The organism is Streptomyces sp. CA-181903, assembly GCF_050937075.1.
In the GTDB taxonomy this organism is placed as follows: Bacteria; Actinomycetota; Actinomycetes; order Streptomycetales; family Streptomycetaceae; genus Streptomyces.
Window position 1 is genome coordinate 4,911,834 of sequence record NZ_JBNJLY010000001.1, and the last position, 57,671, is coordinate 4,969,504.

At 74.9% G+C, this 57,671-nt stretch carries 46 protein-coding genes and 5 pseudogenes (1 of these 51 only partly in view); 30 read left to right on the forward strand and 21 right to left on the reverse strand.

Going from position 1 to position 57,671, the window contains the following annotated elements:
• The first annotated feature begins 371 nt into the window (after positions 1–371).
• Positions 372–1,232 (forward strand): PHP domain-containing protein, encoded by an 861-nt coding sequence (locus ACQEVS_RS22050; RefSeq protein ID WP_433022931.1) that lies wholly within the window; start codon positions 372–374, stop codon positions 1,230–1,232.
• Positions 1,233–1,509: 277 nt separating this feature from the next.
• Complete coding sequence (locus ACQEVS_RS22055) at positions 1,510–2,115, forward strand: MarC family protein (protein WP_185941730.1); 606 nt, start codon at positions 1,510–1,512, stop codon at positions 2,113–2,115.
• 143 nt (positions 2,116–2,258) lie between these two features.
• On the opposite strand, the gene ACQEVS_RS22060 is transcribed toward ACQEVS_RS22055, so the two are convergent.
• Positions 2,259–2,411, reverse strand: a complete 153-nt coding sequence (locus ACQEVS_RS22060; protein ID WP_433022933.1) for a hypothetical protein — start codon at positions 2,409–2,411, stop codon at positions 2,259–2,261.
• Positions 2,412–2,596: 185 nt separating this feature from the next.
• Between ACQEVS_RS22060 and ACQEVS_RS22065 the strand changes: the two genes are divergently transcribed.
• Together ACQEVS_RS22065 and ACQEVS_RS22070 are read left to right on the forward strand one after the other, a co-directional pair.
• A complete protein-coding gene (locus ACQEVS_RS22065; protein ID WP_433022935.1) occupies positions 2,597–3,523 on the forward strand; it encodes an NYN domain-containing protein in 927 nt (308 codons plus the stop codon).
• Between the two features lie 198 nt (positions 3,524–3,721).
• Positions 3,722–4,498 (forward strand): VOC family protein, encoded by a 777-nt coding sequence (locus tag ACQEVS_RS22070; RefSeq protein WP_433022938.1) that lies wholly within the window; start codon positions 3,722–3,724, stop codon positions 4,496–4,498.
• Here the strand turns inward: ACQEVS_RS22070 and ACQEVS_RS22075 are convergent.
• Positions 4,467–5,401: pseudogene (locus ACQEVS_RS22075) on the reverse strand (alpha/beta fold hydrolase). The gene ACQEVS_RS22070 and the pseudogene ACQEVS_RS22075 sit on opposite strands and share 32 nt — an antisense overlap.
• 67 nt (positions 5,402–5,468) lie before the next feature.
• On the opposite strand from ACQEVS_RS22075, the gene ACQEVS_RS22080 reads away from it, so the two are divergent.
• A complete protein-coding gene (locus tag ACQEVS_RS22080; RefSeq protein ID WP_433022941.1) occupies positions 5,469–6,305 on the forward strand; it encodes an SDR family oxidoreductase in 837 nt (278 codons plus the stop codon).
• A gap of 79 nt (positions 6,306–6,384) precedes the next feature.
• Here the strand turns inward: ACQEVS_RS22080 and ACQEVS_RS22085 are convergent, their stop codons facing one another.
• Complete coding sequence (locus ACQEVS_RS22085) at positions 6,385–9,498, reverse strand: DEAD/DEAH box helicase (RefSeq protein ID WP_433022943.1); 3,114 nt, start codon at positions 9,496–9,498, stop codon at positions 6,385–6,387.
• Between the two features lie 550 nt (positions 9,499–10,048).
• On the opposite strand from ACQEVS_RS22085, the gene ACQEVS_RS22090 reads away from it, so the two are divergent.
• Positions 10,049–10,795 carry a ferritin-like fold-containing protein gene (locus ACQEVS_RS22090; RefSeq protein WP_433022946.1) on the forward strand — a complete coding sequence of 249 codons (747 nt, stop codon included), beginning with the start codon at positions 10,049–10,051 and terminating at the stop codon, positions 10,793–10,795.
• Between the two features lie 81 nt (positions 10,796–10,876).
• Here ACQEVS_RS22090 and ACQEVS_RS22095 read toward each other — a convergent pair whose 3' ends face one another.
• The 4 genes from ACQEVS_RS22095 to ACQEVS_RS22110 form a co-directional block, all read right to left on the reverse strand.
• A complete protein-coding gene (locus tag ACQEVS_RS22095) occupies positions 10,877–11,155 on the reverse strand; it encodes a hypothetical protein (RefSeq protein WP_433022948.1) in 279 nt (92 codons plus the stop codon).
• A 294-nt stretch (positions 11,156–11,449) separates the two neighbouring features.
• Positions 11,450–11,677: a DUF3107 domain-containing protein gene (locus ACQEVS_RS22100; RefSeq protein ID WP_223772179.1), complete on the reverse strand. Its 228-nt coding sequence runs from the start codon at positions 11,675–11,677 to the stop codon at positions 11,450–11,452.
• Positions 11,678–11,840: 163 nt separating this feature from the next.
• Entirely contained in the window at positions 11,841–12,470 is a 630-nt protein-coding gene (locus ACQEVS_RS22105) for a TetR/AcrR family transcriptional regulator (protein WP_433022952.1), read from the reverse strand.
• A gap of 229 nt (positions 12,471–12,699) precedes the next feature.
• Entirely contained in the window at positions 12,700–12,939 is a 240-nt protein-coding gene (locus ACQEVS_RS22110) for a hypothetical protein (RefSeq protein ID WP_433022954.1), read from the reverse strand.
• Between the two features lie 197 nt (positions 12,940–13,136).
• Here ACQEVS_RS22110 and ACQEVS_RS22115 point away from each other — a divergent pair, with 197 nt between their 5' ends.
• The gene (locus ACQEVS_RS22115) at positions 13,137–14,141 is read left to right on the forward strand and encodes an alpha/beta fold hydrolase (protein WP_433022956.1); all 1,005 of its coding nucleotides are present in this window, start codon (positions 13,137–13,139) and stop codon (positions 14,139–14,141) included.
• A gap of 291 nt (positions 14,142–14,432) precedes the next feature.
• Entirely contained in the window at positions 14,433–15,287 is an 855-nt protein-coding gene (locus ACQEVS_RS22120; protein ID WP_433022958.1) for a DUF3152 domain-containing protein, read from the forward strand.
• 102 nt (positions 15,288–15,389) lie between these two features.
• On the opposite strand, the gene ACQEVS_RS22125 is transcribed toward ACQEVS_RS22120, so the two are convergent.
• A complete protein-coding gene (locus ACQEVS_RS22125) occupies positions 15,390–15,908 on the reverse strand; it encodes a hypothetical protein (RefSeq protein WP_433022960.1) in 519 nt (172 codons plus the stop codon).
• Positions 15,909–16,471: 563 nt separating this feature from the next.
• On the opposite strand from ACQEVS_RS22125, the gene ACQEVS_RS22130 reads away from it, so the two are divergent.
• The 7 genes from ACQEVS_RS22130 to moeZ all read left to right on the forward strand — a co-directional run bounded on the left by ACQEVS_RS22130 (position 16,472) and on the right by moeZ (position 22,905).
• Positions 16,472–17,467: a DUF3492 domain-containing protein gene (locus tag ACQEVS_RS22130; RefSeq protein WP_433022963.1), complete on the forward strand. Its 996-nt coding sequence runs from the start codon at positions 16,472–16,474 to the stop codon at positions 17,465–17,467.
• A 146-nt stretch (positions 17,468–17,613) separates the two neighbouring features.
• A complete protein-coding gene (locus ACQEVS_RS22135) occupies positions 17,614–18,000 on the forward strand; it encodes a glycosyltransferase (RefSeq protein WP_433022965.1) in 387 nt (128 codons plus the stop codon).
• Between the two features lie 721 nt (positions 18,001–18,721).
• Positions 18,722–19,837, forward strand: coding sequence for a hypothetical protein (locus tag ACQEVS_RS22140; protein WP_433022967.1), 1,116 nt, complete (start codon positions 18,722–18,724; stop codon positions 19,835–19,837).
• On the forward strand, positions 19,827–19,988 hold the full coding sequence (locus ACQEVS_RS22145; RefSeq protein WP_433022970.1) for a hypothetical protein: 162 nt from the start codon (positions 19,827–19,829) through the stop codon (positions 19,986–19,988). Before ACQEVS_RS22140 ends, ACQEVS_RS22145 begins: the two co-directional genes overlap by 11 nt.
• Positions 19,985–20,899, forward strand: coding sequence for an NAD-dependent epimerase/dehydratase family protein (locus ACQEVS_RS22150; protein WP_004937390.1), 915 nt, complete (start codon positions 19,985–19,987; stop codon positions 20,897–20,899). Before ACQEVS_RS22145 ends, ACQEVS_RS22150 begins: the two co-directional genes overlap by 4 nt.
• Positions 20,887–21,642: a spherulation-specific family 4 protein gene (locus tag ACQEVS_RS22155; protein ID WP_398856981.1), complete on the forward strand. Its 756-nt coding sequence runs from the start codon at positions 20,887–20,889 to the stop codon at positions 21,640–21,642. The genes ACQEVS_RS22150 and ACQEVS_RS22155 overlap by 13 nt, the downstream gene beginning before the upstream one ends.
• Before the next feature lie 84 nt (positions 21,643–21,726).
• Positions 21,727–22,905 (forward strand): adenylyltransferase/sulfurtransferase MoeZ, encoded by a 1,179-nt coding sequence (gene moeZ / locus ACQEVS_RS22160; RefSeq protein ID WP_433022973.1) that lies wholly within the window; start codon positions 21,727–21,729, stop codon positions 22,903–22,905.
• 96 nt (positions 22,906–23,001) lie between these two features.
• Here the strand turns inward: moeZ and ACQEVS_RS22165 are convergent, their stop codons facing one another.
• Positions 23,002–23,508 carry a hypothetical protein gene (locus ACQEVS_RS22165; protein WP_433022976.1) on the reverse strand — a complete coding sequence of 169 codons (507 nt, stop codon included), beginning with the start codon at positions 23,506–23,508 and terminating at the stop codon, positions 23,002–23,004.
• Positions 23,509–23,737: 229 nt separating this feature from the next.
• Between ACQEVS_RS22165 and ACQEVS_RS22170 the strand changes: the two genes are divergently transcribed.
• Positions 23,738–24,280, forward strand: coding sequence for a UTRA domain-containing protein (locus tag ACQEVS_RS22170; RefSeq protein ID WP_433022978.1), 543 nt, complete (start codon positions 23,738–23,740; stop codon positions 24,278–24,280).
• A 2-nt stretch (positions 24,281–24,282) separates the two neighbouring features.
• A complete protein-coding gene (locus ACQEVS_RS22175) occupies positions 24,283–25,044 on the forward strand; it encodes a GntR family transcriptional regulator (protein ID WP_433022981.1) in 762 nt (253 codons plus the stop codon).
• 15 nt (positions 25,045–25,059) lie between these two features.
• Here the strand turns inward: ACQEVS_RS22175 and ACQEVS_RS22180 are convergent.
• From ACQEVS_RS22180 to ACQEVS_RS22210, 7 genes and pseudogenes are all read right to left on the reverse strand, one after another.
• Positions 25,060–26,615, reverse strand: a pseudogene (locus ACQEVS_RS22180) (alpha/beta hydrolase).
• Between the two features lie 135 nt (positions 26,616–26,750).
• Positions 26,751–27,077 (reverse strand): hypothetical protein, encoded by a 327-nt coding sequence (locus ACQEVS_RS22185; protein WP_433022984.1) that lies wholly within the window; start codon positions 27,075–27,077, stop codon positions 26,751–26,753.
• A gap of 163 nt (positions 27,078–27,240) precedes the next feature.
• Entirely contained in the window at positions 27,241–28,719 is a 1,479-nt protein-coding gene (locus tag ACQEVS_RS22190; protein ID WP_433027809.1) for an alpha/beta hydrolase, read from the reverse strand.
• A 442-nt stretch (positions 28,720–29,161) separates the two neighbouring features.
• Positions 29,162–31,365 (reverse strand): annotated as a pseudogene (locus ACQEVS_RS22195) (ABC transporter permease).
• Between the two features lie 34 nt (positions 31,366–31,399).
• Positions 31,400–32,191: a molybdate ABC transporter substrate-binding protein gene (modA, locus tag ACQEVS_RS22200; RefSeq protein WP_433022987.1), complete on the reverse strand. Its 792-nt coding sequence runs from the start codon at positions 32,189–32,191 to the stop codon at positions 31,400–31,402.
• Between the two features lie 55 nt (positions 32,192–32,246).
• A complete protein-coding gene (locus ACQEVS_RS22205) occupies positions 32,247–32,642 on the reverse strand; it encodes a molybdopterin-binding protein (RefSeq protein WP_398264773.1) in 396 nt (131 codons plus the stop codon).
• Between the two features lie 123 nt (positions 32,643–32,765).
• Positions 32,766–33,632 carry a helix-turn-helix domain-containing protein gene (locus ACQEVS_RS22210; protein WP_433022989.1) on the reverse strand — a complete coding sequence of 289 codons (867 nt, stop codon included), beginning with the start codon at positions 33,630–33,632 and terminating at the stop codon, positions 32,766–32,768.
• A 433-nt stretch (positions 33,633–34,065) separates the two neighbouring features.
• Here ACQEVS_RS22210 and ACQEVS_RS22215 point away from each other — a divergent pair.
• Positions 34,066–35,516 (forward strand): annotated as a pseudogene (locus tag ACQEVS_RS22215) (MFS transporter).
• 21 nt (positions 35,517–35,537) lie between these two features.
• Here the strand turns inward: ACQEVS_RS22215 and ACQEVS_RS22220 are convergent.
• Positions 35,538–38,321 carry a flippase-like domain-containing protein gene (locus ACQEVS_RS22220; RefSeq protein ID WP_433022991.1) on the reverse strand — a complete coding sequence of 928 codons (2,784 nt, stop codon included), beginning with the start codon at positions 38,319–38,321 and terminating at the stop codon, positions 35,538–35,540.
• 176 nt (positions 38,322–38,497) lie between these two features.
• Between ACQEVS_RS22220 and ACQEVS_RS22225 the strand changes: the two genes are divergently transcribed.
• From ACQEVS_RS22225 to nudC, 6 genes and pseudogenes are all read left to right on the forward strand, one after another.
• The gene (locus ACQEVS_RS22225) at positions 38,498–39,010 is read left to right on the forward strand and encodes an MGMT family protein (RefSeq protein WP_433022993.1); all 513 of its coding nucleotides are present in this window, start codon (positions 38,498–38,500) and stop codon (positions 39,008–39,010) included.
• Between the two features lie 296 nt (positions 39,011–39,306).
• A pseudogene (locus ACQEVS_RS22230) lies at positions 39,307–42,687 on the forward strand (ATP-dependent helicase).
• 294 nt (positions 42,688–42,981) lie between these two features.
• Positions 42,982–46,350, forward strand: a complete 3,369-nt coding sequence (locus ACQEVS_RS22235; RefSeq protein WP_433022995.1) for an ATP-dependent helicase — start codon at positions 42,982–42,984, stop codon at positions 46,348–46,350.
• The gene (locus tag ACQEVS_RS22240; protein WP_433022997.1) at positions 46,329–46,976 is read left to right on the forward strand and encodes a PD-(D/E)XK nuclease family protein; all 648 of its coding nucleotides are present in this window, start codon (positions 46,329–46,331) and stop codon (positions 46,974–46,976) included. Before ACQEVS_RS22235 ends, ACQEVS_RS22240 begins: the two co-directional genes overlap by 22 nt.
• A 48-nt stretch (positions 46,977–47,024) precedes the next feature.
• Positions 47,025–48,440, forward strand: a complete 1,416-nt coding sequence (locus tag ACQEVS_RS22245) for a dipeptidase (RefSeq protein ID WP_433022999.1) — start codon at positions 47,025–47,027, stop codon at positions 48,438–48,440.
• Positions 48,441–48,506: 66 nt separating this feature from the next.
• Positions 48,507–49,433, forward strand: a complete 927-nt coding sequence (gene nudC / locus ACQEVS_RS22250) for an NAD(+) diphosphatase (protein WP_433023001.1) — start codon at positions 48,507–48,509, stop codon at positions 49,431–49,433.
• Between the two features lie 68 nt (positions 49,434–49,501).
• On the opposite strand, the gene ACQEVS_RS22255 is transcribed toward nudC, so the two are convergent.
• Entirely contained in the window at positions 49,502–49,741 is a 240-nt protein-coding gene (locus ACQEVS_RS22255; RefSeq protein ID WP_223770322.1) for a mycoredoxin, read from the reverse strand.
• Positions 49,742–49,927: 186 nt separating this feature from the next.
• Here ACQEVS_RS22255 and ACQEVS_RS22260 point away from each other — a divergent pair, with 186 nt between their 5' ends.
• The 5 genes from ACQEVS_RS22260 to ACQEVS_RS22280 all read left to right on the forward strand — a co-directional run bounded on the left by ACQEVS_RS22260 (position 49,928) and on the right by ACQEVS_RS22280 (position 53,822).
• Entirely contained in the window at positions 49,928–52,201 is a 2,274-nt protein-coding gene (locus ACQEVS_RS22260; protein WP_433023003.1) for an ATP-dependent DNA helicase UvrD2, read from the forward strand.
• Between the two features lie 150 nt (positions 52,202–52,351).
• Entirely contained in the window at positions 52,352–52,678 is a 327-nt protein-coding gene (locus ACQEVS_RS22265; RefSeq protein WP_433023005.1) for a hypothetical protein, read from the forward strand.
• Between the two features lie 131 nt (positions 52,679–52,809).
• Entirely contained in the window at positions 52,810–53,181 is a 372-nt protein-coding gene (locus ACQEVS_RS22270) for a WhiB family transcriptional regulator (RefSeq protein ID WP_004937453.1), read from the forward strand.
• Positions 53,178–53,504, forward strand: a complete 327-nt coding sequence (locus tag ACQEVS_RS22275; RefSeq protein ID WP_433023007.1) for a hypothetical protein — start codon at positions 53,178–53,180, stop codon at positions 53,502–53,504. The genes ACQEVS_RS22270 and ACQEVS_RS22275 overlap by 4 nt, the downstream gene beginning before the upstream one ends.
• A 111-nt stretch (positions 53,505–53,615) precedes the next feature.
• Positions 53,616–53,822: a hypothetical protein gene (locus tag ACQEVS_RS22280; protein ID WP_433023009.1), complete on the forward strand. Its 207-nt coding sequence runs from the start codon at positions 53,616–53,618 to the stop codon at positions 53,820–53,822.
• A 52-nt stretch (positions 53,823–53,874) separates the two neighbouring features.
• Here the strand turns inward: ACQEVS_RS22280 and ACQEVS_RS22285 are convergent, their stop codons facing one another.
• Positions 53,875–55,239, reverse strand: coding sequence for an ABC1 kinase family protein (locus ACQEVS_RS22285; RefSeq protein WP_433023011.1), 1,365 nt, complete (start codon positions 55,237–55,239; stop codon positions 53,875–53,877).
• A 42-nt stretch (positions 55,240–55,281) separates the two neighbouring features.
• Entirely contained in the window at positions 55,282–56,544 is a 1,263-nt protein-coding gene (locus ACQEVS_RS22290; protein ID WP_433023013.1) for a ThiF family adenylyltransferase, read from the reverse strand.
• 217 nt (positions 56,545–56,761) lie between these two features.
• On the opposite strand from ACQEVS_RS22290, the gene ACQEVS_RS22295 reads away from it, so the two are divergent.
• On the forward strand, positions 56,762–57,385 hold the full coding sequence (locus ACQEVS_RS22295) for a M48 metallopeptidase family protein (RefSeq protein WP_433023015.1): 624 nt from the start codon (positions 56,762–56,764) through the stop codon (positions 57,383–57,385).
• A gap of 78 nt (positions 57,386–57,463) precedes the next feature.
• Here ACQEVS_RS22295 and ACQEVS_RS22300 read toward each other — a convergent pair whose 3' ends face one another.
• On the reverse strand, positions 57,464–57,671 hold the 3' portion of the coding sequence (locus ACQEVS_RS22300; RefSeq protein WP_433023017.1) for an NUDIX hydrolase. The gene runs 329 nt beyond the window's last position; 208 of the gene's 537 nt are visible here — the last part of the coding sequence; its start codon lies beyond the right edge, outside the window; its stop codon occupies positions 57,464–57,466.

Here is a 57,671-nt window from a genome sequence, read left to right on the forward strand (position 1 = left end):
AGTCCGTGCGCTGACGAGCCAGTGCCCTGGGCCAGTGCCCTGAGCCCGGGTTCTGAGTTCGCGGCGGCTCGTGCGGCTCGTGCGGCTCGTGCGGCTCGTGCGGCTCGTGCGGCTCGTGCGGCTCGTGCGGCTCGTGCGGCTCGTGCGGCTCGTGCGGCTCGTGCGGCTCGTGACGGCCCTGCGGCGGGCTTGTCCGAGCCGCCCTGACGAGCCGCACTGTACAAACCGTCGTGTCCACCGCGCCCGGGGCGCCGGATCGGACCGGCCGGTGGGCGAGCGGGCGACCGTTATCCTGAACCGGATCGTCCGTCGCTTGCTGCTGATCGGTCCGTTCCGGTCAGTTCTCGTCCGTTCGCTGGGAGGCCCGTGTCGTGCGCATCGACCTGCACACCCACTCGACGGCCTCCGACGGCACGGACACCCCCGCCGAGCTGGTGCGCAACGCCGCCGCGGCGGGCCTGGACGTCGTCGCGCTGACCGACCACGACGGCGTCGGCGGGCACGCGGAGGCCATCGCGGCGCTGCCGCCGGGCCTCACCCTCGTCACCGGAGCGGAGCTCTCCTGCCGGCTGGGCGGCGCCGACGGCGTCGGCGTGCACATGCTGGCGTACCTCTTCGACCCGGCGGAGCCGGAGTTCGCCGCCGCGCGCGAGCTGGTCCGCGGCGGGCGCGAGCCCCGCGCCCGCGCCATGGTGGCCCGGCTGCGCGAACTGGGCGTGCCGATCACCTGGGAGCGGGTCGCGGAGCTGGCCAAGGGCGCCGTCGGCCGGCCGCACGTGGCGACGGCCATGGTCGAGCTCGGGGTGATCGACACCGTCTCGGACGCGTTCACGCCCGAGTGGATCGGCAACGGCGGCCGCGCCTACGCCGACAAGCACGAGTTCGACCCGTTCGACGCGGTCCGCCTGGTCAAGGCCGCCGGCGGGGTCACCGTCCTCGCCCACCCGATGGCCGTCAAGCGGGGCGCCTGCGTTCCCGAGGGTGCGATAGCCGAGCTGGCCGCGGCCGGACTCGACGGCATCGAGGTCGACCACATGGACCACGACGCCCCCACCCGCGCCCGGCTGCGCGGCCTCGCCGCCGACCTCTCCCTGCTGACCACGGGTTCCAGCGACTACCACGGCCGCAACAAGACCTGTGAACTGGGCGAGTTCACCACCGACCCGGAGATCTACGGCGAGATCACGCGCCGCGCGACGGGCGCGTTCCCCGTCCCGGGCGCGGGCGGCTGAGCCCGCACCACCCCGGAAGGCCCTCCGCGCGGGCCGGGCACTCCTGACGGCGTCCGGGCTTCCGCGCGCCTCCGTGCGCCGTACGGCGTCGGCGCGCCACCACCCGCCCTTCCGCGCAACCCCTTTCGCCTCCTTCGCTTCCGCGGCGATCCCCTTAGCCCCCTTCGTCCCTCTTCACTCGTCTTCGTCCTTCCCTGTCCCCCTACTTCCCGCGGCGGCCGCTCCGCCCGTCGCCCTCCCCGTCCTCCGACCGGCACCACACCGCAAGGCCCTCACTGTGTTCGACTTCGCTGTCTTCGGCTCGCTCTTCCTCACCCTGTTCGTGATCATGGACCCGCCCGGGATCACGCCGATCTTCCTCGCCCTGTCCTCGGGCCGGCCCGCCAAGGTCCAGCGGCGGATGGCCTGGCAGGCGGCGGCGGTGGCCTTCGGCGTCATCACCGTCTTCGGCGTCTGCGGCCAGCAGATCCTGGACTACCTGCACATCACCACCCCGGCCCTGATGATCGCGGGCGGCCTGCTCCTGCTGCTCATCGCGCTGGACCTGCTCACCGGCAAGTCGGAGGAGCCCACGCAGACGAAGGACGTCAACGTCGCGCTGGTGCCGCTGGGCATGCCGCTGCTGGCCGGGCCCGGCGCGATCGTCTCGGTGATCCTCGCCGTGCAGCACGCGGACTCGGTCGCCGCCCAGGTCTCGGTGTGGACCGCCATCGCCGCCATGCACGTGGTGCTGTGGCTGGTGATGCGCTACTCGCTGCTGATCATCAAGGTGATCAAGGACGGCGGCGTGGTGCTCGTCACCCGGCTCGCGGGCATGATGCTCTCCGCGCTCGCGGTGCAGCAGATCATCAACGGTGTGTCCCAGGTGATCCACAACTGGTGACCGACCCCGCGGCCGACATCCGGTGAACCCCCGCGCGGGCGACCGGAGTACGCCCCCGTGAACGCGAAGCGCCCCCGTACGGACGGTCCGTGCGGGGGCGTTCCGCGTCCGACGACTGCCGGACGTGCGTACTCTTCAGCCTGTCACCGGGTCGCGGTGTCGGCCGGGCGGATGTAGATGCGCTGGCCGATCGAGGCGGCCTGCTGCACGATCCGGTTGACGGAGGCGGCGTCCACGACGGTGCTGTCGAGGGCGGCGCCGTCGACGTCGTCCAGTCGCATGATCTCGAAGCGCACAGGCTTCTCCCTTCGTCTGATCCTCCTGAGGAGAACTTCGCAAGAACAGGAAGCGGCGCCGCCACTCTGCGGCGCGTTCCGTATCTGTCCAACGAGGTGCTGTCTGCAAACATTCCCTACGCTAAAGAAATTTTTATCATGACTAATTACTAACCGGTAGTGTTTTCGAGCGAGCGAGCCCCCACATGAACGAAGAACACCCGGAAACGCCTGGCCTGGCCGAGGTCGTCACCGGCATCGAGCGCACCAACGAACTGCTCACCCGCGTCCTCGCCGAGGTCGCCACCACCCCCGCCACCCACGCCGTCTTCGTCGACGCGGGCTACGCCTACGCCGCCGCCGGCCGCCTCGTCGTCGGCAGCGAGGACCGCCGGGCCATCGAGCTGGACGCCGAGGGCCTGATCGAGGCGTTCATCGACAAGGCGCGGACGATCTTCCCCGACAGCCGGCTGCTGCGCGTCTACTGGTACGACGGCGCCCGCCGCCGCATCCACACCGCCGAGCAGCAGGTCATCGCCGAGCTCCCCGACGTCAAGGTCCGGCTCGGCAACCTCAACGCCCACAACCAGCAGAAGGGCGTCGACTCCCTCATCCGCACCGACCTGGAGACCCTGGCCCGGCACCGCGCGATCAGCGACGCCGTGCTCGTCGGCGGCGACGAGGACCTGGTCTCCGCCGTCGAGGCCGCGCAGGCGTACGGCGCCCGCGTTCACCTCTGGGGCATCGAGGCCCCGGGCGGACGCAACCAGGCGGACCCGCTGCTCTGGGAGGTCGACAGCCGGCGCACCTTCGACCGGGACTTCTGCGAGCCCTATGTGAAGAGGCGGGCCGCCCCCGAGCCGCCCGTCGAGGCCCCGGCCCACCGCGGGGCGGTCCCGGACCGCGACGAGGTGCGGTTCGTCGGCGCCCGGGTCGCCTCCGAGTGGCTGGGCGCGCGGGGCCCCGACGCCCTGGCCGAGCTCCTCCCCGGCCACCCCTACCTCCCCGGCGCCGTCGACCAGGAACTGCTGGTCGCCGCCGAGTCGCTGCTCGGCCTGTCCCTCCGCGGCCACGCGGACCTGCGCCGGGCGCTGCGCGACGGTTTCTGGGACCACCTCCAGATGAGGTTCTGAGGGACCGGTGGAGCTGATGGGGATGGAGTAACGGGACGAGGGCATACGCCGAGGTGAAGAACTGCGCGTGGGACGCGCGTGCCGGAATGCGCACCGGAGGACCGAGTGGAACCCTTGCTACGGGTGGGTCACGGCCCGACGCGCGCCGGCCGCCCGTCACCGCTGGAGTACCGGACAAGAGAAACGAGGCGATCGGCCATGTCGGCTTCCGAGCGCGCGGGGCCGGGGACGCCCTGCTGGGTGAGCCTGTTGTCCGGCGACCTCGGCGCGGCGCAGCGGTTCTACGGCGCGGTGCTCGGCTGGACCTTCCGGCAGGGCTCGCTGGGCGAGGACTTCTGCGTGGCGCTCTCCGGCGGCCGGCCGGTCGCCGGGCTGGGCAACGTCGCCCGCCGGATGGGCGTCGCCGTCCACTGGAGCAGCTACTTCGCCGTGGACGACGCGGACACGGCCGCCGCGCGGGTCCGTGAGCGCGGCGGCACCGTCGCCGTCGGCCCGCTCGCCTTCGGCGGCGGCCGGGCCGTCCTGGCCGCCGACCCGGACGGCGCGGTCTTCGGGTTCTGGGAGGGCCGGGTGCTGCGCGACTGGAGCATCGGCAGCGGCGCCGCCCCCGCCTGGCTGGAGTTGCGCACCCGCGACTGCTTCGACGCCGCCCTCTTCTACGGGGGCGTCTTCCAGTGGGACAGCCAGGAGACGGACGTGCGCTACGAGGACGACGTGGTGATGGTCCGGGTGGCCGGCCAGACGGTGGCCTGCCTGCGCGGCGGTGCCGTCGAGGCGGCCCCCGACCCCAAGATCCGGCCGCGCTGGCACGTCTACTTCCGGGTGGACAACGTGGAGAAGGCCGTCGCGGCGGCCCAGGCGGCCGGCGGGTCGGTCGTCGCCGAGCCGGTCACCTCTCGGGTCGGTCCGGAGGCGACCCTCTGCGACCCCGAGGGCGGCATCTTCACGGTGACCGAGGCGGCGCGGGGCTGCTGACGGCCGAAGGGGAGCCGGCCGGCGGGGAGGCCGTCGGCACCCGGGACCAGAAGTCCAGGAGCCGGGCGGCCGTGGCCGCCGGCTGCTCGGCGTTCGGCGAGTGCCCGGCGCCCGCGATCAGCACCCGCCGCGCGGACAGCTCCTCCGCCATGGCGTCCAGCTCCGGCACCGGCCAGGCGTAGTCCTCCGCGCCGGAGACCACGCACAGCGGGAACGGCAGCCGTGCCAGCTCCGCGACCCGGTCCGGCTCCCCCGTCAACTGCCGTGCCGTCGTGGTCAGTTGTACGGGACGGGTGGTCAGCCAGCGGCGGTGCAGGAACGCGCTGTGTTCCGTCGGCAGGATGCTCCCCTCCGGATCGCCGCCCTGTTCGGCGTCGAGCCGCCGCATCTCCTGCCACACCTCCTCCATGCTCATCCCCACCCCTCAAGGGCGTGGATCAGCAGCCGGAGACGCTCCTGCTGCCCGGCGGAGACCGGCCCCCGCCCGCTGCTCATCAGCGTGAGCGAGCGGAACGGGCGCGGGTCGCGCAGCGCGGCCGCCCGGGCGATCAGCCCGCCGAGGGAGTGGCCGAGCAGATGCACCGGACCGTCGCCGAGCGCGGCGGCCTGCGCCAGCACGTCGAGGGCCAGCTCCTCCCGGCCGTAGGCCGACGCGTCGTCGGGCCCGGGCGTCTCGAACTGCCCCCGCCCGTCCACCGCCACGGCCCGCAACCCGCCCTCGGCCAGGGGCTCCAGCAGGGCGATGAAGTCCTCCTTGCTTCCCGTGAACCCCGGTACCAGCAGTACCGTGCCGCGGTGCGCGCCCGCGGGCCGGGCGTCGTGGACCGCGAACTCCTCGCGCGCGGTGGCGAGCCGGTACGCGCGGGCGCAGGAGGGCAAGGTGAGGAAGGGCGGCCTGCTCATGGTCCGAGGCTAACGCGACGTCCGATGGCCGCCGGTCCCGGGCGTCCCGATCGAAGAGGATCGACGCATGCAGAACACAGTGAACAACGCAGTGGTTCCCACGGAGTTCGACGGCAAGGTCGCCCTCGTCACCGGCGGCAGCCGGGGCATCGGCCGCGCGGTCGTCCTCCGCCTGGCGGCGGGTGGCGCGGACGTCGCCTTCACCTACCAGTCGAACGAGCAGGCCGCGGCGGACGTCGTCGCCGCCGTGAAGGCGCTCGGCCGGCGTGCCCTCGCCCTCCGCGCCGACGCGGCGGACGCCACGGCGGTACGCGGCGCGGTGGACGCGGCCGTCTCGGAGTTCGGACGCCTCGACATCCTCGTCAACAACGCGGGCGTCGGCGCCCTCGGCCCGATCGGCGAGTTGACCGAGGAGGTCATAGACCAGGCCCTCGCCGTGAACGTCCGCGGGGTCTACCTCACCACGCAGGCCGCCGTGCGGCACCTCGGTGAGGGCGGGCGCATCATCATGATCGGCAGCTGCATGACACAGCATGTGCCGTTCCCGGGTGGCACGCTCTACTCCACCAGCAAGGCGGCCCTCATCGGGCTCACCAAGGCCCTCGCCCGCGAGCTGGGCCCCGCCGGGGTCACCGTCAACATCGTCCACCCCGGTCCCGTCGACACCGACATGAACCCGGCGGACGGTCCGTTCGCCGAGGGACAGGCGGCGGCCACGGCCGTCGGCCGGTACGCGCGGCCGGAAGAGGTCGCGGCGACGGTGGCGCATCTGGCGGCGCCTTCCGCCGGGTACGTGACGGGGGCGTCGGTGGCCGTGGACGGGGGCTGGCCGCGTAGGGGGAGCCTGCGGTGTGCGTCCTCAAACGCCGGACGGGCTGACTTGGTCAGCCCGTCCGGCGTTTGAGGACAAGCGGCGAGGCCGCTTTCGGGGTCCGGGGCGAAGCCCCGGGAAACGGTGAAAGGGTGGGCCCGGGGCAGACCCCTTAGCCCACGACCTCCGCCTCGGCGACGGCCTTCTTGGCCGCCCGGGTGCGCTTCGGCTTGGCCTCGGCCTCCGCCACGGGCGCGTCGGCAACCTTCTTGGTCGCGCGAGCCCGCTTCGGCTTGACCTCGGCCTCACCCTCGGCAACGGGAGCGGCCTTCTTGGTCGCCCGAGCCCGCTTCGGCTTCGCCTCGGGGGCCTCACCCTCGGCGACCGGCGCGGCAGCGGCCTTCTTCGCCACCCGCGTCCGCTTCGGCTTGGCCGGCTCCTCCGCCGCGGCGGTCTGCTCCGGCTCGGCGGCCGCGGTGTCGGCGGCCTTGACCACGCGCTTGCGCGTCCGCTTGACCGGCGTGGCGGCCGCCTCGTCCGCCACCGGCTCGGCGGCGGTCTTCTTGGCGGCGCGCGTGCGCTTCGCGGGCGCGGCAGCCTCCGCGGCCTCGGCAGCCTCGACGGCCGGAGCCGCTTCGGCGCGCTTGACGGTCCGGCGCGTGCGCTTCACGGGCTCGGCGGCCTCGGTGGACTCGACAGCCTCCGCGGCCTCGACGGCCGGAGCCGCCTCCGCGCGCTTGACGGTCCGACGGGTCCGCTTCACCGGCGCGGCGGCTTCGGCGACCTCGGCCGCCTCGGCGGCCGGTGCCTCCGGCGCGTCCGTGCCCACGGTGGTGACGGCCCGCTTGGCGACCCGCCGCGTGCGCTTCACCGGCTCGGCCGCCGCGGGCTCGACCGTCACCGGCTCGACCGCCGGCGCCGCCGCAGCGGCGTCCGCACCGAGCGTGGTGACAGCTCGCGTGGCGACGCGTCGGGTCCGCTTCGCCGGGGCGGCCGGTGCCTCGGCGACCGGTTCGGCGACTGGCTCGGCGACCGGCTCGGCCGCCGGCGCGGCGTCCGCGCCGAGCGAGGTGACGGCCCGCGTGGCGACGCGTCGCGTCCGCTTCGCCGGGGCGGCCGGGGCGGCCGGTGCCTCGGCGACCGGCTCGGCGACGGACTCGGCCACCGGCGCGGCGTCCGCGCCGGGGGAGGTGACCGCACGCGTGGCGACCCGACGCGCCCGCTTAACGGGAGCGGCCTCGGTGCCGGCGGCCGGAGCCTGCGCCACCGGCGCCTCGACAACGGCCTTGGCGTTCGCCTTCGCCTCGGCGGCGGCCCGGGCGGCCGCCTGGACGCGCAGGAGAGCGGTCTCGACCGTCTCGAACTCGCCTTCCGGCACGGCCGTGGCCGGAGCCGCGTACCGCGGACGCGCGGTGCGGCCGTCCCTCGCCGACACGGCCTGGGACGGGAACGACGTGCCCTCCTGCCGGGACGCGGCGGTCCGGGCGCGGCGGCGCGGACGGGCCGGGGCCTCCGGCTCGGGGGCCTGCGCCGTGACCACGGACGTCTTCGGAGCCGTGGCGGCCCGGGCGGTCCTGGCCGCGGGCGCAGTGGACGCAGCGGGCGCCGTGGACGCGGCGGACGTCGTAACCGTCGCAGCCGTCGCGGGCGCCTCCTCCGCCGGAGCGGCGGCGGGGGACGCGGCAGGAGCCTCGGGAGCCTCCGGAGCAGCGGCCGGAGCGGTCTGCACCGCCGCCGGGGCCGTGCCGCGCGTACGGCGACGGCGGCGCGGGCGGGCGGGCGTCTCGGGAGCCGTCGTGGCCGGAGCAGCCGCGGGGGCGGCGCTCTCCGGCACGGCCGTCACGGCGGCCTCGGCTGCCTCCGGAGCGGCGAAAGTGGGCGCGGCGGTCGTCGCCGCGGCCTCCGGCGCCGCGCCCGAGCGCGTCCGGCGGCGCTGCCGCGGCGTACGGGTGCGCTCCGCGTGCTCGCCGGCGGCCTCCCGCTCGCCACGGTCACCCCGGTCGCCACGGCCGTCGCGGCCGCTCCGGCCGTCACGGTCGCCCCGGGCGTCACGGGAGTCCTTGGGCCCGCGGCCCCGGCCCGCCCCGCGGCCGCCGGTCTCGCCGAGGTCCTCGATCTCCTCGGCCTCCAGCCCGGCCAGGGTCCGCTGCGAGCGGGGCAGGACGCCCTTGATGCCGGCGGGGATGCCCAGCGCCTCGTAGAGGTGCGCGGAGGTGGAGTACGTCTCCTCCGGGTTGTCGAAGGGGAGTTCCAGCGCCTTGTTGATGAGCTTCCAGCGCGGGATGTCGTCCCAGTCGACCAGCGTCACGGCGGTACCCGACTTGCCCGCCCGGCCGGTGCGGCCGATGCGGTGCAGGTAGGTCTTCTCGTCCTCGGGCGTCTGGTAGTTGACGACGTGGGTGACGTTGTCGACGTCGATACCGCGCGCGGCGACGTCGGTGCAGACCAGCACGTCGACCTTGCCGTTGCGGAACGCGCGCAGCGCCTGCTCGCGGGCGCCCTGGCCGAGGTCGCCGTGGACCGCGCCGGCGGCGAAGCCGCGGCGGGTGAGCTGCTCGGAGATGTCGGCGGCGGTCCGCTTCGTCCGGCAGAAGATCATCGCGCGGTCGCGGCCCTGTGCCTGGAGGATGCGGGCGACCATCTCCGGCTTGTCCATGTTGTGGGCGCGGAAGACGTGCTGCGCGATGTTGGCGACCGTCTGGCCCTCGCCGTCCGGCGAGGTGGCGCGGATGTGCGTGGGCTGCGACATGTAGCGGCGGGCCAGCGAGATGACCGCGCCCGGCATGGTCGCCGAGAAGAGCATGGTCTGCCGCTTGGCCGGCAGCATGGTGATGATGCGCTCGACGTCGGGCAGGAAGCCCAGGTCGAGCATCTCGTCGGCCTCGTCCAGGACCAGCGCCTTGACGTGCGCCAGGCTCAGCTTCTTCTGGCCGGCGAGGTCGAGCAGCCGGCCGGGGGTGCCGACGATGACGTCGCAGCCGGCCTTGAGCGCCTCGACCTGCGGCTCGTACGCCCGGCCGCCGTAGATCGCCTGGACGCGCACGTTGCGCACCTTGCCGGCGGTGAGCAGGTCGTTGGTGACCTGCTGGCAGAGCTCACGGGTGGGGACGACGACGAGGGCCTGCGGCGCGTCGGTCAGCTGCTCGGGCTTGGCCCGGCCCGCCTCGACGTCGGCCGGGACGACGACGCGCTCCAGCAGGGGGAGGCCGAAACCGAGGGTCTTGCCCGTGCCGGTCTTGGCCTGGCCGATGACGTCGGAGCCGGAGAGGGCGACCGGGAGCGTCATCTCCTGGATCGGGAAGGGGTGGAGGATGCCGACGGCGTCGAGCGCCTCGGCGGTCTCGGGGAGGATGCCGAGCTCTCGGAACGTGGTCTTCTGGGTTTCCGGGGTATTCAGGGTGCTGCCTCTTCTGTGAGACGCGGCACGCGGCGGCGAAGGGGGTCGTACGAGGAGTCCGTACGTACCGCGCCGTCGTACTCGTTCCGGCGGGAGCCGGATGGCGCGGGACCACTGCCTTCGCGCGAGCACACGTGCTGCGAGCGGATCCCTCCTGGTGTGCGGACGACTCGTTCGCACCGCGTGGAGGGCGGTCGGTCGGGTGGAAGCCGATCGGGCCACCGACCGGGCATCCGCTGGCGCTCCGAGGACTCACTCCCGGAGGAACCTGCATGGAGACGGCCAGTCGAACGCACGCCATGCTCGGCGTACTCGGCGGGCCGTATAGCACTCTACCCCGGAACCGCGCATACGCGCCCGGGCCATTCGTCCCTGACCTTGTGGACGCCTGGCTGACCAGGGGCTTCCGTCTCGGGCGGAGCGGGCTAAGGTTCCGTTCATGGAGACGTCCGACAAGGCAGCGGCGGCCAACGGCCCCGCCGAGGAACTCACCGGAATCGCCGCCCAGGACTGGGCTCAGGCATCCGCCGACCCCCGTTACCGCGCCGCGGTCGTGGACCTGCTCGGCGCGCTGGCCTACGGCGAGCTGGCCGCCTTCGAGCGGCTGGCGGAGGACGCCAAGCTGGCGCCGACGCTGGGCGACAAGGCGGAACTGGCCAAGATGGCCGCCGCCGAGTTCCAGCACTTCCAGCGGCTGCGCGACCGGCTCGCGGCGATCGACGTCGAGCCGACCGCGGCGATGGAGCCCTTCGCCGCCGCGCTGGACGAGTTCCACGGCCAGACGGCCCCCTCGGATTGGCTGGAGGGCCTGGTCAAGGCGTATGTGGGCGACTCGATCGCCAGCGACTTCTACCGGGAGGTCGCGGCCCGGCTGGACTCCGACACCCGGGCGCTGGTGCTGACCGTCCTCGACGACACCGGGCACGCCACGTTCGCGGTCGAGAAGGTGCGGGCCGCGATCGAGGCCGAGCCGCGGGTCGGCGGCCGGCTGGCGCTGTGGGCGCGGCGGCTGATGGGCGAGGCGCTGTCGCAGGCGCAGCGGGTCGTCGCCGACCGCGACGCCCTGTCGACGATGCTGGTCGGCGGGGTGGCCGACGGCTTCGACCTCGCCGAGGTCGGGAAGATGTTCTCCCGGATCACCGAGGCGCACACCAAGCGGATGGCCGCGCTGGGCCTGGCCGCGTAGGCGCGGCGGCCGGTGCGGGCGGCGGGGTCGGTACACGGCGCACCGTCCCGTGACACCGGGGGCTCCGTCCGGCGGCCCGGCTCAGGCCGTGGCTGACCGGCGGGGCGGCCCGGCGGGGCGCAGCAGCAGGGACAGCAGGACGACCGCCACCACGAGCGAGGCCGTCAGGGTCGCGAGGGCGTGACCGGGGCCCAGCACGGAACGGGCCAGCAGCCCGCCGAACAGGCCGGCCACCGGTCCGGTGCCCAGCGTCAGGGTGCGGGAGCGGAACCGCCCGAAGCGGGCGGGCAGCCAGCGCAGGGCCCCGAGGGAGACGGCGAGGCCGATGAGGACCGAGCCGAGCGCTTCCCAGAGGATCATCGTCGTTACCCCTCCCGTGCCGCCGATGAGCGGCAGGTGCAAATCGGTCGTAGCGGTCCTACCCCGGGGCCGCCCGCGGCAACCCTCGGGGCAGGGCTCCCGTGGTGGCCTCCCATGCTTCTCCTCCGGGGCGCGCGCGGCGTTCCCGACACGCCTCGAAGCCCTCCGCAGGCCCCTCCGCAGGCCCCGTGGGCCCGGGTGTCCTCCGTACGCTGCGAAGGGGACGGCCGCCGGGTACGACAACGGGCGGGACCCCGGTGCCCGCGCACCGGGACCCCGCCCGCGTCCGGTGAATCAGATGGTGGTGAAGCCGACCCGCCGGGTGGCGGGCTGGCCGATCTCCACATAGGCCAGCCGGTCGGACGGGATCAGGACCTTGCGGCCGTGCTCGTCCGTCAGGCTGAGCAGCTGTGCCTTCCCGGCCAGCGCGTCGGCCACCGCGCGCTCGACCTCCTCGGCGGACTGACCGCTCTCCAGAACGATCTCGCGGGGCGTGTGCTGCACGCCGATCTTGACCTCCACGGCTACTGTCCCTCCGAAGGTGTGCGTCCCCCATGGCGTAGCCCAAGGGGAGGAGTGCGCGGACCCGCCGCGCCGTACGGTCCACACATTAGCCCGGCACGGGGCGCGCCGGGCCCGCGCCCGCACGCTGGCAGCGAACACGCGGCCGCGGCCCCCGCCGAGGTCAGTGCTCGTTCTTCGGGAATCCGGCGATGCCGCGCCACGCCAGCGAGGTCAGCAGCTGGACCGCGGTGCCGCGCGGGACCGTGCCGCCGCTGGAGAGCCAGTAGCGGGCGACGACCTGGGAGACGCCGCCGAGGCCGACGGCCAGCAGCATCGCCTCCTCCCTGGCGAGGCCGGTGTCCTCGGCGATGACCTCGCTGATGGCCTCGGCGCAGGCCAGCGAGACCCGGTCGACGCGCTCGCGCACCGCGGGCTCGTTGGTGAGGTCGGACTCGAAGACCAGCCGGAAGGCGCCGCCCTCGTCCTCGACGTAGGCGAAGTAGGCGTCCATGGTGGCCGCCACCCGCTGCTTGTTGTCGGACGTGGACGCCAGCGCCGTGCGCACCGCCTGGAGCAGGTTGTCGCAGTGCTGGTCCAGCAGGGCCAGGTAGAGGTCCAGCTTGCCGGGGAAGTGCTGGTAGAGCACCGGCTTGCTGACGCCCGCGCGCTCGGCGATGTCGTCCATGGCCGCGGCGTGGTAGCCCTGGGCCACGAAGACCTCCTGGGCGGCGCCCAGGAGCTGGTTGCGTCGGGCTCGGCGCGGCAGGCGCGTGCCCCGCGGGCGCGCCTCGGTCTGCTCGATGGCTGTCACGCCGCCTCCCATGGTTGTTCGTGCACGGTGTGCACCGCGCCCGCCATCGTACTTTTGGGTAACCGCGCCGTGCGTGGCCGGAGGGGAGAATTTCACCGGACGGACGCTGTGGGAAGCCCACAAATATCCGACAAATCCCGTGATGCGGCGGCGGTCGGCGGCCGTCTCGCGGCGCGAACGGCGCCCGGCGGGGCCTCGCGGGCCGCTCGGGAGCGCGCGCCTCCCCGCCTCACCGGTAGTCGTCCTCGTCCAGCTCCACGACGCGGGCCTGCTCCGCGCGGTCCGCCTCGTTCGCCGCGCCCGGGTCGATCGCGGTCAGCGGGTCGTCGCGCGTGGGGGCCAGGTCGGCCAGCTGCTCGGCGGCGTCCGCCTCGGGCGCCTCGACGCCGATCTCGGTCGCCACGGCCGCGCCGTCCTCGGTGTCGTCGAAGTCCTCGAAGGTGTCCGGGTTCGTCGGGTCGACAGGCATGCGGAAGGTCTCCTTCGTCCTCGTTCTCCGGGCGGTCCGCCCGGGCCCGGCCTTCGCCGGTGTACCGGAACTCCTTCCCGTGGGAGCCGTCGCAAGTCCCTTCCTCCGAGCGTAGGAGACGCGGCTGTCCGCCGCCAGGCGATCTGTGACGGCCGCCACAGACGATTCCGGCGTGATGCTCTCGTAACATTGCCCGCATGTCGGAGACCGAGTCGCCGGTGGCACCGGGTGCCCCCGCCGTTCCCGTGGTGCCGCCCTCGCCCCTTCCGCCGTCCGGCGCGGGGGAGCGGCTGCGCACGGTGACCCTGCCCGGAGCGACGCTGACGGTGCGCTCCCGGCCGCCCGCCGCCTCGGACGGTCCGGCTCCGCCACCCGCCCTCTTCGTGCACGGCCTCGGCGGCTCCTCGCGCAACTGGTCCCCGCTGATGGCCCTGCTCGCGGACGACGTCGACGGGGAGGCGCTGGACCTCCCCGGCTTCGGCGACTCGCCGCCGCCGGACGACGGCGACCACTCGGTCACGGCCTGCGCCCGGGTGGTCATCCGCCACCTCGACGCCCGCGCCCGCGGTCCCGTGCACCTGTTCGGCAACTCGCTGGGCGGCGCGATCGTCACCCGCGTCGCGGCGGTCCGCCCCGACCTCGTCCGCACCCTGACGCTCGTCTCGCCCGCCCTGCCGGAGCTGCGCCCGCAGCGCACCGCGCTGCCCACCGGGCTGCTGGCCGTGCCGGGCGCCGTCTCCCTCTTCGCCCGCCTGACCAGGAACTGGACGGCCGAGGACCGCACGCGCGGGCTGCTCGCCCTCTGCTACGGGGATCCCGGGCGGGTGTCCCCGGAGGGCTTCGCCATGGCGGTCGAGGAGTTCGAGCGCCGGCTGGAGCTCCCCTACTTCTGGGACGTGATGGCGCGGTCCACCCGCGGGGTCGTGGACGCGTACACCCTCGGCGGGCAGCATTCGCTGTGGCGTCAGGCCGAGCGCGTCCTTGCCCCTACCCTGCTGGTGTACGGAACGAGCGACCGGCTCGTCTCGTACCGCATGGCCCGCCGGGCGAGCAAGGCGTTCCGCGACTCGCGGCTGCTGACGCTGCTGGGCACCGGCCATGTGGCGATGATGGAGGATCCGGACGCGGTGGCCCGTGCCTTCCGCGAACTCCTCGCGGACACCCTCACGACGTCGGAACGGAGCGCCACGCCCCGTGGGTAAACACAGCGCACGTGCCCCCCAGGCCCCTCATCAGGCCGCCCCCGGGGGCGTACGGAGGAGGCGCCGGAGGTCCCCGGCGCCCGGGAGGCCGTCCGGACCGCCGAGCGGCCCCCCGGAACGGAGGACGACGGGCCGTCCGGCCGGCCGGAGCCCGTCGTGCGGTCCGCCCCGCGGGGCCCGGCCATCGGCTGGGGTGTCATCGGGCGGCAGGGCGGTCCATCGTCCTCCTCGGGATCCGCCGGCCCGTCCGGGCGGTCCCGGCCGTCCGGCGCGCGGCCGAAGCCGGCCCGGGTGCCGGAGCCGCGCCGGGGGAGCGGCGGCCGCGGGGACGGGCCCGGCGCGGGCGCGCACCGGGCCGTCGGCGGCAGAGGCCGCGCGGTCACCGGGGTGGCCGCGGCGGTGGTGACGGCCGTGCTGGCCGTCTTCGTGGCAGGGCAGGTCGAGGACGGAACGGAGAGCCGGGCGCAGGCGCAGACCCCGGACGCGCGGAACGGCGCGGGCGCCGCCTCGCGGTCCGACAGCCGCCCGACGCCCCGGGCGCCCGCGGCGCCGGTGACGTACGAGCAGAAGATGGCGAAGAAGTACCCCCTGGACCAGCGGATGCCGGCCTCGGGTGAATTCATGACCGTCGGCGGGCAGGACAAAGCCCCCGGTAAGGGTGAAGTTCTCCGTTACCGCGTTGACGTCGAGAAGGGGCTGCCGCTTGACGGCGACCTCTTCGCCACCGCCGTGCACCGGACCCTCAACGACGACCGCAGCTGGGGCCACGGCGGCACCCGCACCTTCGAGCGGGTCTCCTCGGGCCACGCCGACTTCGTGGTGACCCTGGCCGGCCCTACGACCACGGCCAAATGGTGTGCCAAGTCGGATCTGGACATCACCGTGGACAACGTCTCCTGCGACTCCGCCGCCACCGACCGCGTGATGATCAATGCCTACCGGTGGGCGCAGGGCGCCGAGACCTACGGCGACCGGATGTACGAGTACCGGCAGATGCTCATCAACCACGAGGTCGGCCACCGCCTCGGCCACAACCACGAGTCCTGCGGCAAGGCGGGCGCTCCGGCTCCGGTGATGATGCAGCAGACCAAGTTCCTCACCACGGACGGAGTGACCTGCAAGCCGAACGCCTGGCCGTTCCCCTAGTGATCGTATTCCTCGGTTCGCCGAGGCCCAGGCGGCCGCGCCCGGACGGCGACGCGGGGCGTCGCGGTCCGGGCGCGGTGCGGTGGAGGCGCTGCGACGCGGCTACGCGCCCTCGGACTCGACGACCGTGATCACGAACGGCCGGCGGTCGTTCGCCTTGTTCTTGTCGTCGACGCTGCGCACGGAGACCGACCCGCCGGTGAGCGTGCCGACGGGGACGTCCGTGGAGAGCCGGATGGGGATGATGGCCGTCTGGTCTTTGGACGGGGCCAGGCCGGCCGGCCAGGAGCAGCTCACTCTGCGGTTGTTCCGGAGGACCTCGCAGTTCTCGGGGTAGAACGGTCCCTCGGGTGTGACGCCCTCGGGCAGATCGATGGTGACGGTGAACCGGTTGGCGGTCTGCTCGGGGCCTTGGTTGATGACGAAGGCGTGCACGGTGGTCGTGCCACCGGGTGGAGCCGCGTCCGGGTCGATCCGGACGACCTCCAGGTCGGAGTCGGACGGCGGAGCGGCCATCGCCGTGGTCATGGGCACCAGTGCGGCCGTCAGGGCCGCGCCGGTGATCATCGTCCATCTGCGCAAACGGCGGGAGCGGCGGTTCTCTGTCGTGATGAGAGCCATGCGGTTACCTGCCTTGCCGGTACGGCGCGGGTCTCCGGAGCGACCTGACGCGCCTCGTGCCGACCAGGATCAGGCATCTCCCGGTACGTCACGGTCGGATGAAAGCACTCTTCCTCCCTTTGAGTGAACAGGGTGAAATAGGTGATTTATCGGGCTGCGGCAGAGCAGTCCTTACCGAAGGCCACCGGTCGTCGGCCCGCTGCCGCGCCCCGGCCGATGCCAGGGCCGCCACGTGCCCGTCGGCGAGCCGGTCTCCGTGCCGCCCGCTCGGCGGCGCGGGCTCGGGGTCCTCGCCGGGCCCGGATCCCGCGAGAGCGCCGCCGCGTACGCCCTCCTCGGCCCGTACCGCGGAGCGCCGCCACGCCTTCGCCGGGGTGGGGCGCCTTCGGCGGCGAAAGGGCGGCACCCGGGCAAGCGCCTATAACGCACCCCAAACGGGAAGGTCACGCCCGTTCACCCCTTCCGGTGGTGCGATGGACAACCGTCCGTCGCACCACCTCCGCGCCCCCATAGCGTGCTCCCGGCTGCCGGACGACTGAGGGATCGGGGGTGCGCTCGTGCGCGTGGGACTGCTGACCGAGGGTGGGTACCCGTACGCCGCTGGTGAGGGCGGGGAGTGGTGCGACCGGCTCGTCCGCGGACTGCCCAGGCACGAGTTCGAGGTGTACGCGCTGAGCCGCAGCGCCCGCCAGGAGGACGGCGGTTGGTACGCGCTGCCCGGCAACGTCCGCCGGATCAGAGCCGCCCCGCTGTGGGGCGGACCCGCGCCCGGCGGGGCGGCGCGCGCCCACGGCGCGTACGGCCGGCGCGAACGACAGCGCTTCACCGCCCACTTCGGCGACCTGGCCGCCGCCCTCACCACACCGGGCGACCAGGCGTACCGTTTCGCCGAGGGCCTCTACGGGCTCGCCGGCCTCGCCCGCGACGAGGGCGGCCTCGTCGCCGCGCTCCGCTCCGAACTCGCCCTCCGGGCCCTGGAGACGGCCTGCCGCGCCCCCGACGCGCACCCCGGCGCGCAGGGCGTCCGCGTCGCCGACCTCCTCGTCGTCGCCTGCCTCCTGGAACGGGCCCTGCGCCCGCTCTCCCTCGACTGGTACGGCGCCCCGGACGGCGACCTCGGCCTGGCCGGCGTCGACCTGTGCCATGCCGCGTCCGCCGGCCCGGCCGCCCTGCCCGGACTGCTCGCCCGGCGCTTCTTCGGGACCCCCCTGCTCGTCACCGAGTACGGCGTCCGGCTGCGCGAGCACTACCTCACCGAGCCGGCGGGCCTCTCCGTGCCCGTCCGCACCTTGTTGTCCGCCTTCCACCGGCTGCTGGCCGGCGAGACGTACGCCCGCGCCTCGCTGATCACCCCCGGCGACGCACAGGTCCGCCGCTGGCAGGAGCGCTGCGGTGCCGACCGCGGCCGGCTGCGCACCGTCCCGCCGGGTGTGGACGCGAGCCTGTACGAGGCCGTCGGCGAGGCGCGCCCCGAGCGGCGCGGGGAGGGCCCGGTGCTGCTCCTCGCCGGGGCCCTCCCGAACCCTGGCTCTGGGAGGCGACCACCGTCCTCACCCTGACCCGGCCGGACGTCCGGCTCCGCGTCACCGGCGTCCCGGAGGGCGGGCCGCTGCCCGAGGGCGTCACCCGAGTCGCCGCGTGCGGTCCCGAGGACTACGCCGACGCGGACGTCATCGTCGTTGCCTCCCCCGGCGACGGCTTCCCCGTGCCGCTGGCCGAGGCCATGTTCTGCGGCCGCGCCACCGTCGTCCCCGACACGGCGACGGCGCGCGAAGTCGTGGGCGGCACCGGCCTGGTGGTGCCCGCGCACGACCCGCACGCCCTCGCCGAGGGCTGCCTCACGCTGCTCGACGACCCCGCCCGCGCGGACCGGCTCGGCGCCGCCGCCCGGGCCCGCGCCCTGGAACTCTTCACCGTGGAGCGGAACATCGCGACCTTCGGCGGCATCTACCTGGAGCTGCTGTCGGCCGCCCCGGCGCGGCAGGACGCCGCCGCTCCGCGCGACGCGGCGCCCCTCGCCGCCGCCGGGCGCCCGCGCGGACTCGCCTGGTCCGCCCGTCCCGCCTCCCCTTCCTGGGCGGGCCGCCGGTGACGCGCGCCGCGGCACCGGCCGCCGACCCCGCCGCCGCCCCCGTGTTCGGCGGACCCGCGATCCCCGCGCAGGCGGGTCCGGGTCACGCGGGCCCGGGCCAGGCGGGGCCCGCGCCGGCCGTCGGCATACCCGCCGCTCCGGGGCGCCCCGGGCCGGCCCCCGACCCGGTCCGCGCCCTCCTGCTCCGGCACCACGGGGTGTGCGCCGACGCCGTCGACCCCTGGGAGCTGGCCGCACGGCTGGAGGCGCGGGGCGTCACCGACCGCGCGGCGGCGGTCTGCGGGCACCGGGACGTCTTCTCGCTCGCGGAGGAGCTGTACGCGCGCGTCGGCGGGGGAGTCGGGAGCGGTACGGAGGCGGGTACGGGCGCGACGGCCGGAGCGCGGAGGGCCGGGGCGCGCAGGCCGCGGGCGGCGGAGGCCGCCAGGGCGGCCGGGGAGGGGAGGCGGAGGCCCGACGAGGTCGAGTGGCCGCAGTTCCGGACGCGGGACTGGGGGCGTTACGGGTGGCCGGGGCCTCCGGCACGGAGAGAGCGCCGGCGCTCGGCGGGGGAGTGGACGCCGGGTCGGGGGCGGCCGGGCACTCCTCACGCGCCGCCGGTCTCCCCGGTGCTCCGCACGATGCCCATGCCGCCGAAGTCGTTGGGGCCTCGCGGGTGTTCGGGGTCTCCGGGCCCTCCGGAGTCCCTGATGCCTCCGAGGTCACAGCCGACTCCCGCGTCGTGCGAGCCTCCTGCCCCTCGTACGAGTCGTACGACCCCGACGCCTACGGCCTGTGCCCCGCCCGCCCCGGCCGGCGCCGCCGGACCGTCGCCGCGGCCCTGGCCTGGGCCTGGCTGCTCGCCTACGGGTGCGTCGGCGACCGGCTGCTCGCCGCGCTGCTGCACGGCCACGCGCGGACCGGCCCCCGCGCCCTCGCCGCCGCGGCGGCGCCCACCGCCCTCGGGCTGGCCTGCGCCGTCGCGCCCGCCGCGTGGTGCGCGCACGCCTTCGCCGGGTACGCCCGGCGGCGGCTGGCCGACAGCCGCTCGCTGACCGCCTTCCGCGTACGGGCCCGGTGCGCCCTGCCGGCGGTGCTCACCGTCGCCCTCGGCGCGCTCTTCCTGTCCGTGTGGACGGCCCGGTCCGCCCTGCCCGGGCTCGGACACCCCACCTCCGTCCCCGCGCTCGCCGCCCTCGCCCTCGGCTTCCTGCTCTTCCTCGACCGGCTCTGCGCCGCCCACGGCCCGGCCCGGCCCGCCGCGGCGGCCGTCCTCGCGGCCTGCGCGGCCGAGGCACTGCCGCCCGCGCTGCTGCTCGCCGCGCGGCTCCCCGGCTGCGCCGCCCTCGGCTGGCCCGTCAGCAGGCTGCCCGGCGCCCTCGGACCGTCCGGGCCGGGCCTCGTCGCCTGCGCCGGGGCGGCCGCCGTCCTGGCCGTCCGGGCCTTCGCCGTCCTGCCGCACGCGGCCGTCCACGGGCTGGGCGGGCCGGGCGGGCCGGTCGCGGCGGGGGTGGCGGGGGCGGCTCACGCGTCGTCGGGCCACCCCGGTCCGTCGGCCGGATCGCGCGACCCGTCCGACGCCTTCGGTCCGACGCCGGGCCGTGCCGACGCGTCGTCACGCCGCCCCGGCCCGTCCGACACCCCCGGCCCGTCCGACACCCCCGGCCCGTCCGACACCCCCGGCCCGTCCGACACCCCCGGCCCGTCGGCCGGTCACCACGGCCCGTCATACGGCCGCCCCGGCCCGTCGTCCTGCCTCCCCGATCCCTCGCCCGGCCTCCCCGGCCCCTCCCGCCGTCCCCGCGGGGCCGAGCCCTCCGCACACCCCCGTCAGAGGAGCACCCACCATGACCGTTGATCCGACCGGCCTCGGCCCCGGCCCCGGCAGTCCGGCCGAAACCGACACCGATACCGGCATCGGCATCGGCATCGGAACCGGTATCGAAACCGGCAGCGCCGCCGACCGCACCGCCGGCCGCGGCGGACGAGAGCGAGGAGGAGAACGATGAGGGTCCTGTTGCTCGGTGCCAACGGCTATCTCGGCCGCTTCGTCGCCGACCGCCTGCTCGCCGACCCCGCCGTGCAGCTCACCGCCCTCGGCCGGGGCGACGACGCCGACGTCCGCTTCGACCTGGCCACCGGCAGCCCCGGCGCGCTCACCCGGTTCCTCAACGCCGTCCACCCCGGCGTCGTCATCAACTGCGCGGGCGCCACCCGCGGCGGTGCCCGCGACCTGACCCGGCACAACACCGTGGCCGTCGCCACGGTCTGCGAGTCGCTGCGCCGCAGCGGCTGCGGGGCGCGCCTCGTCCAGGTGGGCTGCTCCTCGGAGTACGGACCCTCGCAGCCCGGCTCGTCCACGGCCGAGGACGCGGTGCCGCGCCCCGGCGGCCCGTACGGCGTCAGCAAGCTCGCCGCCACCGAACTCGTCCTGGGCTCCGGCCTGGACGCGATCGTGCTGCGCGTCTTCTCGCCCGTCGGCCCGGGCACCCCGGCGGGTTCGCCGCTGGGCCGGCTCGCCGAGGCCATGCGGCGGGCCATGCAGAACGGCGACAACGAGCTGAAGCTCACCGGGCTCGGGGTGCAACGCGACTTCGTGGACGTCCGTGACATCGCGCGGGCCGTGCACGCCGCGTCCCTCTCCGCCGCCCAGGGCGCCGTCAACATCGGCACCGGCCGGGCCACCCGGCTGCGCGAGGCCGCCTCGCTGCTCGCCCGCGTGGCCGGCTTCGGGGGCGCCCTGCACGAGCTCGACGACCCGCACCTGGGCGCCACGCCCGTCTACCCGTACCCGGACGGCTGCGGCGCCTGGCAGCAGGCCGACGTGCGCACCGCCCGCGACCGGCTCGGCTGGCGGCCCCGGATCGGCCTGGAGGAGTCGCTGGCCGACATCTGGATGGAGGCCGCGTGTCGTATCTGACCTCGTCCGGCAACCGGCGCCCGCTCCCCGCGGCCAAGGCGCCGCTGCGGCTCGGCGTCCCCGGCTTCGCCCACCCGCTCGTCGCGCCCGTGGAGTGGGGGCGGCTCTGCCGCGCGGACCTCCCGCTGGACTGGACGGTGCTCGGCAGCGCCTCCGGCGGCCCCGGCAGCCGCCCGGACCCGTACTGCACGGCCGCCGCGGCACCGCTGCGCGACGCCGGCGTCCGCGTCCTCGGCCACCTCGACGCGGCCTTCGGCGCCCGGCCGTTCGGCGAACTCCTCTCCGACGCGCAGCGGTTCCTCAACTGGTACAAGGTGGACGGCTTCGCGGTGGCCCGCTGCCCCGCCGACACCGGCGCGCTCGCCGACGTCCGCCGCGTCACCGGCGCCCTGCGCACCCTCCACGACCGGGCGTACCTCGTGCTCCTGCACGGCAGCCACCCGGTCGCCGGATACGCGGCGCTCGCCGACCAGTTGGTGACCTTCACCGGCCCCTGGAACCGCTACCGCTGGTCCCGCCCCGCCGACTGGACGGCCGACCACCCGCCCGGCCGCTTCTGCCACCTCGTGCACAGCGTTCCCCGCGCCCACCTGGAGGAAGCCCTTCTCATCACCCGCCGGCAGGGCGCCGGGACGGTCTACATGACGGACCGGACCGACCGCGACGGCCTGGACCCCTGGGAGTCCATGCCCGGGTACTGGGACGACTTCATCTCGAACATCGGACCGGGTGTCTCGGAATGAGCCGGGGCGTGGCAGGGTTGCAGGGGAAGTACAGAACGCTGCCTCTACGTTCCCCGCGCCCGTGGGGATGACCCTGGAGACCCCGTGTCGCTGCCACCCCTGGTCGAGCCGGCTGCCGAGCTCACCGTCGACGAGGTCCGTCGGTACTCGCGCCACCTGATCATCCCGGACGTCGGGATGGACGGGCAGAAGCGCCTGAAGAACGCCAAGGTGCTCTGCGTGGGCGCCGGCGGCCTCGGCTCACCCGCCCTGATGTACCTGGCCGCCGCCGGCGTGGGCACGCTCGGCATCGTGGAGTTCGACGAGGTCGACGAGTCCAACCTCCAGCGGCAGATCATCCACAGCCAGTCCGACATCGGCCGCTCGAAGGCCGAGTCCGCGCGGGACTCGGTGCTCGGCATCAACCCGTACGTGAACGTCGTCCTCCACCAGGAGCGCCTGGAGGCGGAGAACGTCAAGGAGATCTTCTCCCGGTACGACCTGATCGTCGACGGCACCGACAACTTCGCCACCCGCTACCTGGTGAACGACGCCTGCGTGCTGCTGAACAAGCCGTACGTCTGGGGCTCGATCTACCGCTTCGACGGCCAGGCGTCCGTCTTCTGGAGCGAGCACGGCCCCTGCTACCGCTGCCTCTATCCCGAGCCCCCGCCGCCCGGCATGGTCCCCTCCTGCGCCGAGGGCGGCGTCCTCGGCGTGCTCTGCGCGTCGATCGGCGCCATCCAGGTCACCGAGGCGATCAAGCTGCTGGCCGGCATCGGCGATCCGCTGGTGGGCCGCCTGATGATCTACGACGCCCTGGAGATGTCGTACCGCCAGGTCAAGGTGCGCAAGGACCCCGACTGCGCGGTCTGCGGCGAGAACCCCACGGTCACCGAGCTCATCGACTACGAGGCGTTCTGCGGCGTCGTCTCGGAGGAGGCCCAGGAGGCCGCCGCGGGCTCCACGATCACTCCCAAGCAGCTCAAGGAGTGGATCGACGACGGCGAGAACATCGACATCATCGACGTCCGCGAGCCCAACGAGTACGAGATCGTCTCCATCCCCGGCGCCCGCCTCGTCCCCAAGAACGAGTTCCTGATGGGCACCGCCCTCCAGGACCTCCCCCAGAACAAGCGCATCGTCCTGCATTGCAAGACGGGCGTCCGCTCCGCGGAAGTCCTCGCCGTCCTCAAGTCCGCGGGCTTCGCGGACGCGGTCCACGTGGGCGGCGGCGTCATCGGCTGGATCAACCAGATCGAGCCGGACAAGCCGGTGTACTGAGCGTCGGCGTAAGCGTGTCGCGGGCGTAGAACGGGCCTTCCCAGCCCGTTCTGCGCCCGTGCCGCGTTTTGCGCCGGTCAGCGCCGCATACAGGTGTCAGGAGCGAGGCTCCGCCCCGACGGGTTCCAGCGCTTCGGGAACCGTCGTCCAGTAGCGCCCGCCACCGGTGGCCCGCAGCCATGCCACGCCTCCGACGGCGTCGACAGCGATCACGGTGCCGGTCCGTTCCGCGACCGAGTCGCGGACCACGGCCTTTTCGTAAGGGCGCCAGACCGTGGCCAGGAACGCGGCGCGTCCTTCGACCCAGTCGAGGACATCCGAGTAGCTCTCGGTTCCTCTGCTGACCACCATCGGCGGCGCGTAGGTGACGATGCCTCGCGCCAGGCCGGTGACGACGAACCGCTTGGCAGCGCGCCAGCCCGGCCGGGGCGCCCGGGACGTGGCTTCCCGCTCGTCGGTCAGTTCTGCGGAGACTCTCCAGCCGCGTCCTGAGGCGTAATCGCGGCACGCGGCAAGGAACGGGTCGAGATCGGTCCCGGCAGGGCCGGACACGTAGACGGCCACGGTCGGGTGGGTGGTCGTGGGTGCGAGGTGCATGCGCATGGTCGCGTCTCTTTCCTCGGTGCTCCGTCACCCTCGCCGCGCGAACCGCGGATTCCCTGCGGTGACATGCGGGCGGGGAACGTGAGTGGGTGCTCCCACGTCCACGAGACGCGAGAGGTCCAAGTGAGGATGCCCACCTTAAGGCGAATCGCCTTAAGGTGGCAAGGTCGGTGATGGGTGATCAAAGCGTGCGCGGTACCGTGGGCCTCTCCGGAAGAGGGGTGAGACGGTGGCGAACCAGCAGTGGGAGAGCGAGTCCGCCAGGTATCTCGTTCCGCGTGGGCACGGGCGGCCCGACGCGTGGACCGAGGAGGCCGCCGAACGGAAGGGCCGGGGCGGGCAGCGGCTGCTGGAGGTCGGGGTCGTCGAGCCGTCCGGTGACGTGGCTCGGGCCCTCGAACTCGCCGACGGCGAGCGCGCGGTGGTCCGGCGGCGGCTCGTGCTGCTGGACGACGCGCCCGTCGAGATCGTGACGTCTCACTACCCCGGCCGCATCGCGGAGGGGACACCACTCGCCGAGCCCGGGAAGGTGCCCGGTGGTGCGGTCACCTTTCTGGCCGGGCTCGGGTATCTCGCGAAGAAGGTCGAGGAGGGCGTCAGTTGTCGGATGCCTTCGGTCGGGGAGCGAAAGCTGCTGTGCCTCGGTGAGCATGAGCCCGTGCTCGTCGTCTCGCGGCTCGTGCTCTCCGACGACGACGTGCCGGTGGAGGTCTGCGAGATGGTCATGAACGCCCGGGACAGGACCGTGCGTTACCGGATGCGGATGGACTGACCATGGCGCGCCGGAAGGATCCCCGCCCCGCTCATCAGCAGATCGCGGCGCGCATCAGGGACCAGATCATGTCGGGACACTTGGATCCCGGAAGCAGGCTGCCGTCCACGCAGCAGCTCATGGACGAGTACGGCGTGGTCGGCACCACCGTGCAGAAGGCGCTGCAACTGCTCAAGGCCGAGGGCGTCGTCGTCGGCCGGCCCGGCAAGGGCGTGTTCGTCCGCGAGGAGCCGAATCACGTCATCGAGCCCGCCTCGTCGATGCCGCCTTCCGCCCCAGGGACGCCCTATTGGTGGACGCGGCATGCCGCTGCCCGAGCGAAAAAGGGCACGGCCCGCATCCTGGAGGTGGCGGAGGTCGCGCCGCCCAAGGACGTCGCGGCGGCGCTCGGGCTCGCGGAGGGCGCGACGGTCGTCGTCCGCAAACGGGTCATGCTGCTGGACGACGAGCCCGCCGAGCTCGTCCACTCCTACTACCCGGCGGAGCTCGCGCACGGGACCCGGCTCACCGACCGGCGGCGCATTCCCGGCGGGAGTCCGGCACTGCTCGCGGGGCTCGGCTACCCGCCACGCGAGTTCACCGACCGGGTGTCCGTCCGGCCGCCCACCGCCGAGGAGTTCGTCACCCTTGAACTCCCGGGCGAGGTGCCCGTCCTGCGGATCTTCCGCGTCGTCCGTTCCGATCGCGGGCGGCCGATCGAGGCGACCGTCATGGTCAAGGCCGGGCACCTGTACGAGCTGGAGTACCGGCTGCCGGTGGGCTGACGGCCGGCGGCGCGGCTACGAGCACGTCGTGCCCTCCTTAGGGACCCTGCCCTCCAGCAGGTACGCGTCGACCAGGCGCGTCATGCAGCCGTTGCCGCTGTTGTACGCGCCGTGGCCCTCTCCCCGGTAGGTCACGCCGACGCCGACGCCCTTGCCGAGGCGTTCGGTCATGGTGCGGGCGCCCTCGTACGGGGTGGCGGGGTCGCCGGTGTTGCCGATGACGACGATGGGGGCCGAGCCGTCCGCGCGGACGTCGGGGGTTTTCCAGGCGCCCTTGACGGGCCAGTCGGTGCACTGGAGGAGGGCCCAGGCGGCGGACTCGCCGAAGACGGGGGAGGCGGCGCGGAAGGCGGGGAGGCGGGATGTGACGTCGTCGGCCGTGTAGCGCTGCTCCGCGTCCGCGCAGGAGATGGCGCGGTTGGCGGACTGGAGGTTGCTGTAGTGGCCGTCGGGGGAGCGGCCTTCCAGGGAGTCGGAGAGGAGCTGGAGAGTGGTGCCCGTGCCCTTGGTGCCGGCCTCGCGGAGGGCGGCGGTCAGGTACTTCCAGGTGTCCTGGGAGTAGAGGGCGGCGGCGATGCCGTTCACCGCCTCGTCCTGGGTGAGGGGGCGGTCCTTCTGAGTGGTGGGGAGGGGTGGGCGTCCAGGCGCTTCAGGAGGGTGGTGATGCTTTCCCGGGTGGGGCAGGCGGTGGCCGCCGCTCCCTTGGCGCAGTCCTTGAGGTAGTCGTCCAGGGCGAGTTGGAACCCCTTGGCCTGGGCCAGGGAGCCCTCGGCCGGGTCCTGGGAGGGATCGACGACGGCGTCCAGGACGGCGCGTCCGACCCGCTTGGGGAACAAGTGGGCGTAGACGCCGCCCAGTTCCGTCCCGTACGAGATGCCGAAATAGTTCAGCTTCTCGTCGCCGAGCGCGGCGCGCAGCCGGTCCAGGTCGCGGGCCGCGTCGGTGGTGCCCACGTGCGGGAGCACTTTGCCGGAGTGCTGGGCGCACGCCTGGACGTAGCGCTTGTTCTGGGCGAGGGCGGCCGCGATCTCGCCGGCGTCGTCGGGCGTCGCGTCCGTCGACTCCGCGGCGTCCAGCTCGCGGTCGTCCAGGCAGCGCACGCCCGCGCTCTCGCCGACGCCGCGCGGGTCGAAGCTGACCAGGTCGTAGCGGGTGCGCAGGCCGGCGTAGCTCTTGGCGAGCTCGGGCAGCGTCGCCACCCCTGAGCCGCCCGGGCCGCCGAAGTTGAAGACGAGCGAGCCGATGCGATGGGCGGAGTCCGTGGCCCGGGCGCGGATCAGGGCGAGGTCGATCGTCGGGCCGTCCGGTTTCGCGTAGTCCAGCGGGACGGGCAGCGTCGCGCACTCCCAGCCCTTGCCGGGGGCCTTGCCGCCGCCCTGGATCGCGGTGGGCGCGGCGCACGGCTTCCAGCGGCTCGGGGTGCCGCTCCGGGCCGCCCTGTCCTTTCCGCTGTCACCGCCGCCGTCGGTACCGGAACCGCCCCCGTCGCCGGATCCGCAGCCGGCGGCGGTGAGGACGAGCGCGAGGGCGGCGCCTGCGAGGGCGAGGACCCTCGGCCGTGATGGACTCATGCCACGACTCTACGGTGGGGGTCGGACACCCGGCGGGGGAACGCTCCGGGGCTCCGGGGGCCCGCGGGGGCGTCCGAGGGCCCGTACCGCGCGCGTCCGGGCACGCGTCGTACGCCGCCGGCCGCGCCGTGCGCCTCACGGCCTCCGGGGCGCGGCCTCCGGGGGTATCGCGCGCACCGGGCGCTCGGAACCGGGCCCGTACCCCGGCGCGAACCCGTCCCGCGCCGGCGCCGACGCGTCGCCCGAGGGCCGTGGCGTCGCCGGGGTCGGCGGTACGGGAGTGCCGTCCGGCCCGACCATCGGGGCCGACTGGGTCTGCCAGAGCGCCACCAGCGCGGCCAGTAAGGCCGTGACGGCCAGGGCGCCGGTGAACCGCCGCGCGTGCCGGCCGGACTCCGGATCCGGTCCGGGCCCTGGCCCCGAGCCCGGGCCCGGCCCCGGTCCTGAGGGTTCTTCCCGCATGTCACCCCTCCTCTCGCCCCTGAAACGGCCCGCCCGTGCGGGCGGCCCGTGCCGTCCCCCGGCGCAGCGACCCGACGACCGACCCGTGTGCGAGCGATCGTAGTGCGGGCCACTGACATTCGAGAGAGCGGAATTCGCCGTACGGTGTGATCTGCCATGTGTGCTATGAGCACACCGTGCCGCGCCCCGGCACAGTACCGTCAAGGAGATAGGCGTCGACGGCCTTCTTGACACAGGAATTGCCGCTGTCGTAGGCACCGTGGCCCTGCCCCCGGTACGTCATCTCGACGCCGACCCCGTCGCCCAGCGCTCGCGCCATCCTCTGCGCTCCCTCATAAGGGGTGGCCGGGTCACCGGTGTTGCCGACCACGAGGATGGGCGCCGCGCCCTTGGCGGTCACGTCGGGCGTCCGCCACTCGCCCTTCACCGGCCAGCCGGTGCACTGGGTCAGCCCCCACGCCATGAACGCGCCGAACACCGGGGACGCCTTCCGGAACCGGGCCAGCTGGCCGTCGATCTCGGCGGCCGTGTACCGCTGGGAGAAGTCCGCGCAGGTGATCGCCGCCAGCGACGCCTGGAGGGAGCTGTAATGCCCGTCCTGGCCACGGCCGTTCATCGCGTCGCCGAGCGCCATCAGGATCTTGCCGTCGCCGTTCTCGGCGTCCTCCAGCCCTTCGGTGAGGTAGTCCCAGAACTCCTTGGAATACAGCGACTGGGCGATGCCGGTGGTGGCGAGGGACTGGGTGAGCCGCCGCCCCTCGGCGCCGGGCACCGGCGTCTCGCCCAGCCGGTCCAGCAGGGACACGATCTGCCGCTCGGTCGGGCAGTTGTCGTGCGTGGCGGTGCACGCGGTGAGGTAGTTGCCGAGGGCGAGTTCGAAGCCGCGGGCCTGCGCGAGGGCGCTCTCCACCGGGTCGGTCGTGGGGTCGACGACGGCGTCGAACAGGGCACGCCCCACCTTCTTCGGGAACAAGTGGGCGTACACACCGCCCAGTTCGGTGCCGTACGAGACGCCGAAGTAGTGCAGCTTGTCGTCCCCCAGGGCCTGGCGCATCAGGTCCATGTCCCGGGCGGCGTTGGCCGTCCCCACGTACGGCAGCACCTTCCCGGAGTGCCGTCGGCACCCCTCCGCGTACTTCTCCACCCGCCCGACCAGGGCCTTCTGCTCCTCGGTGGTGCGCGGCATCGAACCGGCCGCGTAGTACGCGTCGAGTTCCTTGTCGTCCAGGCAGGTCACGCCGCCGCTGCGGCCGACGCCGCGCGGGTCGAAACTGACCAGGTCGTAGCGCCGGCGCAGGTCCCGGTAGTCCTCGGCGAACGCCGGCAGGGTGGCCACGCCCGAGCCGCCCGGGCCGCCGAAGTTGAAGACGAGCGAGCCGATGCGGTGCGCGGGGTCCGTGGCACGGGCGCGGATCAGCGCGATGCCCAGGGTGTCACCGTCCGGGTGCGCGTGGTCGAGGGGGACGCGCAGGGTCGCGCACTGCCACTCGTCGCCCGGCGCCCGGGCCGGCACACCCTCCTTGGTGCTCGGCGCGGGACACGACTTCCAGTCCAGGGACGGGCGGGACGGCCCCGCCGAACCGGGCGCCCCCTCGGCGGCGGCCCCCTTCTCCCCGCCGGTGCACCCCGAGACGGCCAGCATCCCGGCGGCGAGCAGGCACCCGGCTCGTATGCGTCTGGACACCGCTGCTCCCGGGGGCGAGGGGTCGGAGGTTCGGACGCGTTCATCGTCCGGGCGGTGTACGGGAGTGCGCGCGCAGTGCGGGGCGTACGGGTGGAAAGGGGAGCGCGCGGGCGGCGGAGTGCGTCGAGGGGGCGGGGAGGGGTACGGGAGGGGGCTGCTCGTGGGGCGCTTCGGGGGCCGTCGGCCGGAGGCCGGGCGGAACGGGGTGCGGCTGGCGTGCTGCCGGGCCGGCGTGTCGGCCGGCCGGCAGGCAGTCGGCGGGCCGGTGCGGTCCGACGGCCGACGAGCTCGGCGTGAGCGGGGGCCGCCCCCGTAACCCGTCGCAGGCCCCCCGCGACCCGTCGCAGGCCCGTCCCGGACCCGTCGCACGTCACCCCAGGACGCCCGCCGGAGCGCGGCGTCAGAGCGGGACGAACGTGACCGCCGCCGCCCGTACGCCCACCCACACCCGCGCCCCCTCCACCGGCCGGAGCTCCGCCGCGGCCCGCGGCGGGAGTTCGGCGACGGCGTCGGGCCCGTCGGTGCCGCCCGCGACCAGGACGCGCAGCCGCCCGCCCTGCGCGGAGACCTCCCGGACCGTGCCGGGCCAGACGTTCCCGCGCTCCGGCCCGTCCTCCGGCGGGCGGGACGCGGAGAGGGCGACGGCCTCCGGGCCGGCGACCGCCAGGGCGGCCGTCGCGCCGTCCGGCGGGGGAGCGGCGGCGGTCAGCTCGGTGCCGTCGTCCAGCCGCAGCGTGCCCTCGCCGGTGACCTTGCCGGGCCAGGCGTTGTGCCCCAGCATCCGGGCGACCCACGGCGAGCGCGGAAAGCGGGTCAGTTCCTCCGGCGCCGCGTACTGCACCACCTCGCCGTCCTCCAGGACCAGGACGCGGTCGGCGAGCGACACCGCCTCCACCGGGTCGTGCGTCACCAGCAGGCACACACCCCCGAAGCCGGCGAGCCGCCGGCGCAGGGCCTGCCGTACGGACGCCTTGGCCGACTGGTCGAGCGCGGCCAGTGGTTCGTCCATCAGCAGCAGCCGGGGGCGCGCGGCCAGGGCGCGCGCCAGCGCCACGCGCTGGGCCTGTCCGCCACTGAGCTCGTGCGGCCTGCGGTGCGCCAGGTGGCCGATGCCGAGTTCGTCGAGGCCGGCCCGGGCCTCCCGGCGCGCCTCGGCCCGGGACACGCCCTGGGCGCGCAGGCCGTAGGCCGTGTTGGCGAGCGCCGTCAGGTGCGGGAAGAGGGCGCCGTCCTGCGGCACCCACGCGATCCGCCGCCGGTGCGCGGGCGCGGCCGACAGGTCCCCGGCGCCCAGGTCGAGCGGCCGCGCCGCGGCCCGCCGGGTGAGCCCGAGCAGGGCACGCAGGAGCGTGGTCTTCCCGGCGCCGTTGGGGCCGACGACGGCCACCGTGGTGCCGGGCGGCACGTCGAGGACGGCGCGGGTGGCGCCGGTGACGGAGGCGCGCAGCGGGTACGCGGCGGGGGTACGTACGGGGGCCGGCCCGCCGGGTGCGTCTCCCCGGGGCCGGTTCCGTGCGTCGGGTGACGGGCGGGCGCCCGTGCCGCGGCTCTCCGCGTCCACGCCCGGACGCGTGCCGGAACCGGCGTTAACGGCCGGGCCCGCATCCACGGCCGGGCCTGCGCCCACGGCTGGGCCTGCGCCCACGGCCGGGCCCGCGTCCGCACCGCCACGCGCGCCCGTACACGCACCCACACCCGCGCCCACCCCGCACCCGGCACCCGCACATCGCCCGCCGCTCCACCGGACGTCCGTCCCGCGGGCGCGGCCTCCGCGTCCGCCCCCGGCGCGCTTCCCGCGGCCTCCCGCCGCGTTGCCACGCCGCTCCCCACCCACCGCCCCCGCAACACCAGCAGCACGGCCGTGGCGATCGCGAGGAGCAGCAGCGATACGGCCGTCGCGCCCTCCGGGTCGTCCTGGAGGAGCAGGTAGACCTGTAGCGGCAGCGTCTGCGTCTCGCCCGGGAGGTTCCCCGCGAACGTGATCGTCGCCCCGAACTCGCCCAGGGCGCGCGCCCAGCACAGTGCCGCGCCCGCGAGGAGCCCCGGGGCGACCATGGGCAGGGTGACCGTGCGGAAGACGCGCAGGGGGGACGCGCCGAGGGAGACGGCCGTCTCCTCGTACCGGGGGTGCAGCCCGGCGAGCGCGCCCTCCAGGCTGATGACGAGGAACGGCATCGCCACGAAGGCCGACGCGACGACCGCGCCCGCCGTCGAGAACGGCAGGGTGACCCCGAACCACTCCTCCAGCCAGGGCCCGGCGACGCCCCGCCGCCCGTATCCCTGGAGCAGTGCCACGCCCGCGACCGTCGGCGGCAGCACCATCGGCAGCATCACCAGGCAGCGCACCAGCGCCTTCCCCGGGAAGTCGACGCGGGCGAGCAGCCAGGCCAGCGGGACGCCGAGGACGAGGGAGAGCAGCAGGGCCCAGCCGGAGACGGCCAGGGAGAGGCCCAGCGCCTGCCGGACCTCGTGCGAGCCGACGCGGGACGGGAGCGAGCCCCACGGCGTCCGGGCCAGCACGCCCGCCAGCGGCACCAGCAGGAACACCACCGCGAGCCCGGCGGGTACGCCGAGCGCCAGGGGCGTGCGCCCCCGGCCCTCCATGCCTGCTCTACTCCCGCCCATAAACGCGCCCGCCCTACGGCCGCTGGAAGCCGGCCGCGCCCAGCAGCTTCTGCGCCTCGGAGGACGACAGCCAGCGCACGAACGCGCCCGCCTCGTCCGCGTGCTTCGATCCCTTGAGCGTCGCGGCCGGATAGTCGGCGACCGCGTTCTGCGCGTCCGGGACGGCGACCGTGGCCACCTTCCCCTTGGCGGCCGTCGCGTCCGTGACGTACACGATCCCGGCGTCCGCCTCCCCGAGCGACACCTTGCTCAGGACGGCCCGTACGTTGGGCTCCTGGGAGACGGGCTTGACGTTCACGTGCTGCTGGTCCAGGACCTTCCTGCCGTACCGGCCGACGGGCACCTCCGGTGCCGCCAGCACCACCTTGAGGTCCTTCCGCGCCAGGTCGGCGAGGTCCTTGACGTGCTTCGGGTTGCTCTGCGCGGTGGCGATCGTCAGCCGGTTCCGCGCGATGACGACGGGCTTCCCCGTCTCCCCGGAGAGCCCGTCCATCGTCTTCGTGTCGGCCGTCACCAGAGCGTCCGCGGGGACACCCTGCCGGACCTGCGAGGCCAGCTCCTGGGAGCCCGCGAACGAGAACTTCACCTTCGTCCCCGGGTGCGCCTTCTCGTAGGCGTCCCCGGCCTGCTTGAAGACGTCGGTGAGGGAGGCCGCGGCGAGCACGGTGAGCGTGGTGCCCTTGCTCTTCCCTCCGTCACCGCCGTCGGCGGACCCGCCGTCCGACGAGTCGTCGCCGCAGGCGGCGGCCAGGGGCAGGAGCAGGGCGGTGGCGAGGGCGGCGAGACGGACGGACGTACGGCGCATGGGTTCTCCGTAGGGTGCCGGGCGGGGGTGCCGGATGGGCGGATCGGACGCGGAGTCAGACGAGGTCGACGTGCACGTTGGTGGCCTTGACTCGGGCCACGGCCTCCATGCCCACGGCCAGCCCCAGCTCCTCCACGGCCTCGCGCGTCAGCAGGGAGACGAGGCGGTGCGGGCCGGCCTGCACCTCCACCTGGGCGGCGACGTCGCCGAGCTTCACCGCGGTGATGATCCCGGGGAAGGCGTTGCGGGCGCTGGAATACGCCTCCTCGCCGTCCTCGTTGGCCTCGGCGGCGAGCGTGACGGAGAACGCGGCGAGGTCGGCCCCGTCGATCTCCCGCTTGCCGTGCTCGTCCCGCCGGGTGGGGATGCGCCCGGCGTCCGCCCAGCGGCGGACGGTGTCGGGGCTGACGCCGAGCAGACGGGCCGCCCGGCCGATGGTGTAGGAGCGCATGTGCGGCACGGTAGAGCCGTTCGCCCGGCATGTGCAAGGGAGGACGGGTGTGTGGGCGGGCAGATGCGAGGAGCGCACCTCTCTCTTATGCCGAGTCCCTCCCTTTGCGCCGCGCCTGTCCTCTTACGCCGCGGCCCTCTCCGGATCCAGGAGCAGCATGGCCGCCTCGTCCGCGCTGCCGGGCTCGGCCTGGTAGATGACGAGGCGCTGGCCGTCCGTCCCGGACAGCGGCATGACCTCGTAGACGAGAGTCATCGCCCCCACCTTCGGATGGCTGAAGGACTTGGTGCCGCCGACGCGCTCCTTCACGTCGTACCGCTCCCACAGCTTGGCGAACTCGGGCGACTTCAGCAGCAGTTCGCCGACCAGCGCGGCCAGCCGGGGCGAGTCCGGGTCGACTCCGGCGATGGCACGGAGGTGGGCCACCGACTTGGCGACGGTCTCCTCCCACGGGTCGTAGAGGGTGCGCCCCACCGGGTGCAGGAACAGGTACCGGCTCACATTGCGCTGTTCCGGCGGCCAGTCCCAGAAACCGGGCATGAGCCGCCGCCCCGGGAGGTTCGCGGCCAGCATGTCGCTGTACCGGCTCACCACGTACGCAGGCATCGGCCGCACGGCCTCCAGCATCCGCAGGACGGACGCGCGCACGGTCTCCCCGCCGCCGGACCCCGGCCCGGCGGCCGTACGCGGCTCGGGGACGCGGCCCGAGGCGAGTTCGGCCAGGTCGTGGAGGCGCTGGTGGGCGTCCCCGTCGAGCCGCAGCGCGCGGGCGAGGGCGTCGATCACGGCCGGTGAGGGGTTACGCTCGCGGCCGCGCTCCAGGCGGGTGTAGTAGTCGACGCTGACACCGGCGAGCGTCGCCAGCTCCTCCCGGCGCAGGCCCGGCGTGCGCCGCAGCCCGGTGCCCGTGGGCAGCCCGACGTCCTCGGGGGTGATCCGCGCCCGTCGCGCCTTCAGGTATCTGCCCAGTTCGGTGCCGCTGTTGGTCATCCCGCCATTGTCGCCGGAGGCCGTGCGCGGTGGGGGCCGTGTCAGGGCCAGGAACGCCGCGGCCTGCCGCCGGACTGAACGGCGCGGCAGGCTGGTCCCGTTGCGGGCGGCCGACGGCCGTGGTGCGGGGAGGCGTACGACGTCGTGCCCCGACGCGGTGGGAGCCGCCCGCACGACGGCCACCGGGCGGCTCCCGGCCGGACGCCGCGGCGGGAACCGCCGGCGACGGCCGGGTCTGCCGATGGGTCTGCCGATGGGTCTGCCGATGGGTCTGCCGATGGGTCTGCCGATGGGCCTGCCGATGGGCCTGCCGATGGGTCTGCCGACGGACTTACCGGCGGGCCCGCCGCCGAAAGCGCCCCAACGCCCCCTGCCGACCCGCCGTTTCACCCCCGCCCCTCCCTCCCGCCCCGGAAGTGACTCTCACGTGCCCATGACCACCGCCCGCCGCCCACCCGCCTCCCGAACCCGCCCGGCCCCTGCCTCCCCGGCCCCCGACTCCCCGCCCCCCGCCTCCTCCGCCCCCGCCTCCCCGGTCGCGCTGATCGCCTCGCTCCTCGGCTTCGCCGTCATCACCATCGACGTCTCGGCCGTCAACATCGCGCTGCCCGCCATCCGTTCGTCCCTCCACGGCGGAATGTCCGGCCTCCAGTGGGTCGTCGACGCGTACACGCTGATGTTCGCCGCCCTGATGATGTCCGCCGGGGCGCTCGCCGACCGGTCCGGTGCGCGCCGGGCGTACGCCTGGGGGACCGCCCTGTTCACCCTCGCCTCCCTCGGCTGCGCCCTGGCGCCCGGGATCGGCGTGCTCATCGCGGCGCGGCTGGCGCAGGGCGCGGCGGCGGCCGTCGTCATGCCCGCCTCGCTTTCCCTGATCCGGCAGGCGTACGACGACCCGGCGCGCCGGGCGCGGGCCATCGCGCTCTGGACGGTGGGCGGTTCGGTGTCCATGGCGGCCGGGCCGGTGCTCGGCGGGGTCCTCGCCGAACACGCGGGCTGGCGCGCCGTGTTCCTGCTCAACCTCCCGGTGGGCGCCGTGATCCTGGCGCTGCTGGCCCGCACCGCGCCGTCCCCGCGCCGGCCGGCCCCCCTCGACCCGGCGGGACAGGCCACCGCCGTCCTCGCCCTCGCCGGCCTGACGTACGCGGTCATCGAGGGCGGGCACCGCGGCTGGACGTCGGCTCCCGTGCTCACGGCGCTGGCCGTCGCGGCCGGGGCCGCCGTCGCGTTCCTCGCCGTGGAGAAGCGGCACCGCGCGCCCATGGTCCCGCTGGGCATGCTGCGCGAACGCCGGGTGGCCGTCGCCCTGACGGCCGGCTTCGCCGCCAACGCGGCCTTCTACGGCCTCGTCTTCCTCCTCGGCCTCTACTACCAGCAGGAGCGCGGCATGTCGGCGACGGAGGCGGGGCTGATGTTCGTGCCGCTGTCGGTGGTCATCACCACCGCGAACCTGGTCTCCCCGCGCCTGGCGGAGCGCGTCGGCCGCCGCGCCGTCATCGTCCTGGGGCAGGCGGTCCTGGCCCTGGCGATGGCCGTGCTGCTGCCGCTGTCGGCGGACACCCCGCTGTGGCTGGTGCTGCTCCTGCTCGTGCCCACGGGGCTGGGCGGCGCGCTGGCGGTCCCCGCGCTGACGGCCCTGCTGATGGACGCCGTCCCGGGACACCGGGCGGGTACGGCCTCGGGCCTGTTCAACGCCGTCCGCCAGACGGGTGGCGCGCTGGCCGTCGCCGTGTCCGGCGCCCTGATTGCCGGCGGGGGCACGGGGACGCGGGGGAGGGGTTCTCGCTCGCGGGCATGCGGGAGAGCCTGTACGCCGCCGGGGGCCTGCTGTGCCTGACGACGGTGCTCACGGTGTGGCTGCTGCGCCGGGAACGGACGGCGTGACCGCCCGTCCGGCCCCTCCCCTCAGATGGCACCCTTCCGCGTCAACTGGTTGAAGCACAGCCACCCCGGCAGCACCGGCAGCCAGAAGGTCAGCAGCCGGTACAGCAGCACCGAGGGCGTCGCGATCTCCGCCGGCAACCCGGCCAGCGTCAGCGCGCCGATGAGGACGCCCTCGACGGCCCCGACGCCGCCGGGCGTCGGCGCCGCCGACCCCAGCGCGTTGCCGGCCAGGAAGATCACCGCGACGCTGGCGAAGCTCATGTCGCCGCCGAACGCCCGGATCGACGTGTCGAGGCAGAACACGAAGGCGGCGGTCAGCAGCAGCATGCCGCCGACGCCGTTGACCAGCTTCCGCGGGCGCTGGAGCAGGTCCAGCATGCGCGGCACGACGCCCGCGAACAGCGAGCGCACCCGCGTCGAGACGAACTTCCGCAGGAACGGGATGGCCGTCACGACGAGCACCAGCACCGCCGCCGTGAGCAGCCCGGCGATGACCGTGCGGTTCGGCGGAAGCGGCGACTTCGTCTGTTCGGTGCCGGTGATGTAGCCGAAGGTCAGCAGCAGCAGGATGTGCGCGGCCAGGCCGAACAGCTCGGACGCGCCGACGCTGGCCACGGCCAGCCCCGGGCGGATCCCGGCCCGCTGGAGGAAGCGGCTGTTCAGGGCGACGCCGCCGACCGCCGCCGGGGCCACGAGCTTGACGAACGAGCCGGCCACCTGCGCCATGACCGTCCGCAGGTACGGCACCTTCTCCGGGACGAAGCCCAGCAGCCGCATGGCCGCCGCGAAGTAGGAGAGCGCGGAGAAGGCCGCCGCGACCGCCACCCAGCCCCAGTTGGCATGATCGACGATCTTGTCGAGTTCGACGTGCGAGAGCTGCGAGAGCAGGAAGTAGGCGGCGATCGCGCCCGCGATGGAGCTGATGAGGGTACGCGGCCGGATGCGCTCCAGCCGGACCGGCTCTATCGGCGCCTGCGGCCGGATCAGCAGCACCTGGCGCCGGATCTGCGCCAGCAGGTCCTCCTCGCGGGCCTCCTCGGCCGCGACGTCCAGCGCCTGCTTCTCCGCCTTCTTCTCGGCCTTGAGCGCCCGGCGGTCGTCCGCCGGACCCGAGCCCCCCTCCGCCCGCTCCCGGGCCCGCTCCTCCTTGGCGATCCGGGACGCCTCCAGCACCGCGTCCCGTTCGCGCTGGGCGCGCTCGCGCGCGAGCCGGCGCAGGGTGGCGCGGCTGTCGCGGGTCAGGGCGATGGGCTGGAGCAGCGGCAGGCTGTCGGCGACCGCGTCCGGGCCGAGCACGGCGACGGCCGAGGCCACCGCCCGTTCCGCGCCGACCCGCAGGCCGAGCGTGGTGAGGAGCTGGGCGACGTCCATCCGCAGCACCAGGTCGCCGGCGGCGATCTCGCCGCCGCGCAGATCGGTCAGGACGACATTGCCGGAACGATCCACCAGGAGCGCGTCGCCGTCCAGGCGCCGGTGCGCGATCCGGCGCGACTGCAGGGCGTGCACCTGCCGCCAGGCGCCGTCCACCAGCTCGTCGGTGATCTCCGCGTCCGGCAGGGTGTCCAGCGTCCGCCCGCCGACGTGCTCGTACACCAGCATCACGGCGTCCGGGCCGAGCTCGCTGGTGGCGATCAGCTTGGGGGCGTTGGCGCCGGCGGCGATGGCCGCGTAGGCGAGCAGCGCCTCCTGCTCCAGCGCCTGCCGGAGCGACTGGAGGCTGCGCCGCTGCGTGATGCCGCGCAGCGCGAGCCGCTGCCACAGCCGGTAGAAGAAGCCCTGCGCCTGCTGCTCGCGGTCGACGACCGTGACGTCCAGCGGCGGGCCGTCCTCCAGCGTGACGACGTACCGGCGGCCCCGGTCGTGCGCCGTGCCCTGGGACGGCTCGGCGTCCGGCGCCTCCTCCGTGCGCAGCGCGCTCACCGGCTTGAAGCCGACACGGCGCAGGCCGTGCAGGAGGTGCTGGCCGGTGGGGCGGACGTTGGGGGAGCCGACGGCGTAGAGGGTGCCGTAGGCGACCGTCCAGCCGATGAGCACGGTGGTGGCGATCGAGAACGGCGTCGAATAACCGTTGACCAGCACCGCGAACGCGTCGAGCAGCAGCACCGCCCACATCGCGACCCGCCACCGCGGGCGCCGCGACATCCCGACGGCCGTCATGTAGGCGATCACGGGGGCGAGGTAGCCGTGGACCGGATCGGTCAGCTCATGGGTCGGCGTGATGCGGGTGAGCGCCTCCCGGATGGACTCCGGGGCGGCCTCGGCGACCCAGAGCGCGGCGCCGAGCGAGACGCCGTGCGCCAGGACGGCCGCGAGGACGCCGTCGGCGATGCGCAGGCCGTCCCGTTTGACCAGCCGTTCGACGGCGAACGCCACCGGCACGATGAAGATCGCGACATTGGCCGCGAGGCCGGCGATGTTGGCCAGCGTCTGCGGGGCGTGCCCGGCGCTCTCCTTGATGTCGCTGGCGAGACCGGTGGTGGTGCCGTGCGCGAACGCGGCCAGGGTGAGGACGACGGCGATGCCGATGATGCCCAGCAGCATGCGCACCAGGTCGGCGGGGCGGTGGACGCGGGCGGGGAGCAGGGGCTCGTCGCCGGAGACCTTGTCGATGTGGACCTCGCCGTCCTTCGTGTCGCACGCGTACGACGAGCCGGCCGGGCCGGCGGGGGCCCCGGCGCGGGACCGCTCGGCTCCCTCGCCCCCCTCGCCGCTCCCGGGCAGCGCCTGGCGGGCGCCGGCCTCCTCAGGAGGTCCCGCGCCCTGCTCGTCGTCCGTGTCTTCCTGGTCTTCTCGTTCTCGTATCACCAGTCACCGCCCGGAAGATGGTGGCATGGCCCTGCCGGGCAAGGGTGTATCAGGGTGCATTTCGGGGGCGCGGACCTCGGATCGTACGCCCTGTAGTCCGATCCCGCACTCTGGGTGATCTTCCGGAACCCGGACCTCCGGACCACGGCCCCGGAGCGCGCGGCGCCTGCGGCAGTATGGACCGGGTGACCGAAGTATCGCCGCCGTCCGGACCGCACGCGCACGACGGGCGGCACGGGCTTCCGGAGGACCCCGCCCACCCCGCCGAGCTCCCCGAGTACGCGGAACGGGTCCTGGCCGTCGCCGAGACGATCCCGCCGGGCCGGGTGATGACCTACGGAGACGTCGCCGAGTGGCTCGGCGAGGGCGGGCCGCGCCAGGTCGGCCGGGTGATGGCGCTGTACGGCGGCGCCGTGCCGTGGTGGCGCGTCGTCCGCGCGGACGGCGTCTTCCTGCCCGGCCGCGAGCAGGCGGCACTCGGCCACTACCGCGAGGAGGGCACACCGCTCCGGACGGCCGGGCCGGCCGCCGACGGGCATGTGCCGCGGATTGCGATGGCGCGGGCGCGGTGGGACGGGCTGCCGCTCGTGGAGGGAGGGGACGAGGAGGATGCCGGGGCCGACGGTGTCCCGCGCTCCGGCGCGAAGGGTGCGCGCGGCGGCGCGTCGCGTGTGAAACGCGCCACCTGATCCACTCGTCCGCCGGGCAACCCGAACGGGTGAGGTGCCCGAACGGCCCTCACGCCCCGGGAACGCCCTGCGCCCCACCCGCCTCCTGGCGTAGCGTCGAGGGCCGCCCCACCCCCGCGCCCCCACGGCGCGCGGAGATCCGTACCCGACCCGCAGGACCGGCACCTCACGTGAGTTCCACCCCTCTTTCCGGCAACCCCGGCTTTTCCGGCGCCCCCGGCCCGCTCGCCCCGGCGCGCCCGGAGGACCCGGAGCGCCGGCGGGCCACCCGGCCCGCGCCGGGCGCGTACCGCCTGGTGCGCACGCCCCCGGGGCCCGCGGTCCCCCGGAACTGGACGCGGCACAGCGCTCGGTGGTTGAGCACGGACAGGGGCCGCTGCTGGTCCTCGCAGGCCCGGGGACCGGCAAGACCACCACGCTCGTGGAGGCCGTCGCCGAACGGGTGCGCCGCGGCGCCGACCCCGAGCGGATGCTCGTCCTGACCTTCAGCCGCAAGGCCGCCGCCGAACTGCGCGACCGGGTGGCGGCCCGGCTGGGGGAGCGCGGACTGGCGGCGCGCGCGCCGCAGGCCACCACCTTCCACTCCTACTGTTACGCCCTGGTCCGCGCCCACCAGGAGGCCGACCTCTTCGCCGAGCCGCTGCGGCTGCTGTCCGGCCCGGAACAGGACGTCGCCGTCCGGGAACTGCTCGCCGGCCAGACCGAGCTGGAGCGCGCGGGCCGCGCCACCGTGCGCTGGCCGGATGACCTGCGCGCCTGCCTCACCACCCGCGGCTTCGCCGACGAGGTGCGCGCGGTCCTCGCCCGCAGCCGGGAACTGGGCCTGAGCCCGGAGTCGCTGGCGGCCTTCGCCCGGCGGACGGGACGCGGCGACTGGTCGGCGGCGGCGGCCTTCCTCGCCGAGTACCTGGACGTGCTCGACGCGCGCGGCGTCGTCGACTACGCGGAACTGGTCCACCGCGCGGTGCTGCTGGCCGAGCGGCCGGAGGTCGCGGCGGACCTCGCCGGGCGGTACGACGCGGTGTTCGTCGACGAGTACCAGGACACCGACGCCGCCCAGGCGCGGCTGCTGCGCGCGCTGGCGGGCGGCGGCCGTACCCTGGTCGCGTTCGGCGACCCCGACCAGTCCATCTACGCCTTCCGCGGCGCCGACGTGGGCGGCATCCTCGACTTCCCGACGGACTTCCCGCGCCGCGACGGCTCGCCCGCCCCGGTCCGCGTCCTGACCACCTCCCGCCGCTCGGGCGCGGCCCTCCTCGCCGCCACCCGCCTCCTCACCCGCCGGATGCCCCTCGGCCGCCTCCCGTCCGAGGCCGTCCGCGCCCACCGCGACCTGACGGCCACCCGCCCCGGCGGCCGCGTGGAGGCGTACACCTACCCGACCCCCGGCGCCGAGACCGACAACATCGCGGACGTCCTCCGCCGCGCCCACCTGGAGGACGGCGTCCCCTGGGGCTCCATGGCCGTCCTCGTCCGCGCCGGCTCCCGCTCCATACCGACCCTCCGCCGCGCCCTCACCTCGGCGGGCGTACCGGTGGAGGTCGACGGCGACGACATCCCCCTCCGCCACGAACCGGCGGTGGCCCCGCTGCTGACGGCACTGCGGGTGGTGGCGGAGTGGGCGGCGACGGCGCCGGGGCCGGACGGGGACGCCGCCGAGCCGGGGGAGGACGCGCCCGGCCCCGGAGGCGGTCGGGGAGGCGCCCCGCGCCCGAGGGGCGGAGGACGAGCGTCCGGCCGCGCCCGATCCCGGCACCGCGGGCCGCGTGAGCGGCGCGCTCACCCCCGAGACCGCCCTCACCCTGCTCACCTCCCCCCTCGGCGGCATGGACGGCACCGACCTGCGCCGCCTCGGGCGGGCCCTGCGGGAGGAGGAGCGGACCGCCGGCCGTACCGCCCCGCGGCCCTCCGACGTGCTCATCGCCGAGGCGCTTGCCGCGCCGGAGCGCCTGGTGGCGCACGATCCGGCGTACGCGCGGGGCGCGCAGCGCCTGGCCGCGCTGCTGAGCGCCGCCCGGGACCGGCTCCAGGCCGGCGGCACCGCCGAGGACGCCCTGTGGACGCTCTGGAACGGCACGCCGCGGCACCCCGCGCCCTGGCCGGACCGGCTGCGCCGCGCCGCGCACCGCGGCGGCGCCGCCGGCCGCAACGCGGACCGCGACCTGGACGCCGTATGTGCCCTGTTCGAGACGGCGGCCCGCGCCGAGGAGCGCGTCGGCGGCCGCGACGTGCTCGGCTTCCTGGACGAGCTGGAGGCCCAGGACATCGCCGCCGACACCCTCACCCGCCGGGCCGTGCGCCCCGACGCCGTCCGCCTGATGACCGCGCACCGCTCCAAGGGCCTGGAGTGGCGGCTCGTCGTCGTCGCCGGGGTGCAGGAGGGCCTCTGGCCCGACCTGCGCCGCCGCGGCTCGCTGCTGGAAGCGGACCGCATCGGCCGCGACGGCCTCGCCGAGCCCCTCCCGCCCGGCGCGCTGCTGGCCGAGGAGCGCCGGCTGTTCTACGTGGCGGCCACCCGCGCCCGCGAGCGCCTCGTCGTCACGGCCGTCAAGGCCGCCGCCGAGGACGGCGACCAGCCGTCCCGCTTCCTCGCCGAACTCGGCGTCGAACCGGTGGACGTCACCCAGCGTCCCCGCCGCCCCCTCGCCGTCGCCGCGCTCGTCGCCGAGCTGCGGGCCACCACCGTGGACCCCGCCGCCTCGGACACGCTCCGGGCCGCCGCCGCCGACCGGCTCGCCCGGCTCGCGGCCCTGCGCGACGACGAGGACCGGCCGCTCGTCCCGGCCGCCGACCCCGACCGCTGGTGGGGCCTGTACGAGCCGACGCACAGCGAGGTGCCGCTCCGCGACCGGGACCAGCCGGTCGCCCTGTCCGGCTCGGCCGTCGGCCAGCTCGTGGACACCTGCTCGCTCCAGTGGTTCCTGGGACGCGAGGTACGCGCCGAGGCGCCGGCGGGCACGGCCCAGGGCTTCGGCAACGTCGTGCACGTCCTCGCCGACGAGGTCGCCTCCGGCCGCACCCCGGCCGACCTCGACGTCCTCATGGAGCGCCTGGAGACCGTCTGGGACGCGCTCGCCTTCGACGCGCCCTGGAAGTCCCGGCAGGAGAAGGAGAACGCGCGGGCCGCCCTGGAGCGCTTCCTCCGCTGGCACGTGATGGAACGCGGCCGCACCCCCGTCGCCACCGAGCACCCCTTCGACGTCACCCTCACCGCGGGCGGCCGGCTCGTCCGCGTCCGCGGCTCCATGGACCGGGTGGAGCGGGACGCCGCCGGCCACGCCTACGTCGTCGACTTCAAGACCGGCAGGACCCCGGCGACCGCCGCCGAGGTGGCCCGCCACCCCCAGCTCGGCGTCTACCAGCTCGCGGTCCGGCACGGAGCCGTCGACGACGTCTTCGACGGCGTACGCCCGCGCCCCGGCGGCGCGGAGCTCGTCCAGCTCCGGCAGGGCGCGGCCAAGAAGGAGGGCGGCGACGCGCTGCCCAAGGTGCAGGCCCAGGAACCGCTGTCCGACGGCGGCGAGGAGGGCGCCGACTGGATCGGCGACCTCCTGGCCACCGCCGCCGGACGCGTCCTGGACGAACGGTTCTCCCCGCGCCCCGGCGCGCACTGCGCGCACTGCGCCTTCCGCTCCTCCTGCTCGGCCCGCCCGGAGGGCCGCCAGATCGTCGAGTGAGGGTCCGGGCGTCCGGTACGGGCGGGGCATACGGGAGGCGCCGGGTGACGTCGGCCACGGACGGCCCGGTGCCCCGGGCCGGGGCGTCGAGCGCTCACGAAGGAGCTCGGCCGGGCGGCTCGCCGGTCCGGCGCCCGGGGAAGTGCCGTGCTGCGCCCGCGTGGCGCCGAACCGGGGTACCGGGCCCGGGCGCCCTTGCCCGAGCGGTCGACGCCTCCGGGACAGGACCGGCCGGACAAGATCGAGAAGGCCGGCCGACGGTGCTTGTCAGTGCCCCCGGTTACGGTTAGTGACGTGACCCCGCGCCTGACCGATCCCGAGCAGCTCAAGGAGCTCCTCGGCATCCCCTTCACCCCGGAGCAGACGGCCTGCATCACCGCGCCGCCCGCCCCGCAGGTCATCGTGGCCGGAGCCGGGTCGGGCAAGACGACGGTGATGGCCGCCCGCGTCGTCTGGCTGGTGGGCACCGGGCAGGTCGCCCCCGAGCGCGTCCTCGGCCTCACCTTCACCAACAAGGCCGCCGGCGAGCTCGCCGAGCGCGTCCGCAAGGCGCTCGCCGCCGCCGGGGTGACGGCCGGCGAGGCCACGGAGGAGGAGGGGCCCGGCGAGCCGCGGATCTCCACGTACCACGCGTTCGCCGGGCGCCTCCTGAAGGAGCACGGCCTGCGCATCGGCCTGGAGCCCACCGCCCGCCTCCTCGCCGACGCCACCCGCTACCAGCTCGCCGCCCGCGTCCTGCGCACCTCCCCGGGCCCGCACCCGGCCCTCACCCGCCCGTTCGCCGACCTCGTCGCCGACCTCCTCGCCCTGGACGCCGAGCTCGCCGAGCACCTGGTCGAGCCGGCGGAGCTGCTGGCCCACGACGAAGCCCTCCTCAAGGACCTCGACGGCGCCCGCCTCACCAACGCCGACCTGCGCAAGGTCCCCGACACGGCCCGCGCCCGGCGCGAACTCACCGGCCTGGTCGCCGCGTACCGCACGGAGAAGCGCCGCCGTGACCTCCTCGACTTCGGCGACCAGATCGCCCTCTCCGCCGAGCTCGCCCGCACCCGGCCGGAGGTCGGCCGGATCCTCCGCGAGGAGTTCTCCGTCGTCCTCCTCGACGAGTACCAGGACACCTCGGTCGCCCAACGCCTGCTGCTCGCCGGCCTGTTCGGCGGCGGCACCGGCCACGCGGTCACCGCCGTCGGCGACCCCTGCCAGGCCATCTACGGCTGGCGCGGCGCCTCCGTCGCCAACCTGGACGAATTCCCCCGCCACTTCCCGCACGCCGACGGCCGCCCCGCCGCCCGCCACTCCCTCAGCGAGAACCGGCGCAGCGGCGGCCGGCTCCTCCGCCTCGCCAACGGGCTCGCCGCGCCCCTGCGCGCCCTCCACGAGGGCGTCGAGGCGCTGCGGCCCGCGCCCGGTGCCGAGCGGGACGGGTACGTGCGGTGCGCCCTGCTGTCCACCCAGGCCGAGGAGCTGGCCTGGCTCGCCGACTCCATCGCCCACCGCGTGCGCACCGGCACCCGCCCCGGCGACGTCGCCGTCCTGTGCCGCACGGCGGCCGACTTCGCCCGGATCCAGGGCGCGCTGGTCGACCGGGACGTCCCGGTCGAGGTCGTCGGCCTCTCCGGGCTGCTCCACCTGCCCGAGATCGCCGACCTGGTCGCCGTCTGCGAGGTCCTCCAGGACCCCACCGCCAACGCGTCCCTCGTCCGCCTGCTGACCGGCCCCCGCTGGCGCATCGGCCCCCGCGACCTCGCCCTCCTCGGCCGTCGCGCCCGCACCCTGGTCCCGTACGGCAGCGCCGGTACGGACCCCGAACGGCGGCTCGCCGAGGCCGTGGAGGGACGCGACCCGGCCGAGACGATCTCTCTCGCCGACGCCCTCGACACCTTCCTGACCGGTGACGCGTCCGACGACGGCCTGCCCTTCTCCGCCGAGGCACGGATCCGCTTCGCCCGCCTCGCCACCGAACTCCGCGATCTGCGGCGCGGCCTGGCCGACCCGCTGATGGACGTCCTGCACCGGGTGCTGGCCACCACCGGCCTGGAGGTCGAGCTCTCCGCCTCGCCGCACGCGCTGGCGGCCCGCCGCCGGGAGACCCTGAACCAGTTCCTGGACATCGCCGCCGGCTTCGCCGGCCTGGACGGCGACGCCGGCCTGCTCGCCTTCCTCGGCTTCCTGCGCACCGCCGTCCAGTACGAGAAGGGGCTCGACAGCTCCCTCCCCGGCGCGGAAAACACGGTCAAGGTCCTGACCGCCCACAAGTCCAAGGGCCTGGAGTGGGACGTCGTCGCCGTCCCCGGGCTCGTCGCCAAGACCTTCCCCAGCGAGCAGGCGCGGGACGCCTGGACCTCCCAGGCCCGTGTGCTCCCGCACGCCCTGCGCGGGGACGCCGACACCCTCCCCGAGGTCCCCGCCTGGGACGGCAAGGGCATCGCCGCCTTCAAGTCCGCGATGAAGGACCACCAGGCCACCGAGGAACTGCGCCTCGGCTACGTCACCTTCACCCGCCCCCGCTCCCTCCTCCTCGGCTCCGGCCACTGGTGGGGCCCCGAGCAGAAGCGGCCCCGCGGCCCGTCCGCCTTCCTCCACGCCCTGCGCGAGCACTGCGAGGCCGGGCACGGCGAGATCGAGGCGTGGGCCGAACCGCCGGAGGAGGGCGCCACCAACCCCGCGCTCGACGCGGCGGAGACCGACCGCGCCTGGCCGCTCCCCCTGGACTCCGACTCCCTCGCGCTGCGCCGCGAGGCGGCCGACGCCGTCCGCACCCGCCTGGGCCGCCTCCCGGGCCCCGCCCCGGCCCCGATACCGGCCCACGACCCGGAGTGGCCGCCTCCGCCGGAGGAGGACGAGGAGGCGTACGCGGGCGCCGACTTGCTGTACGACGAGGCGTACGGCGATGCCGCCGCTTACGGAGACGCTGCTTACGGAGACGCTGCTTACGGAGATGCCGCTTACGGAGATGCCGCTTACGGAGACGCCGCCTACGGAGGTGCGCCCGAAGACGACACCGCCGCGTACGACGAGGCGTACGGAGACCTCGCGCACGAGGCCGACGCCCCCCTGACGGACTGGGACGCCCTGCCGACCACCCGCCCGACGGCGCCTGCGCCCGACGGCACCCCGCCCGACGGCACCCCGCCCGACACCACCCAGGAACCCGCAGCACCGGCGCCCGGTCCGGCACAGTGTCCCGCATCCGCCGTCCCGGCCCCCGGCACGAGCGGGCTTCCGCCGTGCCGGAGGCAACCGCCGCCTCCGACGACTCCCTCACCCCTGGAGAAGCTCCCGCACCCGCAGGGGTTCCGGGCGGACGTCCCGGGCCGGACGGCCCCTCCTCCCGAAGCGAGTCGACCGTGCCGGACGGCTCGGCTGCCCCTGACCGGCCATCCACCCGGGACAGCGCGCGCGGCGCGCTTCGGGGGGCTGGGGGCCCGCCCCCGGGAATCGGCGAAGCGGGGGCGCCCCTTCTGGGGGAAGGACGGGGGCACAGCCACCCACAGGGCACGTCCACCTCAACGGGCGCCCCCGCCCGAAAAGCCCCCCGCGCCCGCCTCACCCCCGAGGAATCCCGCCTGGTCGCCTCCTGGGACCGCGACCTCGACGCGCTCGCGGGCGAGCTCCGCAGGGCGCGGGCGAGTGTGCACGAGGTGCCGCTGCCGGCGTCGCTGACCGCGTCGCAGCTCGTCCGGCTCGCCGCCGACCCGGACGCGTTCGCGGGCGAGCTGGCCCGCCCGATGCCCCGCCCGCCGCGGCCCGCCGCCCGCCGCGGCACCCGCTTCCACGCCTGGGTCGAGTCCCGCTTCGAGGCGCTGCCGCTGCCGTTCCTCGGGCCGGACGAGCTGCCCGGCGGCGTGGACGACGACGAGGCGGCCGAGCCCGACGGGACCGGGATCGCCGACGAGCGGGACCTCGCCGAGCTCAAGGCGGCGTTCGAACGCACCCCGTACGCCCACCGCACCCCGTACCGGGTGGAGGCGCCGTTCCGGATCACCCTCGCGGGCCGGGTGATCCGCGGCCGGATCGACGCCGTCTACCGCGTGGAGGAGGACGCCGACGGCACCGGCGCCGCCTACGAGATCGTCGACTGGAAGACCGGCCGGGAGGGCACCGCCGACCCCCTCCAGCTCGCCGTCTACCGCCTCGCCTGGGCCGAGCGGCACGGCCTGCCGCTCTCCGCCGTCTCCGCCGCCTTCGTCCACGTCCGCGACGGCCGCGTGGTCCGCCCGGCGGCGCTGCCCGACCGGGCGGCCCTGGAGAGGATCCTGCTCGGAGGGGGTGCCGGGGAGGGTGAGTGAGACAAACCCGGTCCCGGTCACGGCCCGTGTCCGGCTAGGCTCGACGTCATGAGCGACACCCCGGACAGTGCCGTCCGCGCGTACATCCAGGAGCACCGCGCCGCCTTCCTCGACGACCTCGCCGAGTGGCTGCGCATCCCCTCCGTGTCGGCCGACCCCGGCCACGCGGCCGATGTGCGCCGCAGCGCGGACTGGCTGGCCGGCCGGCTCAGGGCGACCGGCTTCCCGGTCGCCGAGGTCTGGGAGACCGCCGGCGCCCCGGCCGTCTTCGCCGAGTGGCCCTCCGGTGACGAGGGCGCGCCGACGGTCCTCGTCTACGGCCACCACGACGTCCAGCCGGCCGCCCGGGAGGACGGCTGGCACACCGACCCGTTCGAGCCGGTCGTCAAGGACGGCAGGATGTACGCCCGCGGCGCCGCCGACGACAAGGGCCAGGTGTTCTTCCACACCCTCGGCGTCCGCGCCCACCTGGCGGCCACCGGCCGGACCGCCCCCGCCGTCAACCTGAAGTTGATCATCGAGGGCGAGGAGGAGTTCGGCTCGCCGAACTTCCCCGACCTCCTCCGCGCGCACGCGGACCGCCTCGCCTGCGACGCCGTGATCGTCTCCGACACGGGCATGTGGGCCGAGGACACCCCGACCGTCTGCACCGGCCTGCGCGGCCTGGTCGAGTGCCAGGTCGACCTGTACGGGCCGGACCAGGACATCCACTCCGGCGCGTTCGGCGGCGCCGTGCCCAACCCGGCCACCGAGGCCGCCCGGCTGGCCGCCGCCCTGCACGACGAGGACCGCCGCGTCGCGATCCCCGGTTTCTACGACGGCATCGTCGAGCTCACCGACCGCGAGCGCGAGCTCTTTGCGGAGCTGCCGTTCGACGAGAAGCGCTGGACGCGCGGGGCGCACTCGCACGCCACCCTCGGCGAGGCCGGCTACAGCACGCTGGAGCGCGTCTGGGCCCGCCCGACGGCCGAGGTCAACGGCATCGGCGGCGGCTACCAGGGTCCCGGCGGCAAGACGATCGTCCCGTCCTCCGCGCAGCTGAAGCTGTCCTTCCGGCTGGTCGCGGGCCAGGACACCGACGCCGTCCAGCGGGCCGTCCGGGACTGGGTGGCCGCCCGCCTCCCGGCCGGCGTCCGCCACGAACTCACGTTCACGGGCGCCACCCGCCCCTGCCTGACGCCGCTCGACCACCCCGCCCTCCAGGCCGTCGCCCGCGCCATGGGCCGCGCCTTCGGGCAGCGAGTTCGCTTCACCCGCGAGGGCGGCTCCGGGCCGGCCGCCGACCTCCAGGACGTCCTCGGCGTCCCCGTCCTCTTCCTCGGTATCTCCGTGCCCTCCGACGGCTGGCACGCGCCGAACGAGAAGGTCGAGCTCGACCTCCTCATGAAGGGCGTGGAGACCGCCGCCCACCTCTGGGACGACCTCGCCACCGGCGACACGTCCTGGACGCGCCGCGCGGACTGACCGACCGGGCCCGTGACGCACCACACGCACCACCGCCATCACCACCAGGGGGAGTTGGAAGCAGCCGTGACCACCAGGACCGATTTCGCCGCCGACCGCATCACGCTCAGCGGATCGAGCGGCATCGACCGCGCCGCGCACCACCGGCTGGACGAGGCGTGGCTGTCGGCGGCGTGGAGCCACCCGTCGACCCGCGTCTTCGTGGTCTCCGGCGGCCAGGCACTGATCGACGACACCCCCGACGGCCGTACGGAACTGGTGATGACGCCGGCGTTCGACGCGCCGCCCACCGAGACGCACCGCTACTTCCTCGGCCAGGACGAGGACGGGGTGGCCTACTTCGCCCTCCAGAAGGACAGCCTGCCCGGCCGCATGGACCAGTCCGCGCGCCCCGCCGGCCTCCGCGAGGCGGGCCTGCTGCTCTCCCCGCGCGACGCCGGGCTGCTGGTCCACGCCGTCGCCCTGGAGAACTGGCAGCGCCTCCACCGTTTCTGCTCGCGCTGTGGCGAGCGCACGGTCATCGCCGCGGCCGGCCACATCCGCCGCTGCCCGGCCTGCGGCGCCGAGCACTACCCGCGCACCGACCCCGCGGTCATCATGCTGGTCACCGACGACCGGGACCGGGCCCTGCTCGGCCGCCAGATGCACTGGCCGGAGGGCCGCTTCTCCACCCTCGCCGGCTTCGTCGAACCGGGCGAGTCCATCGAGCAGGCCGTCCGCCGCGAAGTCGCCGAGGAGGCCGGCGTCGTCGTCGGCGACGTCGAGTACGTCGCCAGCCAGCCCTGGCCCTTCCCCTCCAGCCTCATGCTCGGCTTCCTGGCCCGCGCCACCTCCCCGGAGATCCAGGTCGACGGCGAGGAGATCCACGAGGCCCGCTGGTTCTCCCGCGAGGACCTCCGCGCCGCCTTCGCCTCCGGCGAGGTCCTGCCCCCCACCGGCATCTCCATCGCCGCCCGCCTCGTCGAACTCTGGTACGGCGAACCGCTGCCGTAAGGACGAGCCGGTCCATGGGAAAGCCCCCGCCGCGGCGGGGGCTTTCCCATGGACCGGGCCGACTGCCGTCAGGCGCCGATCTTGGCCTTGACCTGGGCCAGCGAGGGGTTGGTCAGCGTCGAGCCGTCGGGGAACAGGACGGTCGGGACCGTCTGGTTGCCGTCGTTGGCCTTCTCCACGAAGGCGGCGGACTCGGGGTCCTGCTCGATGTTCACCTCGGTGTACGCGATTCCCTCGCGGTCCATCTGGCTCTTCAGGCGACGGCAGTAGCCGCACCAGGTGGTGCTGTACATCGTCACGGCGGACATCGGGACTCCTTCTGCAGACGAGCTGGGGGAGCGGGGCTCCGGTGGTAGAACGTGCGCCCCTCTCTTACCATTCCCGCCTCACACGCGCGCCCGCGCCGGGCCATCAGCGGGGTGATGGTATGACCGCAGGGCCTCGCCTGTGGACAACGTTCCCGGTCGCCTCCGCGGACCTGGCAGCATGGCTGCGTGACAGCAGCAACGCACTCCCCTCTCTTCCCTCAGGTGCCGGAGACCGCCGACGCCGTGCTCGACGGGCTCGACCCGGAGCAGCGCGCGGTGGCGACGGCCCTGGGCGGGCCGGTGTGCGTGCTGGCGGGTGCCGGTACGGGCAAGACGCGCGCGATCACCCACCGGATCGCGTACGGCGTGCGGTCCGGGGTGTTCCAGCCGACGAGTGTGCTCGCCGTCACCTTCACCAACCGGGCGGCCGGCGAGATGCGCGGCCGGCTGCGGCAGCTCGGCGCGGCGGGCGTGCAGGCCCGGACGTTCCACTCGGCCGCGCTGCGCCAGCTGCAGTACTTCTGGCCCAAGGCCGTGGGCGGCGAGCTGCCCCGGCTGGCCGAGCGCAAGGTGCAGATCGTCGCGGAGGCGGCGGCCCGCTGCCGGATCCGGCTGGACCGCAACGAGCTGCGGGACGTGACCTCGGAGATCGAATGGTCCAAGGTCACCCAGACCGTCCCCGAGGACTACCCCGCCGCGATCGTCAAGGCCGGTCGCGACGCCCCGCGCGACCCGGCGGAGACCGCCAGGATCTACGGGATCTACGAACAGCTCAAACGCGAGCGCGGCATGATCGACTTCGAGGACGTCCTGCTGCTCACCGTGGCCGTCCTCCAGGACCGCCAGGACATCGCCGAGACCGTCCGCCGCCAGTACCAGCACTTCGTGGTGGACGAGTACCAGGACGTCAGCCCCCTCCAGCAGCGCCTGCTGGACCTGTGGCTGGGGGACAGGGACAGCCTCTGCGTGGTCGGCGACGCCAGCCAGACCATCTACTCCTTCACCGGCGCCACCCCGGACCACCTGCTGAACTTCCGTTCCCGCCACCCCCGGGCCACGGTCGTCCGGCTCGTCCGCGACTACCGCTCCACCCCGCAGGTGGTGCACCTGGCCAACGGGCTGCTCGCCCAGGCCCGCGGCAAGGCCGCGGAGCACCGTCTGGAGCTCGTCTCCCAGCGTGAGCGCGGCCCCGAGCCGGCCTACGCCGAGTACGCCGACGAGCCGGCCGAGGCGGAGGGCGTCGCCCGCCGGGTCCGCGACCTCATCGCCTCCGGGGTGCCCGCGAGCGAGATCGCGGTGCTGTACCGGATCAACGCCCAGTCCGAGGTCTACGAGCAGGCCCTCGCGGACGTCGGCGTGCCGTACCAGCTGCGCGGCGCCGAGCGGTTCTTCGAACGGCCCGAGGTGCGCGAGGCGCAGATCCTGCTGCGCGGCGCCGCGCGGGCGGGCGGCGGCACCGACCCGCAGCTGGCCGGAGCCGAGGACCTGCCCGCCCAGGTGCGGGCCGTGTTCTCGACCCGGGGCTGGACCGCGGATCCGCCCGCCGGTTCGGGCGCCGTCCGCGACCGCTGGGAATCCCTCGCCGCCCTGGTGCGGCTCGCCGAGGACTTCGCCGCCGCCCGCCCGGGCGCCGGCCTCGCCGACCTGGTCACCGAGCTCCAGGAGCGGACGGAGGCCCAGCACGCCCCCACGGTCGAGGGTGTGACACTCGCCTCACTGCACGCCGCCAAGGGCCTGGAGTGGGACGCCGTCTTCCTGGTCGGCCTCACCGAGGGCATGATGCCGATCACCTACGCCAAGACCGACGAGCAGTTGGAGGAGGAGCGCCGCCTCCTCTACGTCGGCGTCACCCGGGCCCGCCGGCACCTGACCTTGTCGTGGGCCCTCTCCCGCTCGCCCGGCGGCCGGCCCTCCCGGCGCCCCAGCCGCTTCCTCAACGGCCTCCGGCCCGGCTCCCCGGCGCAGGGCACAGGCGCCGCGAGCTCCCCGGCCGCCCGCGGCCACGTCTCCTTCGGAGCCGGATCCGGGGCCGGCTCGGAGGCCGGTTCCGAGGACGGCCGCGGTGGCCGGACGGCCGCCGGGCCGCGCGGCGGCGCCCCGTCGCGGGCGCGCCGGCCCGCGCGGTGCCGCGTCTGCGGCCGGACGCTGACCGACGCGGGCGAGATCAAACTGCTGCGCTGCGAGGACTGCCCCAGCGACCTCGACGAGGGGCTGCACGAGCGGCTCCGCGACTGGCGTGCCGACCAGGCCCGGCGGCTCGGCCAGCCCGCCTTCTGCGTCTTCACCGACAAGACGCTGCTGGCCATCGCCGAGGCGGTGCCGGAAACGGAGGGGGAGCTCGCCGCCATCTCCGGGGTGGGAGCCCGCAAGCTGGGGCGGTTCGGGGCCGACGTCCTGGCCCTCTGCGCAGGCCGTGAGCCGGAGCGGCACGAGGGCCTCGAGAAATCCCCGGAAAAATAGTTTGCGTGCGTGGACGGCCTACCCATAGCCTTCCGAGCAGGAAAGCAACGGCCCCTCGCGGGATCCGTTGGTTCCGTGCTGTACTGCTGTACTCAAACCGAACATGACGGGCCCCGGCCCGTCCCGAGACGCCGAGAGGAGGCGAAACCAATGATCAGCTTCATCCCCAGCTACAAAATGACCGATCGCCCGGTCTTCGCCACGCGTTCCCTCGGCATCAAGGCCGGCGTCATCGCCGCGCCGTCGTTCGGTTCCGTCCAGGGCACCGGTCTGTCCCTTGCCAAGCTGCCGCTCTGCGAGTCGGTGCTGGGCAATGAGCGACCGACCAAGGCGCCTGAGGTGGCTGAAGCGGCAGCAGTGGCACGGGTCCGTGTCATCGCGGCGGAGACCGACGGCGCCGGATCCCGGACCAAGCAGTACCAGCACCACACGATGTGGGCCTTCCGTGGGCTCGAACCCTGGAGAGATCCAGCCTGATCGGCAGATCAGGTCGGCACCTTCCAGGGCCGCGGAACCCACACCGGGATCCGCGGCCCTTTTGTTTGCCCCCCGGCAGGGGGAACCAGCCCGGCCACCAGCCGGAACAACACAGACGAGGAACACACACCGTGCACATCAAGGCACACACCCCGTCAGTAGCCACCGACCTGATCCCCCCGCCCGTCCCCACGGAGGACTCCTTGACCCCCCTCGCTCCCCTCACCGCGCTCACCGACCTCGACGACGCGATCGAGAATCTCGGCACCCCCGTGCCGTGCCGCACCTACGACCCCGAGGTCTTCTTCGCCGAGTCCCCGGCCGACGTCGAGTACGCCAAGTCGCTCTGCCAGACCTGCCCGCTGCGTGAGGCGTGCCTCGCCGGCGCGAAGGACCGCCGCGAGCCGTGGGGCGTCTGGGGCGGTGAGCTCTTCGTCCAGGGCGTCGTCGTGGCCCGCAAGCGTCCCCGTGGCCGCCCGCGCAAGAACCCGGTCGCCGCATGAACCTCCACGGCACCATCGACCGCCCCGTGACGCACGACCCCCAGAAGCAGGACCCGACGATGCAGCGCCCGTCCCCCGAGCCGGCCGGCTCCGCCCTCTCCGTCCGTGATACCTCCGGCGCGATCGTCTCGCGTCAGAACAGGAACCTCGAAATGCAACTCATCCCAGAAATCCTGGCCCGCGCGCATATGCACGAGCGCCTTCGCGAGGCCGAGTCGCAACGCCCGGCCGTCCGGGTTGCCACCGCCCGCCGAATGCAGCGCCGTGCCGAGCGCGCCTCGCTGCGTGCCCGCAGGGCCTTGGCCATGGCCGTCATGCAGTAGGCGGCGGGGCAACGCTTGGTGAGCCGAGGGGCCGGTCCGAACGGACCGGCCCCTCGGTGCGTCGGGGTGCGTCGGCCGGTCACCGGCCGTTCACGGGGATATCGTCTGGGAGTGGACCAGAAGACGCCTGACGCAGCGCAGTTGGACCCCGACCACGCCGGCCCCACCACGTGTGCCCGCTGCGGCACCACCGCCGACGGCCCCCCACCGACCTGGACCTGCTCCGTCGAGAACGGCATCCGCCGCTACTTCTGCGAGGACTGCGCCCGGGCCAACATCAGGGCGATCGAGGGCCGCCTCGACTCCTCCTGGTGGTGACGCCCCGGGGCCCGCGCCGCGCGGGCCCCGACTCCGGCCCCGGCGCGCGTGATCAGGCGGGGGTCTCCTGGCTCCGGCTCCCGGCCGCGAACCCCGGGACCCACGCCTCCATCTCGTCACGCAGCCGCACGGTCGCGCCCAGTTGGCAGAGCACCCCTATGGTGCTGGTGGTGACCCGGTGGATCAGCAGATACGCCGGCGGCAGATTGAGCTGACGGGCCAACTGGTAGGCGGGGGAGCGAGGGTCGGCGATCCGCGTCGCCTGCGCGCGCATCCAGTCCCGCGTGAAGGTGAACTCCTCCACCTGGGCCGGCTCGATGATCGGCAGCAGATAGTCGAGCACCGCGCCCGGATCGAGGTCGATCCCCGGCTTGACGAACCCCTCGTCCCGCAACAGCTCGTGGACCGCCTCGGCGTCGCCCTCCAGCGTCAGCCTCAGCACCGTGCCGATCTCCGGCGGCAGGCCCTGCGGCAGCCGGTCCACCGTGCCGAAGTCCAGCACGCCCAGCCGCCACTTCTCGGCCGGACCGTCGGGCGCGCCCCCGGTGAGCAACCGGAAGTTCCCCGGGTGCGGATCGGCGTGCAGCAGCCCGGTACGGGCCGCTCCGGAGAACAGGAAGCGCGCCAGCAACTGCCCGGCCCGGTCCCGCTGCTCCCGGGTGCCGTCCGCTATCACCTCGGACAACGGCACCCCCTCCAGCCACTCCGTCACCAGCACTTGGTCGGTGTGGTGCACCACGTCCGGGACGACGACGTCCGCGTCCCCGGTGAACTCCCGGGCGTGCGCGGCCTGGGCGCGCGCCTCCAGCCCGTAGTCCAGCTCCTCGGACACCCGGTCCCGCAACTCGGTGATCAGGGGCTTGATGTCCATGCCCGGGACCAGCGGCCCCAGCAGCCGTGCGAACCGGCCCAGTTGGGTGAGGTCGGACAGCAGCGCCTCCCCGGCCCCCGGGTACTGCACCTTGACCGCGACCTCGCGCCCGTCGTGCCAGACCGCCCGGTGCACCTGCCCGATCGACGCCGCCGCCGCCGGCTTGTCGTCGAACTCCTCGAACAGGTCCCGCCAGTCCTTCCCCAGCCGCTCCGTCAGGGCCGCGTGCACCGACTTCACCGGCATCGGGGGCGCCGCCTCCTGGAGCTTGGTCAACGCCGCCCGATAGGGGCCGGCGACCTGTTCCGGAAGCGCCGATTCGAAGACGGACAGCGCCTGCCCGAGCTTCATCGCCCCGCCCTTGAGCTGGCCCAGCGTGGCGAACAACTGCTCGGCCGTGCGCTGCTGCAACTCCGCGGCGATCATCTCCGCCGGCCGTCCGCCGATGCGTTTGCCGAGCCCGAGCGCGGTGCGTCCGGCGAACCCCAAGGGCAGCGCGGCCAACTTGGCGGTACGAGCGACCGCCTTGCGCGGTAGATCAGACATGCGCCCCTCCAACTAGCTGAACGGCCACGCCGCGAACGGCGGTTACCCGGGCATTGTCCCGTGCGGGGCCCCCGCCGCCCGGGCGCGACCCCCTTCGGGAGACCGCGCCGCGCCGCACGGACACCGCGGATGCGGCTCGATCGGGCGCGGCGACCAGTCCGGACCCGGCAGAGCCAGCTCCAGGCGCGCCCCCGCACCCGCCGCGGACCCGCCGTCGAGGAACGCGAGCGCCCACGACACGGTCAGTCCCGCCACGACCGTGGCCAGTGCCATGTCGCAAGACGGTACCTCCGCCCGGCGCCCGGACTTCCACTGGGCGACCATCCGGGGCCAGGCCGCGTCCCGCTCGGCCCGGCCCAGCGCCAGGCACTCGGCACACGCGGACCGGCCCGGCAGCACCAACGGGCCGACCACTCCCGTGGCCTCCGCCACCCCCGCGTACAGGTGGGGCGTGCCCGCCGCCATCGCCTCCCGGGCCCCCGCCGGATCGGGCGCCCACACCGCGACCCCGTCCCGGGGCGCGAACACCGTCAGGGCCAGCGGCGGCGCGAACTCCCCGGCCCCGGCCCCCGCATGGTCCCCCTGCGTCCGCGTCCTCGGCCGGGGCAGCGGCGCCGCCTCCCGCACCGCCCGCCGGGCCGCCGCGTCCCGTCGCTCGCCCGTCCGCTCCGCCCCCACCCCGCAAGGGCTTACGTCCCAGGGCTCGACGTACCCGCCGTCGAGCACGTCCACCTGCCCCACCCCGGACGCCGACAGCAGGGCGGCCACCGCGGCGCCCACCCGGCCCGCGCCCCGCACCTGCACCCGTCTCGCCTGCCGCGCGGCCATCAGCCCCATCGCCGCCCCCGGCGCCGGATGCAGCACGGACAGCGAGGCCAGGTCGGGCCGCAGCCGCTCCAGGGCGGGGCCCCGGCTCCGCAGGGCAGCGCCTCCCCGGCCCCCGCCGCGCGCGTCGTCCAGCACCCCGGCCCGGGCCAGCCGCTCCACCAGCGCGTCCGCCCGGCCCTCCGGGAGCCCCATGGCCGTCGCCTCCGCCCGAAGCAGCGGCAGGCCGCGGGTGCCATCGAGCAGGCCCAGGAACGACGCCGTCGCCGTGTCCACCGGACCCACCACCCTCGCGTGGGCCGGTGTCATCCCGAGCTGGAGGACGTCCCGGCGGCGCCAGGCCCGCCGCAGGGCGGGCTTCACCACCGGATGCGCCCCCTCGACTCCGTCCGCGCCCTCGCCCACCGCGTCCCCGGCCCCGTCCGCGCTCTCCAGGGTCTCCAGCACCGCGACCCCGCACCCGCCGTCCGTCCCCACCATGACTCCCCCTCGTCGCCCGGCACACGCCGCCCACACCGCCGCCGGGTCCACCGTCCGCCGCCGGTCGACCCAGCATGCACGGCAGCGCCGACGCGTGTGAGGAGTTGTCCACAGGCTCGGACCGATAGTCGTACTAGTGCCGTGATGAGGTGGGGAATCACCGACGGGCCGGGCGACGGCGGGACTTCCGGCGCCGCCGACGGGGTAACGTCGTGGCGTGCCCGTCGACCCCCTGCACAGTGCCGCACGACCACCGCGCGGCGGGCCGAGCCCGCTCGGCCCGTCCTTCCTGGGGACGGAGGCGTTCCCGGCGGCCGAGACCCGCCCGGTGGAGGTCCGCCGGAGCGCGCGCCGGCGCAGAACCGTCTCCGCCTACCGCGAGGGCGACCGCACGGTGGTCCTCATCCCGGCCCGCATGTCGGACGCCGAGGAGAAGCGGTGGGTGGCCGTGATGCTCGACCGGCTTGCGGCCCAGGAGAGCAAGCGGATACTCGGCGACGCCGAGCTCGCGGAACGGGCGGAGCGCCTCTCCGGGCAGTACCTGGGCGGCCGGGCCCGGCCCGACAGCGTCCGCTGGGTCACCAACCAGAACACCCGCTGGGGTTCCTGCACCCCCGCCGAGGGCAGCATCCGCCTCTCGCACCGGCTGCAGGGCATGCCCGAGTACGTCGTGGACTACGTCCTCCTGCACGAGCTGGCACACCTGCTCGTCCCCGGGCACGGGCCCGCCTTCTGGCGGCTCCTGGAGGCGTACCCGCGCACCGAGCGCGCGCGGGGCTACCTGGAGGGCGTCGTCGCCGCGGGCCGGCTGCCGCACCTTCCCGCCGCCCGCAGCGAATGAGCCCCCGGGCGGCGGGAAGGCCGGGGAGGCGCGGAACAGCGGAACCGCGACGGTGCCTCCCACCCCCGCGACGAGCGCTTACACCAGCGCCCGCACCCGCTCCACCAGCCGTACCACCGACGTGTCGGCCACCGAGGCCACCTCGTCGTAGCCGAACCACCGCAGGTCCAGCGACTCGTCGCTGATCGCGGCCTCGGCGCCCTCCGGCGCCAGCGCCGCGTACTGCACGTCCAAGTGCCAGGTGCAGGGCGTGTGGTGCCGGTCCAGCCGGACCGGGCCGCCCGGC

Coding starts and splice junctions, on each gene's coding strand:
- modA (WP_433022987.1), bottom strand. CDS start 32,191: ATGCGCCGTACGTCCGTCCGTCTCGCCGCCCTCGCCACCGCCCTGCTC.
- ACQEVS_RS22190 (WP_433027809.1), bottom strand. CDS start 28,719: ATGCTGGCCGTCTCGGGGTGCACCGGCGGGGAGAAGGGGGCCGCCGCC.
- ACQEVS_RS22115 (WP_433022956.1), top strand. CDS start 13,137: ATGTCGGAGACCGAGTCGCCGGTGGCACCGGGTGCCCCCGCCGTTCCC.
- ACQEVS_RS22125 (WP_433022960.1), bottom strand. CDS start 15,908: ATGGCTCTCATCACGACAGAGAACCGCCGCTCCCGCCGTTTGCGCAGA.
- ACQEVS_RS22070 (WP_433022938.1), top strand. CDS start 3,722: ATGTCGGCTTCCGAGCGCGCGGGGCCGGGGACGCCCTGCTGGGTGAGC.
- ACQEVS_RS22255 (WP_223770322.1), bottom strand. CDS start 49,741: ATGTCCGCCGTGACGATGTACAGCACCACCTGGTGCGGCTACTGCCGT.
- ACQEVS_RS22150 (WP_004937390.1), top strand. CDS start 19,985: ATGAGGGTCCTGTTGCTCGGTGCCAACGGCTATCTCGGCCGCTTCGTC.
- ACQEVS_RS22205 (WP_398264773.1), bottom strand. CDS start 32,642: ATGCGCTCCTACACCATCGGCCGGGCGGCCCGTCTGCTCGGCGTCAGC.
- ACQEVS_RS22285 (WP_433023011.1), bottom strand. CDS start 55,239: ATGTCTGATCTACCGCGCAAGGCGGTCGCTCGTACCGCCAAGTTGGCC.
- ACQEVS_RS22210 (WP_433022989.1), bottom strand. CDS start 33,632: ATGACCAACAGCGGCACCGAACTGGGCAGATACCTGAAGGCGCGACGG.
- ACQEVS_RS22145 (WP_433022970.1), top strand. CDS start 19,827: ATGACCGTTGATCCGACCGGCCTCGGCCCCGGCCCCGGCAGTCCGGCC.
- ACQEVS_RS22290 (WP_433023013.1), bottom strand. CDS start 56,544: ATGGTGGGGACGGACGGCGGGTGCGGGGTCGCGGTGCTGGAGACCCTG.
- ACQEVS_RS22080 (WP_433022941.1), top strand. CDS start 5,469: ATGCAGAACACAGTGAACAACGCAGTGGTTCCCACGGAGTTCGACGGC.
- ACQEVS_RS22225 (WP_433022993.1), top strand. CDS start 38,498: ATGGACCGGGTGACCGAAGTATCGCCGCCGTCCGGACCGCACGCGCAC.
- ACQEVS_RS22065 (WP_433022935.1), top strand. CDS start 2,597: ATGAACGAAGAACACCCGGAAACGCCTGGCCTGGCCGAGGTCGTCACC.
- ACQEVS_RS22175 (WP_433022981.1), top strand. CDS start 24,283: ATGGCGCGCCGGAAGGATCCCCGCCCCGCTCATCAGCAGATCGCGGCG.
- ACQEVS_RS22245 (WP_433022999.1), top strand. CDS start 47,025: ATGAGCGACACCCCGGACAGTGCCGTCCGCGCGTACATCCAGGAGCAC.
- ACQEVS_RS22265 (WP_433023005.1), top strand. CDS start 52,352: ATGATCAGCTTCATCCCCAGCTACAAAATGACCGATCGCCCGGTCTTC.
- ACQEVS_RS22095 (WP_433022948.1), bottom strand. CDS start 11,155: ATGATCCTCTGGGAAGCGCTCGGCTCGGTCCTCATCGGCCTCGCCGTC.
- ACQEVS_RS22185 (WP_433022984.1), bottom strand. CDS start 27,077: ATGCGGGAAGAACCCTCAGGACCGGGGCCGGGCCCGGGCTCGGGGCCA.
- ACQEVS_RS22085 (WP_433022943.1), bottom strand. CDS start 9,498: ATGACGCTCCCGGTCGCCCTCTCCGGCTCCGACGTCATCGGCCAGGCC.
- ACQEVS_RS22110 (WP_433022954.1), bottom strand. CDS start 12,939: ATGCCTGTCGACCCGACGAACCCGGACACCTTCGAGGACTTCGACGAC.
- ACQEVS_RS22090 (WP_433022946.1), top strand. CDS start 10,049: ATGGAGACGTCCGACAAGGCAGCGGCGGCCAACGGCCCCGCCGAGGAA.
- ACQEVS_RS22275 (WP_433023007.1), top strand. CDS start 53,178: ATGAACCTCCACGGCACCATCGACCGCCCCGTGACGCACGACCCCCAG.
- ACQEVS_RS22165 (WP_433022976.1), bottom strand. CDS start 23,508: ATGCGCATGCACCTCGCACCCACGACCACCCACCCGACCGTGGCCGTC.